The organism is Amycolatopsis sp. QT-25 (assembly GCF_029369745.1).
GTDB lineage: Bacteria > Actinomycetota > Actinomycetes > Mycobacteriales > Pseudonocardiaceae > Amycolatopsis.
Genome location: NZ_CP120210.1, coordinates 1,829,301 through 1,885,589 on the forward strand (window position 1 = coordinate 1,829,301; position 56,289 = coordinate 1,885,589).

The 56,289-nt window shown below is 69.4% G+C and carries 52 protein-coding genes and 2 pseudogenes (1 of these 54 cut by a window edge); 27 read left to right on the forward strand and 27 right to left on the reverse strand.

Annotation, left to right across the window (positions count from 1 at the left end; genetic code table 11):
• Positions 1-131 precede the first annotated feature (131 nt).
• Both P3102_RS08460 and P3102_RS08465 read right to left on the reverse strand, forming a co-directional pair.
• Positions 132-1,343, reverse strand: coding sequence for an MFS transporter (locus tag P3102_RS08460; protein ID WP_276367933.1), 1,212 nt, complete (start codon positions 1,341-1,343; stop codon positions 132-134).
• 164 nt (positions 1,344-1,507) lie between these two features.
• On the reverse strand, positions 1,508-3,358 hold the full coding sequence (locus tag P3102_RS08465; RefSeq protein ID WP_276367935.1) for a VanW family protein: 1,851 nt from the start codon (positions 3,356-3,358) through the stop codon (positions 1,508-1,510).
• Positions 3,359-3,943: 585 nt separating this feature from the next.
• Between P3102_RS08465 and P3102_RS08470 the strand changes: the two genes are divergently transcribed.
• Genes P3102_RS08470 through P3102_RS08480 form a run of 3 tightly spaced genes read left to right on the forward strand, consistent with a single transcriptional unit; the run spans position 3,944 to position 6,117 of the window.
• Positions 3,944-4,603 carry a GntR family transcriptional regulator gene (locus P3102_RS08470; protein ID WP_276367936.1) on the forward strand — a complete coding sequence of 220 codons (660 nt, stop codon included), beginning with the start codon at positions 3,944-3,946 and terminating at the stop codon, positions 4,601-4,603.
• Complete coding sequence (locus P3102_RS08475; protein WP_276367938.1) at positions 4,603-5,106, forward strand: metallophosphoesterase; 504 nt, start codon at positions 4,603-4,605, stop codon at positions 5,104-5,106. Before P3102_RS08470 ends, P3102_RS08475 begins: the two co-directional genes overlap by 1 nt.
• Positions 5,107-5,124: 18 nt before the next feature.
• Entirely contained in the window at positions 5,125-6,117 is a 993-nt protein-coding gene (locus tag P3102_RS08480; RefSeq protein WP_276367940.1) for a PHP domain-containing protein, read from the forward strand.
• 41 nt (positions 6,118-6,158) lie between these two features.
• Here the strand turns inward: P3102_RS08480 and P3102_RS08485 are convergent, their stop codons facing one another.
• Positions 6,159-6,800, reverse strand: coding sequence for a GPP34 family phosphoprotein (locus tag P3102_RS08485; protein ID WP_276367941.1), 642 nt, complete (start codon positions 6,798-6,800; stop codon positions 6,159-6,161).
• A gap of 189 nt (positions 6,801-6,989) precedes the next feature.
• Here P3102_RS08485 and P3102_RS08490 point away from each other — a divergent pair, with 189 nt between their 5' ends.
• From P3102_RS08490 to hrpA, 5 genes are all read left to right on the forward strand, one after another.
• A complete protein-coding gene (locus P3102_RS08490) occupies positions 6,990-8,465 on the forward strand; it encodes an APC family permease (RefSeq protein WP_276367943.1) in 1,476 nt (491 codons plus the stop codon).
• Positions 8,466-8,606: 141 nt separating this feature from the next.
• Positions 8,607-8,918, forward strand: a complete 312-nt coding sequence (locus P3102_RS08495) for a hypothetical protein (protein ID WP_276367945.1) — start codon at positions 8,607-8,609, stop codon at positions 8,916-8,918.
• Positions 8,919-8,958: 40 nt separating this feature from the next.
• Positions 8,959-10,176: a cation:proton antiporter gene (locus tag P3102_RS08500; protein ID WP_276367946.1), complete on the forward strand. Its 1,218-nt coding sequence runs from the start codon at positions 8,959-8,961 to the stop codon at positions 10,174-10,176.
• A 13-nt stretch (positions 10,177-10,189) separates the two neighbouring features.
• The gene (locus P3102_RS08505) at positions 10,190-11,353 is read left to right on the forward strand and encodes a lactate 2-monooxygenase (protein ID WP_276367948.1); all 1,164 of its coding nucleotides are present in this window, start codon (positions 10,190-10,192) and stop codon (positions 11,351-11,353) included.
• Between the two features lie 135 nt (positions 11,354-11,488).
• Positions 11,489-15,379, forward strand: coding sequence for an ATP-dependent RNA helicase HrpA (gene hrpA, locus P3102_RS08510; protein WP_276367949.1), 3,891 nt, complete (start codon positions 11,489-11,491; stop codon positions 15,377-15,379).
• A 200-nt stretch (positions 15,380-15,579) separates the two neighbouring features.
• Here the strand turns inward: hrpA and P3102_RS08515 are convergent, their stop codons facing one another.
• The gene (locus P3102_RS08515) at positions 15,580-17,286 is read right to left on the reverse strand and encodes a bifunctional 3'-5' exonuclease/DNA polymerase (protein WP_276367951.1); all 1,707 of its coding nucleotides are present in this window, start codon (positions 17,284-17,286) and stop codon (positions 15,580-15,582) included.
• 150 nt (positions 17,287-17,436) lie between these two features.
• On the opposite strand from P3102_RS08515, the gene P3102_RS08520 reads away from it, so the two are divergent.
• Positions 17,437-19,074, forward strand: coding sequence for an acyl-CoA synthetase (locus P3102_RS08520; RefSeq protein ID WP_276367953.1), 1,638 nt, complete (start codon positions 17,437-17,439; stop codon positions 19,072-19,074).
• Here P3102_RS08520 and P3102_RS08525 read toward each other — a convergent pair.
• Positions 19,071-20,021: a hypothetical protein gene (locus P3102_RS08525; protein ID WP_276371052.1), complete on the reverse strand. Its 951-nt coding sequence runs from the start codon at positions 20,019-20,021 to the stop codon at positions 19,071-19,073. The genes P3102_RS08520 and P3102_RS08525 overlap by 4 nt on opposite strands.
• Before the next feature lie 259 nt (positions 20,022-20,280).
• Between P3102_RS08525 and P3102_RS08530 the strand changes: the two genes are divergently transcribed.
• From P3102_RS08530 to P3102_RS08550, 5 genes are all read left to right on the forward strand, one after another.
• The gene (locus tag P3102_RS08530) at positions 20,281-21,528 is read left to right on the forward strand and encodes a S8 family peptidase (RefSeq protein ID WP_276367954.1); all 1,248 of its coding nucleotides are present in this window, start codon (positions 20,281-20,283) and stop codon (positions 21,526-21,528) included.
• 99 nt (positions 21,529-21,627) lie between these two features.
• Positions 21,628-22,380 (forward strand): SDR family oxidoreductase, encoded by a 753-nt coding sequence (locus P3102_RS08535; protein ID WP_276367956.1) that lies wholly within the window; start codon positions 21,628-21,630, stop codon positions 22,378-22,380.
• The gene (locus P3102_RS08540) at positions 22,377-23,441 is read left to right on the forward strand and encodes a phosphotransferase family protein (protein WP_276367958.1); all 1,065 of its coding nucleotides are present in this window, start codon (positions 22,377-22,379) and stop codon (positions 23,439-23,441) included. Before P3102_RS08535 ends, P3102_RS08540 begins: the two co-directional genes overlap by 4 nt.
• Complete coding sequence (locus P3102_RS08545) at positions 23,442-24,098, forward strand: histidine phosphatase family protein (protein WP_276367959.1); 657 nt, start codon at positions 23,442-23,444, stop codon at positions 24,096-24,098.
• Positions 24,099-24,108: 10 nt separating this feature from the next.
• Entirely contained in the window at positions 24,109-25,026 is a 918-nt protein-coding gene (locus tag P3102_RS08550; RefSeq protein ID WP_276367961.1) for an SMP-30/gluconolactonase/LRE family protein, read from the forward strand.
• 1 nt (position 25,027) lies between these two features.
• On the opposite strand, the gene P3102_RS08555 is transcribed toward P3102_RS08550, so the two are convergent.
• Positions 25,028-25,498, reverse strand: a complete 471-nt coding sequence (locus tag P3102_RS08555; RefSeq protein WP_276367964.1) for a VOC family protein — start codon at positions 25,496-25,498, stop codon at positions 25,028-25,030.
• A 62-nt stretch (positions 25,499-25,560) separates the two neighbouring features.
• Here P3102_RS08555 and P3102_RS37800 point away from each other — a divergent pair.
• A pseudogene (locus P3102_RS37800) lies at positions 25,561-25,662 on the forward strand (transcriptional regulator); the annotation flags it as partial.
• A 140-nt stretch (positions 25,663-25,802) separates the two neighbouring features.
• On the opposite strand, the gene P3102_RS08560 reads toward P3102_RS37800, so the two are convergent.
• The 4 genes from P3102_RS08560 to P3102_RS08575 are packed head-to-tail and all read right to left on the reverse strand — an operon-like array spanning position 25,803 to position 29,540.
• Positions 25,803-26,630: an enoyl-CoA hydratase family protein gene (locus P3102_RS08560; RefSeq protein WP_276367966.1), complete on the reverse strand. Its 828-nt coding sequence runs from the start codon at positions 26,628-26,630 to the stop codon at positions 25,803-25,805.
• Positions 26,627-27,319: an SDR family NAD(P)-dependent oxidoreductase gene (locus tag P3102_RS08565; protein ID WP_276367967.1), complete on the reverse strand. Its 693-nt coding sequence runs from the start codon at positions 27,317-27,319 to the stop codon at positions 26,627-26,629. Before P3102_RS08565 ends, P3102_RS08560 begins: the two co-directional genes overlap by 4 nt.
• Positions 27,316-28,818 carry a benzoate-CoA ligase family protein gene (locus tag P3102_RS08570; protein ID WP_276367969.1) on the reverse strand — a complete coding sequence of 501 codons (1,503 nt, stop codon included), beginning with the start codon at positions 28,816-28,818 and terminating at the stop codon, positions 27,316-27,318. Before P3102_RS08570 ends, P3102_RS08565 begins: the two co-directional genes overlap by 4 nt.
• A complete protein-coding gene (locus P3102_RS08575; RefSeq protein WP_276367971.1) occupies positions 28,815-29,540 on the reverse strand; it encodes a creatininase family protein in 726 nt (241 codons plus the stop codon). The genes P3102_RS08570 and P3102_RS08575 overlap by 4 nt, the downstream gene beginning before the upstream one ends.
• Positions 29,541-29,588: 48 nt before the next feature.
• On the opposite strand from P3102_RS08575, the gene P3102_RS08580 reads away from it, so the two are divergent.
• The 4 genes from P3102_RS08580 (at position 29,589) to P3102_RS08595 (ending at position 33,727) form a co-directional block, all read left to right on the forward strand.
• Positions 29,589-30,410 (forward strand): PaaX family transcriptional regulator C-terminal domain-containing protein, encoded by an 822-nt coding sequence (locus P3102_RS08580; RefSeq protein WP_276367972.1) that lies wholly within the window; start codon positions 29,589-29,591, stop codon positions 30,408-30,410.
• 115 nt (positions 30,411-30,525) lie between these two features.
• Positions 30,526-31,308, forward strand: a complete 783-nt coding sequence (locus tag P3102_RS08585; protein WP_276367974.1) for a tryptophan 2,3-dioxygenase family protein — start codon at positions 30,526-30,528, stop codon at positions 31,306-31,308.
• Positions 31,305-32,498: a kynureninase gene (locus P3102_RS08590; protein ID WP_276367976.1), complete on the forward strand. Its 1,194-nt coding sequence runs from the start codon at positions 31,305-31,307 to the stop codon at positions 32,496-32,498. Before P3102_RS08585 ends, P3102_RS08590 begins: the two co-directional genes overlap by 4 nt.
• 158 nt (positions 32,499-32,656) lie before the next feature.
• Positions 32,657-33,727 carry a Glu/Leu/Phe/Val dehydrogenase dimerization domain-containing protein gene (locus P3102_RS08595; protein WP_276367978.1) on the forward strand — a complete coding sequence of 357 codons (1,071 nt, stop codon included), beginning with the start codon at positions 32,657-32,659 and terminating at the stop codon, positions 33,725-33,727.
• 170 nt (positions 33,728-33,897) lie between these two features.
• Here the strand turns inward: P3102_RS08595 and P3102_RS08600 are convergent, their stop codons facing one another.
• Together P3102_RS08600 and P3102_RS08605 are read right to left on the reverse strand one after the other, a co-directional pair.
• Positions 33,898-34,086: a DUF5302 domain-containing protein gene (locus P3102_RS08600; protein WP_076164687.1), complete on the reverse strand. Its 189-nt coding sequence runs from the start codon at positions 34,084-34,086 to the stop codon at positions 33,898-33,900.
• A 143-nt stretch (positions 34,087-34,229) separates the two neighbouring features.
• Positions 34,230-35,099 carry an alpha/beta hydrolase gene (locus P3102_RS08605; protein ID WP_276367981.1) on the reverse strand — a complete coding sequence of 290 codons (870 nt, stop codon included), beginning with the start codon at positions 35,097-35,099 and terminating at the stop codon, positions 34,230-34,232.
• Positions 35,100-35,159: 60 nt separating this feature from the next.
• Between P3102_RS08605 and P3102_RS08610 the strand changes: the two are divergent.
• Positions 35,160-35,896, forward strand: a pseudogene (locus tag P3102_RS08610) (TetR family transcriptional regulator).
• Between the two features lie 94 nt (positions 35,897-35,990).
• On the opposite strand, the gene P3102_RS08615 reads toward P3102_RS08610, so the two are convergent.
• Together P3102_RS08615 and P3102_RS08620 are read right to left on the reverse strand one after the other, a co-directional pair.
• Entirely contained in the window at positions 35,991-36,626 is a 636-nt protein-coding gene (locus P3102_RS08615) for a TetR/AcrR family transcriptional regulator (protein WP_276367983.1), read from the reverse strand.
• Between the two features lie 201 nt (positions 36,627-36,827).
• Entirely contained in the window at positions 36,828-38,189 is a 1,362-nt protein-coding gene (locus tag P3102_RS08620; RefSeq protein ID WP_276367985.1) for a HAMP domain-containing sensor histidine kinase, read from the reverse strand.
• Between the two features lie 77 nt (positions 38,190-38,266).
• Here P3102_RS08620 and P3102_RS08625 point away from each other — a divergent pair, with 77 nt between their 5' ends.
• From P3102_RS08625 to P3102_RS08635, 3 genes are read left to right on the forward strand one after another with little or no spacing between them, the layout of a single operon-like run.
• Positions 38,267-38,791 carry a lipoprotein ABC transporter ATP-binding protein gene (locus P3102_RS08625; protein ID WP_276367986.1) on the forward strand — a complete coding sequence of 175 codons (525 nt, stop codon included), beginning with the start codon at positions 38,267-38,269 and terminating at the stop codon, positions 38,789-38,791.
• Positions 38,788-39,447: an ATP-binding cassette domain-containing protein gene (locus P3102_RS08630; protein ID WP_276367988.1), complete on the forward strand. Its 660-nt coding sequence runs from the start codon at positions 38,788-38,790 to the stop codon at positions 39,445-39,447. The genes P3102_RS08625 and P3102_RS08630 overlap by 4 nt, the downstream gene beginning before the upstream one ends.
• 8 nt (positions 39,448-39,455) lie before the next feature.
• Positions 39,456-40,559, forward strand: a complete 1,104-nt coding sequence (locus tag P3102_RS08635; RefSeq protein ID WP_276367989.1) for an FtsX-like permease family protein — start codon at positions 39,456-39,458, stop codon at positions 40,557-40,559.
• A 73-nt stretch (positions 40,560-40,632) separates the two neighbouring features.
• Here the strand turns inward: P3102_RS08635 and P3102_RS08640 are convergent, their stop codons facing one another.
• The 5 genes from P3102_RS08640 to P3102_RS08660 all read right to left on the reverse strand — a co-directional run bounded on the left by P3102_RS08640 (position 40,633) and on the right by P3102_RS08660 (position 46,033).
• Positions 40,633-41,337 carry a response regulator transcription factor gene (locus tag P3102_RS08640; protein ID WP_276367991.1) on the reverse strand — a complete coding sequence of 235 codons (705 nt, stop codon included), beginning with the start codon at positions 41,335-41,337 and terminating at the stop codon, positions 40,633-40,635.
• A gap of 76 nt (positions 41,338-41,413) precedes the next feature.
• Positions 41,414-42,886: a nitrilase-related carbon-nitrogen hydrolase gene (locus tag P3102_RS08645; RefSeq protein ID WP_276367992.1), complete on the reverse strand. Its 1,473-nt coding sequence runs from the start codon at positions 42,884-42,886 to the stop codon at positions 41,414-41,416.
• 69 nt (positions 42,887-42,955) lie between these two features.
• Complete coding sequence (locus tag P3102_RS08650; protein ID WP_276367994.1) at positions 42,956-43,762, reverse strand: sugar phosphate isomerase/epimerase family protein; 807 nt, start codon at positions 43,760-43,762, stop codon at positions 42,956-42,958.
• The gene (locus P3102_RS08655) at positions 43,762-44,913 is read right to left on the reverse strand and encodes a dihydrodipicolinate synthase family protein (RefSeq protein ID WP_276367995.1); all 1,152 of its coding nucleotides are present in this window, start codon (positions 44,911-44,913) and stop codon (positions 43,762-43,764) included. Before P3102_RS08655 ends, P3102_RS08650 begins: the two co-directional genes overlap by 1 nt.
• 79 nt (positions 44,914-44,992) lie before the next feature.
• Positions 44,993-46,033, reverse strand: a complete 1,041-nt coding sequence (locus tag P3102_RS08660; RefSeq protein WP_276367997.1) for a LacI family DNA-binding transcriptional regulator — start codon at positions 46,031-46,033, stop codon at positions 44,993-44,995.
• Between the two features lie 38 nt (positions 46,034-46,071).
• Between P3102_RS08660 and pip the strand changes: the two genes are divergently transcribed.
• The 4 genes from pip to lpdA all read left to right on the forward strand — a co-directional run bounded on the left by pip (position 46,072) and on the right by lpdA (position 49,751).
• Positions 46,072-47,034 (forward strand): prolyl aminopeptidase, encoded by a 963-nt coding sequence (gene pip, locus P3102_RS08665; protein ID WP_276367998.1) that lies wholly within the window; start codon positions 46,072-46,074, stop codon positions 47,032-47,034.
• Positions 47,035-47,076: 42 nt separating this feature from the next.
• Entirely contained in the window at positions 47,077-47,484 is a 408-nt protein-coding gene (locus P3102_RS08670) for a nitroreductase family deazaflavin-dependent oxidoreductase (RefSeq protein WP_276367999.1), read from the forward strand.
• 63 nt (positions 47,485-47,547) lie between these two features.
• On the forward strand, positions 47,548-48,318 hold the full coding sequence (locus tag P3102_RS08675) for a lysophospholipid acyltransferase family protein (RefSeq protein ID WP_276368000.1): 771 nt from the start codon (positions 47,548-47,550) through the stop codon (positions 48,316-48,318).
• A 47-nt stretch (positions 48,319-48,365) separates the two neighbouring features.
• A complete protein-coding gene (gene lpdA / locus P3102_RS08680; protein WP_276368002.1) occupies positions 48,366-49,751 on the forward strand; it encodes a dihydrolipoyl dehydrogenase in 1,386 nt (461 codons plus the stop codon).
• Between the two features lie 64 nt (positions 49,752-49,815).
• On the opposite strand, the gene P3102_RS08685 is transcribed toward lpdA, so the two are convergent.
• From P3102_RS08685 to P3102_RS08720, 8 genes are all read right to left on the reverse strand, one after another.
• Positions 49,816-51,054, reverse strand: coding sequence for a site-specific integrase (locus tag P3102_RS08685; RefSeq protein WP_276368003.1), 1,239 nt, complete (start codon positions 51,052-51,054; stop codon positions 49,816-49,818).
• Complete coding sequence (locus P3102_RS08690; protein WP_007033922.1) at positions 51,054-51,233, reverse strand: helix-turn-helix domain-containing protein; 180 nt, start codon at positions 51,231-51,233, stop codon at positions 51,054-51,056. Before P3102_RS08690 ends, P3102_RS08685 begins: the two co-directional genes overlap by 1 nt.
• A 10-nt stretch (positions 51,234-51,243) precedes the next feature.
• Positions 51,244-52,863 carry a replication initiator gene (locus P3102_RS08695; protein WP_276368005.1) on the reverse strand — a complete coding sequence of 540 codons (1,620 nt, stop codon included), beginning with the start codon at positions 52,861-52,863 and terminating at the stop codon, positions 51,244-51,246.
• The gene (locus P3102_RS08700; RefSeq protein WP_276368006.1) at positions 52,863-53,249 is read right to left on the reverse strand and encodes a hypothetical protein; all 387 of its coding nucleotides are present in this window, start codon (positions 53,247-53,249) and stop codon (positions 52,863-52,865) included. The genes P3102_RS08695 and P3102_RS08700 overlap by 1 nt, the downstream gene beginning before the upstream one ends.
• A complete protein-coding gene (locus P3102_RS08705) occupies positions 53,246-54,811 on the reverse strand; it encodes an FtsK/SpoIIIE domain-containing protein (RefSeq protein ID WP_276368008.1) in 1,566 nt (521 codons plus the stop codon). Before P3102_RS08705 ends, P3102_RS08700 begins: the two co-directional genes overlap by 4 nt.
• Positions 54,812-55,121: 310 nt before the next feature.
• Positions 55,122-55,376 (reverse strand): AMED_5909 family protein, encoded by a 255-nt coding sequence (locus P3102_RS08710; RefSeq protein WP_276368009.1) that lies wholly within the window; start codon positions 55,374-55,376, stop codon positions 55,122-55,124.
• Positions 55,354-55,602 (reverse strand): hypothetical protein, encoded by a 249-nt coding sequence (locus tag P3102_RS08715; protein WP_276368011.1) that lies wholly within the window; start codon positions 55,600-55,602, stop codon positions 55,354-55,356. The genes P3102_RS08710 and P3102_RS08715 overlap by 23 nt, the downstream gene beginning before the upstream one ends.
• 288 nt (positions 55,603-55,890) lie before the next feature.
• Positions 55,891-56,289, reverse strand: partial view of a hypothetical protein gene (locus P3102_RS08720; protein ID WP_219145312.1) — the 3' portion only. The gene runs 63 nt beyond the window's last position; only the last 399 of its 462 coding nucleotides appear in the window; its start codon lies off the right edge, out of view; it ends in the stop codon at positions 55,891-55,893.

A 56,289-nucleotide genomic window follows, 5' to 3' on the forward strand; every position in this document is an offset into this window, starting at 1 on the left:
CGTAACCGGCTGGATACCCGGTGTCACTACGCTGTCCGGGTAGGCGTGGGTGCACCACGCGTGACCGGCATCGGGGAAGTGGAGGGGGTGAGCTCCATGCGCGGGCAGAACTGGTGAACACCCGGTTCCGGTCAAAGGGGGTGAAGCGGGGCCACGTGGCGCCAAGCCCGGGTGGCCGGAACAGCCACTACGAGACCGGCGAGTGCGATGACCGAGACCGTCGTCGCGGGTGAACCGAGTACGCCGACGAGCAGGCCGCCGGCGATCAGCCCGATTCCCTGCACGGCGACGAGTCCCGACCCGGCGAGGCCGAAAGCCTGGCCTCGTTCGGTGTCGGGTACCAAGCGCATGAACGTGGTGCTCGCGGTGACCTGGTAGGCCGCGCACATCCCGGACAGCACGAGCAGTCCGGCGGCGTAGGGGAGCGAGGGCCGGAACCAGAACGCCGCGAGCGGCACGATCGCGCCGAGCGCCAGCCGTCCGACCAGGCGCAACCGGACCGCGGGCCGCACCAGGCGGCCCAGCACGAACACCCCGAGCACGATCCCCGCGGGATGCGCCGCGAGCAGCAGTCCCGCCGTCACCGCCCCGCCGCCGATCTCCACGGCGTAGGGCACGGCGAGCCCTTCCGGCACGATCACGAACCCGGCCAGCCACGCGAGACCGACCAGTGCCCGCAACCGGCGGTCGTGCCAGATCGTGCGAGCGCCCGCACGAAGCCGCCGCAGGGTCGACGTCGCGGGGTCTCGCGCACCCGTCGCGGGGCGGGCGCGGACACCGAGGCGCAGGACGATCGCCGAAACACCGAACGTGACCGCGTCGAGAGCGAGCCCCCGGCCGGTCCCGACCGCGGCGATCACCGCGCCGCCGAGGGCGAACCCGGCGAGCTGGCCGATCTGGTTGGTGATCTTCAGCAGTGACTGGCCGAGGACGTACTGATCCCCGCTGAGCACCGACGGCAGGACCGCGGCCTGCGCGGCGGTGAACGGCGCGTTGGCCAGTTGCACCACCACCAGCACGGCGGCGAGGACGGGCAGCGGGATGCCGGGGACCGCGAGCACCGCGACCAGGAGTGCCCGGACGACGTCGGAGCAGACCATCACCGCGCGGCGCGGGAACCGGTCGGCCAGTCCGCCGAGCACCGGCCCGCCGATCAGATCGGGGAGGTAGGTGAGCGCGTAGGTCAGCGCGGGCCACGTCGCCGAACCGGTTCGCTCGAACACCAGCACCGACAGGGCGACCCTGGCCACCTGGTCCCCGAGGATCGACTGGAGCTCCGCGAACCAGATCGCCCGCAGTTCGCCGACCGCGAGAAGCCGCCGGAAGGTCGCCTGGGAACTCACGAGGTGACCACCACCGCTCGGCCGGGTGAGTCACTCAGCGTACCGCCACGGACGCGGGTGGTGAACCGTCAAGCGGCTGAAGGGCGCCTTCCCCGCATGTGCTGTGGGGGAAAGCGCCCTTCAGCGCGTAAGACGAGGGGAAAGTCCCCTTCAGCCCGGAGGGATCACTCCGTGCCGCAGGTGATCTTCGGCTGCGGGTTGTAGTGCACGTTCCGGGTGTGGCGCCGGATCTCGCGGCCGCTCGCGGCGTCCTTGATGACCCGGGTGTCCGACGTGGTGAAGCCGGGCGCGCCGTTGCTGGGCTTGCAGTTCTCGGCGGGGCCGGGCTTCGTCGGCGGCTCGGACGGGTTGGAGCGACCGCCCGGGATCGACTCGACGGTGTACTTCTTGGTGCCCCACAACCGGATCGTGATGTCCGACGGCGTCCAGATGGTCTGGATCGCGACACCGGTGTCACCGTCGTTGGTGAACTTGAGGTCGATCACGCTGCCGCCGCTGTGGTTCTGGAACACGGTCGCCTCGCGCGCGGCGGGGTAGCGGCTGATGTAGTAGCTGTGTTCCTTGTGCTCGGTGTCCTTCATCCCGGCGAAGTACGAGGCGTTGTACAGCGTGGTCGCGAACTGGGAGATCCCGCCGCCGACCTCGCGGCCGGGTGCGCCGTCCTTGATGACACCGGCCTCGACGTAGCCCTGCGCCGCGCCACGCGGCCCGGTGAACCCGTTGAGGCTGAACGTCTCACCCGGTTTCACGATGGCGCCGTTGACCTTCTGCGCCACGACCCGGATGTTCGTCCCCGAATCCGGCGCGAACCCACCGGTCTTGAATTCGCTGACGACCTCTTTGATGCCGAGCTGGTTCGCCTGCTCGGTGGTCACCTTGGCCGGGGTCTTCTTGTAGGTCACCGGCAGCTCGCGGGGCGCCGCGCGCTTGAGCACCTCGAGCACCGGCTTGAGGCTGACCTCCCAATCGACGACGTTGGCGTCCTCGGAGGGCTGGACGGTCGGCTTGCCGCCTTCGAAGACGATCTGCGCGTCCTTGCCCTCCTTCTCGGTGGATTTCAGCTGCGGGCCCGCGGCCTCGATGATCTTGTTGTTGTCCACCTTCGGGTTCAGCACGCCGCCGTCGGCGGCTTCGAAGGTCAGCGCGCCCGCGATGCCCACGGGTTTGACGACCGCGTCCTTGCCTTCGCCCTTGATGACCACCGGCGACGCCACGGCGGGCTTCGCGATCTGCTCGAGAGCGGCGTGAACGGCCTCCGGCGAGACCTTGACCGGCGTCTGGGTGACCGGGAGCGTCAGCGGCTCACCACTCGCCCAGCGGTCCAGGATCGTCTGCTTGGCGGCCTCGACGTCGAGTTTCTGCCCCGCTTTGGGCTCGACGGCGACCGGCTTGGCTTCCTCGAACCGGACGGTGCCCTCGACGGGGTCACGGTCGACGTTGCCCCGCAGGTTCTCCAACGCGGCGGTGAGCTTGGCGTCGTCGGTCTGCGTGACGACACCGACCTCGGTGGTCGAGAAGAACGACGCGATCCGCGTGAACGGGTTCAGCGGCTGATCGCCCGCCTGATCCAGGGTGGCGGGCCAGTCGAGGCGCAGGCCCGCGTCGTTCGGCGCCAGCGACTCCTCGGCGTCACCCACGGTGATCTTCACCGGCCGGGTCAGCCGCGGCTCGATGCCACCCCGGAGCTCCTTCTCGGCCGCCGCGCGGTCCATCCCGCCGACGTCGACCCCGGCGACGGTGACGCCGCGAGGCACGCTGCCCTGGGAGACCAGCACATCGAGGGCGTACGCGACGACCAGCAGGCCGAGCACGCCGCCGCCGACGAGGGCGGCCTTGCGGTAGCTGCGACGGCGTTTCGGTGGCGCGGGCTCCTCCGGCGTGGCAGACTCCGCGAACCCGGGCGTGACGACCGGGAGCACATCCGTCTGCTCGGCATGGGACTCGGGCCAGCGCGGTTCCTGCGGCAACTCTCCACCCTCCACGGTCCGGCGAGGCCGGGCGTCGTGATCGAACATCCGGGCCTTCCACACGTTCCGGACGTGGCTTCAAGATACGGGGCGCGTTTCGGGGCCGTGCAACTCGCCCGGTTGGGTGAGCAGGTCACTCCGTCGGGTGGTCACTGCGCGTCAGTTTCCGGATTTTCGTCTGCTTCCCCGAGAAACCCGAAGTCACAGCCTCGCCGGCTGGCGTGATGTGTTCGGAGCGCAACACGCCGTAACCTCTTTCGTGGCGTCGGAGCGGTGGGTCCACTGTGCCCGGTGGTGTTGCGATTTCGCATCATCGACGCGGCCGGCCGGTGCCGCTCATCCGGGCGTCGAGAACGCGGCCGCCTTGACCGGCAGGTGATCAGGCAGCGGCGGTATCCCGTGCCGAGTGGGCCGATCCGGCACGGCGCCGGCACGGGATCGCGGCGAAATCCTCGTGATCGCGGTTCCCGTCCGTCGTACCGGTTCGGGAGAACGCGCGAGCCACACTCCAGTTCGGACGGTCTTCCGCGGGGACGAAGATGCCAGGCACACGCGCGCCCCGCGGATTTCTTTCGGCCGATTCCGGTGGCTGCGGTACGCACCGAAATCTGAGATCTCAGATACGATCGACTGGTGACGTCGGCCTTCGCTTTGCCTGCCTCACGCACCGAAGTGGTGCTGGAGGAGATCCGCCGCGGCATCCTCAGCCGGGAACTGCAGCCCGGTCAGCCGTTGGTCGAGGCCGAACTCGCGGCCCGGCTCGGCGTGTCGAAGACGCCGGTCCGCGAGGCGCTCAAGGTGCTGGCGAACACGGGACTCGTGCTGTTCAGCCCGTACAAGGGTGCTTCGGTGTGCGTGGTGGACGCGGAGCTGGCGAAGTCCGTTTACGACGTCCGGATGGTGCTGGAGCCCGAAGCGGTGCGGCGGTCGGTGGAACGCCGGGCACCGGACTTGCTCGAAGACGCGGCGAAAGCGGTGAAGGAGGCGTCGGCGGCGATCTCGGCCAAGGATCAGGCCGTGCTCAGCCTGCTCGACCGCCGGTTCCACCGCGCGCTCTACCGTGGCTGCGGCAACCCGGTGATGGTCTCGATGTTGGACGATCTCAGGGACCGTGCCGCGCTGGTCTCCGTGGCCGGCCGGGGGACGAATCCCAGCCGGCGCAAGGAATGGACCGAGCGCAAGGCGGTGCTGGCGGCGGCGAAGAAGGGCGACGCAGAGGGGGCGGCCGGGCTGCTGCGTGCCCATATCGGCGACTTCCTGGATCGGATCCTCGACGCGATCGGAGACGAATGATGCGGCTGCTGCTCATCGCCGACACACACCTGCCCTTGCGCGCGAAGGTGCTGCCGGACCAGGTCTGGCGCGAAGCCGAAGCGGCGGACGTCGTCGTCCACGCCGGCGACTGGGTCGAGGCCGCCCTGCTGGACGAACTCGAAGCCCGAAGCAAGCGGCTCATCGGGGTCTACGGCAACAACGACGGCGCGGATCTGCGGGCACGGCTCCCCGAGGTCGCGCGGGCGGAACTCGACGGCGTCCGGCTCGCGGTCGTCCACGAAACCGGGGGCAAACAGGGGCGCGAGCGTCGCTGCGACGACCAGTTCCCGGACACCGACGTGCTCGTGTTCGGGCACAGCCACATCCCGTGGGACACGGTCACGCCGAACGGGCTGCGCCTGCTGAACCCCGGGTCGCCGACCGACCGGCGGCGGCAGCCGTTCTGCACGTATCAGACCGCCGGGATCCACGGCGGCGAGGTGCGCGACGTCGTTCTGCATGAGCTGCCTCTCCGCCGCTGAGGGGGTAGACAGGTAGCCATGGAACCGGAGCAGGCGTTGAGGGAGATCGCGTTCCGGCTGGAACGCGCGGGCGAGCCGACCTACCGGGTACGGGCCTTCCGGCAGGCGGCCTCGGTGATCGCCAAGGTCGAACCGGACGACCTGCGCGAACGTGCCGAGGCGGGCACGCTGACCGCCTTGCCGAACATCGGCAAGGCGACAGCGGCCGTGGTCGAAGACGTCCTCGCCGGACGACGGCCCGCCTATTTCGAGAAGATCGGCGAGCCGAAGCTGCCCGACGGCGGTCGGATGCGGGCGGCGTTGCGCGGCGACTGCCACACCCATTCGGACTGGTCCGACGGCGGGAGCCCGATCGAGGAGATGGCCGAGGCCGCCCGCGCGCTCGGCCACGAATGGATGGTGCTGACCGACCACTCACCGCGCCTGACCGTCGCCAACGGTCTCTCACCCGAGCGGCTGCGGCGGCAGATGGACGTCGTCGCGGAGCTGAACGAGACCACGGCGCCGTTCCGGATCCTGCACGGCATCGAGGTCGACATCCACCTCGACGGCACGCTCGACCAGGAGGAAGAACTGCTGGAGCGGCTGGACTTCGTCGTCGCGAGCGTGCATTCGAAGCTGCGGATGCCCGCGAGGGAGATGACGCCGCGGATGCTCGCCGCCGTCCAGCATCCGCGGGTGCGGGTGCTGGGGCACTGCACCGGACGGCTGGTGACGGGCGGCCGCGGGAAACGGCCGGAGTCGGAGTTCGACGCGGAGGCGGTGTTCGCCGCGTGCCGGGACAACGGCGTCGCCGTCGAGATCAACTCGCGTCCCGAGCGCCGGGACCCGCCGACGCGGTTGCTGAACCTGGCCGTGGACCTGGGTTGCGACTTCGCGATCGACAGCGACGCGCACGCGCCGGGCCAGCTGGACTGGCTCGTCCACGGCTGCGCGCGGGCCAACGAACTGGGGATCGAGCCGGATCGGGTGATCAACACGCGGACCGCCGAGGACCTGCTGGCGTCGTGACCGCGTCCGGCCGGCGGGCATGGGCGTCAGGCCACCGCCGGTCACCGCCGGTCGCCGGTGTAGACGACGGCGGCGCTCACGGCGTCCACCCCCGAGATCAGCTCGGCGAGCGCCCTGGGGAGATCCCGGTGCGTGACCTCGGCCCAGGTCCGCAGGCCGGCACGGTCGAGTTCCGGTTCGCAGAAGTCGTCGAGACCGATGGTCCAGGCCAGCAGGGCCAGGCAGACCGAATGCGGATCCGGCTGTTCGGTGCCGAGGACGGCCGCCCTCGACTTGCTGCGCGCGGCCGTCGACATCAGCAGATCCCGCGGCGGGTACCGGTGATTCTTCCGCATGAGCATCCGGTCGGTCTCCCGGTCGATCACTCCCGCGGTGAGCAGATTTCCCGCGACCGTTTCCCCGAGATCGTGACGCAGATGGGTGACCCATTCCCGGACGGTGTGCGGCTCGCGTTCGCGGAGGATTTCCGAAAACACCCGATCCAGCGGGGGATGTGCGAGACCGCGCCGGGTCAGCGGCCGGATTCGCTTGCTCTCCACGGTGATCCGCTCGGCGAGAAGGAGGTCGCAGAGCGCGGAACCGGCCATTCCGATACCGAGTCCCGTGCGGCGCAGCGCGGGCTTTCCGGTGAACTCGTCGTGCGCGAGGAAGAACAGGGAATCGACCAAGGTCAGCCGACGCATCAAGGGCACGCCCCCCGGCGTTGTGGTGCGGGACGGCCAAGGTAGCGGTAGCGCGGGTGCCGCTGCGACCCGAGGTCCGTTTTTAGCCTGAACGGACGTACCTCGCCGGGGTGCCCGGCCCTAGGGTGGGATGGCTCTCGCAAGATCAAGAGCCTTCAGCGCCAAACCGACGTCCGGGGGGACGGGTTCATGGGTACGCAAAGACCGCGGCGCGGTCTCGGCCATCGACGGCTCGGAGCCGCGCAAATCGTCTTCTTCGTGGTGGCCGCGGCGGGTCCGCTCTTCGCCATCGCGGGCGGGGTCCCGACGAACTACGCGGTCACCGGCAGTGTCGGGGTGCCGCTGTCGTTCCTCCTGCTCGCCCCGATCCTGGGGTTGTTCGCGGTCGGTTACTCCGCGATGAGCCGCTACATCACCAACGCGGGCGCGTTCTACCCCTACGTCGCCAACGGGGTCGGCAAATCCACCGGCGCCGGGATCGCGTTCGTCACGCTGTTCTCCTACAACGCCATCCAGATCAGCATCTACGGCCTGTTCGGCTGGTCGGTGTCGACGTGGCTGGGCACCCTCACCGGGTCTCCGCCACCGTGGTGGCTGTGCGCGCTGGTGATGGTGCTGGTCGTCGGCGCGCTCGGGGTGCTGCGGGTGGACCTCAACGCCAAGGTGCTCGGGGTGGCGCTGTGCCTCGAGGTCGCCGTCGTCGCGATCGTCGACATCGCGTTGTTCGCGAATCCGGCGGGCGGCAGCGTCTCCTGGGTTCCGCTGGAGCCGTCGAGCCTGTTCACCACCGGGGTGGGCGCGGTGTTCGCGTTCTCCGCCGCCGCGTTCGTCGGCTTCGAGGGCGCGGCGACCTACGGTGAGGAGACACGGGAACCCAGCCGCACGGTCGGCCGGGCGACGTTCGCCGCGATCGGTCTCACCGCCGTGCTCTACGTCGTCTCGTCGCTCGCGCTGGCCGTGGGCACCGGGCCGGACGTCATCGTCACGACCGCGGCCGCCCAGGGCCCGGATCTGCTGTTCACCCTGGCCGGACAGCATCTCGGCGACACGTTCTCCGACGTCGCGTACACGCTGTTCGTGACCGGGCAGTGCGCGGCGCTGCTGAGCTTCCACAACGCCGTCGCCCGGTATTTCTTCGCGCTGGGCAGGGAAGGGCTGCTACCGCGCTCGCTGGCCAAGACCAGCAAACGCACCGGCGCGCCGGTGGCCGGTTCGCTCGCGCAGACCGCGCTCGCCCTGGTGGTCGTGTCGTTGTTCGCGCTCGGGGGCCGCGATCCGGTGACCGAACTGTTCACCTGGCTCGGCGCGACGGCGTCCACCGGGGTCGTGGTGATCATGATCGCCGTCTCGCTCTCGGTGATCGGCTTTTTCAAACGGCGCCGTCGCGCCGAAAGCGCCTGGCGCCGCTGGATCGCGCCGGGGCTGGCGATCCTCGCGTTGTCGGCCGTCCTCGCGTTGATCCTGCTCAACTTCGACCTGCTGCTCGGCCCCGCCGGGACGTTCCTGTTGCGCTGGGGTTTGCCCGGTCTCGTGCTCGTCGCGGTGCTGGTCGGCTTCCTGCGCGCGGAAATGTTGCGGACCAGGGATCCGGAGACGTATGCCGCCATCGGTGGTCCGCTCGAAGACGAGGGCGCCGAACCCACCGGGCTCAGCGCGGGCCGATGACCGCCCGCGCCGCCGGACCGTCCGAAGTGGACGCCGGGCTGTCCGAGGTCTTTCACGACGACCCGGTGAACTCCCTGTGGCGGGACCCGCGCGGAATCCTTCGTCGATTCGTCTATAAAGGACTGGTAAAGTAGCGGTCAGATGACGACGAACCGTGCCCCCGCACCACGGCACCGTTCCGTCTTCTTTCTCCTGATCCTGCTCGTCTTCGCCTTCGTCACGCCGACCGTCCCCCACGGGCACAGCCGGGCCGCGACGGAGGATTCGGTCGCCGTCTTCGCGACCCATCCGCTGCCCGCTTTCCACGGCGGGCAAGCCGTCCCCCTCGCCGACGTGCCCGCCGAAACGGCGACCGTCGACCTTCTCGACGCCGACGACGCCCCTGAGCAGGGCGAACCCGTCGTCATCACCCGTGCGGTGCCTCAGGCTCCCGCACGGGCGCCTCCGCGCTGAGCCGGTCCCCAGCCGCATCAGCCATCCATCGGAGGTCTCCATGAGTTCCGGTCATGCCCTGCTGGCCGTCGGCGGGGCGTTCCTCGCCGCCGGTGTCATCGCCAGAGCGGGCGCCCGTATCGGGTTGCCGACCATCCCCCTGTTCATGCTGGCCGGTTTCGTCTTCGGCCCCAACACTCCCGGACTGTCCCTTGTGGACGATCCGGCCGAACTCGGTGTGCTCGCCGGGCTCGGTCTCGTCTTCCTCCTGTTCTATCTCGGCCTCGAATTCTCCCTCGACGACCTAGCCAAGGGCGGGCGCGAACTCGTCTGGTCGGGGCTGGTCTACCTGGTCCTCAACATCGGCGGCGGGCTCGGCTTCGGCTTCCTGCTGGGCTGGGGGACCAGGGAGGCGCTGGTCATCGCCGGGGCCATCGGTATCTCGTCGTCGGCGATCGTCACGAAGCTCCTGCTCGAATCGCGCCGGATGACCAATCCCGAATCCCGGCTGATCATGGGCATCATCGTGATCGAGGACCTCTTCCTCGCGCTGTACCTGGCGTTGCTGCAGCCGGTGCTGTCCGGGGCCGGGAGTTTCGGTTCGGCGATGGCCGACTTCGGCAAGGCCTTCGCGTTCCTGATCGTGCTGGCCGCGCTCGCCCGCTGGGGCGGCCGGGTGGTGTCGAAGCTGTTCGGCTCGGCCGACGACGAACTGCTGACCGTCTGCTTCGTCGGTGTCGCGGTCATGGGTGCCGCCGTCGCCGAAGAGGTCGGGGTGTCCGACGCCATCGGCGCGTTCATGGTCGGCATGATGCTCGGCGAGTCGAAGGTCGCGCCGCGGATCCGCAAACTGGTGCTCCCGCTCCGGGACGCGTTCGGCGCGTTGTTCTTCTTCATCTTCGGGCTCGGCATCGACCCGAACGCGGTCGGCTCGGTGGTCGTGCCGGTGCTGATCGCGGTGGCGCTGACGATCGTGCTGAACCTGGGCGCGGGCGCGCTCGCCGCGCGACTGAACGGGTTCGATCGCCAAGCCGGGGTGAACATCGGGCTGACCGTGCTCACCCGTGGCGAGTTCTCGCTGGTGCTCGCCGCGATGGCGACCGCCGCCGGGCTGGACGCGCGGGTCGCGCCGTTCGTCGCGGGCTATGTCCTGCTGCTGGCCGTGATCGGCCCGATCGCGGTCATCCGCTCGGAGAAGCTCACCTGGTTGCTACCGGCGAGTATCGTCCGGGATGATCCGACCAGCCGAGGCCGCGACGAGCCGGCCCGGGCGGGGTGACGAGGAGGCCTGGGTGACGGAGCGGTTCGGCGGCTACCAGAACGAGATCTACCTGCAGGGGCTCGGCGGGACCTTCCCGCCGTGCTCCACCGACGCCACGAAGCTGGAGGAGTCGGCGCGGGAGATCTTGGAACCCGGGCCGTTCTGGTACGTCGCGGGCTCGGCCGGGTCGGGCGCCACCGCGCGCGCCAACCGGGAGGCGTTCGACCGCTGGCGCCTCGTACCCCGGATGCTCACGGGCGCCACCGAACGCGAGCTGTCGACGACCGTGCTGGGGACGCCGGTGCCGGCGCCGGTGCTGCTGGCGCCGGTCGGTGTGCAGTCGATCGTGCACGAGGGTGCCGAGCAGGCGGCCGCACGGGCCGCGGCGTCGGTCGGCCTGCCGTACGTCATGTCGACGGCGTCCTCCACGAGCATCGAGGACGTCGCCGAAGCCAGTGGGGACGGGCCGCGCTGGTTCCAGCTGTACTGGCCGACGGACAACGAGGTCTGCGCGAGCATCCTGGCACGGGCGAAGGCCGCGGGCTTCACGACGCTCGTGGTCACGCTCGACACCTGGACGCTCGCATGGCGCCCGAACGACCTCGACCACGCGTACCTGCCGTTCATCAAGGGCGTCGGCCTCGGTGTCCCGCTGAGCGACCCGGTGTTCCGCGGCCTGCTGGAGAAGACGCCGGAAGAGGATCCGCCCACCGCGATCCTCCGGTGGATCTCGATGATCACCGGCACGGACAGCACCTGGGACCGGCTGCCGTTCCTGCGTGAACACTGGGACGGGCCGATCGTGCTCAAGGGCATCCAGCACCCCGACGACGCCCGCCGCGCCGTCGAGGCCGGGATGGACGGGATCGTCGTGTCCAACCACGGCGGCCGCCAGGTCGACGGCGCGATCGCCTCGCTCGACGCGCTCCCGGAGATCGTGGCCGCGGTCGGCGACCGGCTGGAGATCCTGTTCGACTCCGGCATCCGTACCGGCGCCGACATCGCCAAGGCGCTGGCGCTCGGGGCGAAGGCCGTGCTGGTGGGGCGGCCGTGGGTGTACGGCCTGGCGCACGCGGGGGAGGACGGCGTCCGGCACGTGCTGCGGAGCCTGCTCGCCGACCTCGACCTGACCATGGGCCTGTCCGGCCACCGGACCCTGGCCGACCTCACCCCGGGCTCCCTTACGCGCTCCTGACCTCCGCAATTCGTCACCTACTTGCGGTCGTTCGCCCTGCGAACTAACGCAAGTAGGTGACGAATTGCGAGGGGATAGGACGTGGGGGATATTCGGAGGCCTGGATCGTCACGCACGGCTATCCTGGTGCCGGTCATGGCTTCTCAACCTTCCCCGTTCGGCGCCCTGCGCGCTCGCCTGCCCGAACTGATGTCGCGCGACGAGCACCGCCTCCGGCGCCGGCTCGACGGTGCCCGGAAAGCGCGCGACGCCGAGTCGATCACCGCGCGGATCGAGGCCGACATCGAGGCCGCCGAACTGCGGGTCACCCGCAGGCGCGACGCCGTCCCGAAGATCACGTTCCCCGAAGAGCTGCCCGTCAGCCGGCGCAAGGACGAGATCGCCGAGGCCATCCGCGACCACCAGGTGGTGATCGTCGCGGGGGAGACGGGCTCCGGGAAGACGACCCAGCTGCCGAAGATCTGTCTCGAACTCGGCCGGGGCATCCGCGGCCAGATCGGGCACACGCAGCCGAGACGGCTGGCCGCGCGCACGGTCGCCGATCGCATCGCCTCCGAGCTGAACACCGAACTCGGCGAGGCCGTCGGCTACAAGGTCCGGTTCACCGACCACTCCGGCCAGGACACGCTGGTCAAGCTGATGACGGACGGCATCCTGCTCGCCGAGATCCAGACCGACCGCATGCTGCGCCAGTACGACACGCTGATCATCGACGAGGCGCACGAGCGCAGCCTCAACATCGACTTCATCCTCGGCTACGTCAAACAGCTCCTGCCGCGCCGCCCCGACCTCAAGGTGATCATCACCTCGGCGACGATCGATCCGGAGCGGTTCTCCCAGCACTTCGACGACGCGCCCATCGTGGAGGTCTCCGGCCGGACGTATCCGGTCGAGGTCCGCTACCGGCCGATCATCGACCCGGACGATCCGGACGCCGATCAGGACCGCGACCAGACACAGGCCATCTGCGACGCCGTGGACGAACTGCAGCACGAGGGACCGGGCGACATCCTGGTGTTCCTCTCCGGCGAGCGGGAGATCCGCGACGCCGCGGACGCCCTGTCCAAACAGGACCTCCGCAACACCGAGATCCTTCCGCTGTACGCCCGGCTTTCGTCGTCGGACCAGCATCGGGTGTTCCAGCGCCACACCGGGCGCCGCGTCGTACTCGCCACGAACGTCGCCGAGACGTCGCTGACCGTGCCCGGCATCAAGTACGTCGTCGATCCCGGCACCGCGCGGATCTCGCGCTACAGCCACCGCACGAAGGTGCAGCGGCTGCCGATCGAGCCGGTGTCGCAGGCGTCGGCGAACCAGCGCAAGGGGCGTTGCGGCCGGACGTCCGACGGTATCTGCATCCGGCTGTACTCCGAAGACGACTTCGACGCGCGGCCCGAGTTCACCGATCCGGAGATCCTGCGGACCAACCTCGCGTCGGTCATCCTGCAGATGACCTCGCTCGGCCTCGGTGACATCGCGGCGTTCCCGTTCGTGGAGCCGCCGGATCGCCGTCAGGTCACCGACGGCGTCCAGTTGCTGCAGGAGCTCGGCGCGTTCGACATGTCGGACGGCAAGAAGCTCACCGAGACCGGCCGCAAGCTCGCGCAGCTCCCGGTCGACCCGCGGATGGCGCGGATGGTGCTGGAAGCCGCACGCAACGGCTGCGTCCGCGAAGTGATGATCATCGCCGCCGCGCTGTCCATTCAGGACCCACGCGAGCGGCCGGCGGAGAAGCAGCAGGCGGCGGACCAGCAGCACGCGCGGTTCGCGGACAAGACGTCGGACTTCCTGGCGTACCTGAACCTGTGGGAGTACGTCACCGAGCAGCAGAAGGCGTTGTCCACCAACCAGTTCCGTCGGATGTGCCGCAACGAGTACCTGAACTACCTGCGCATCCGCGAATGGCAGGACATCTTCAGCCAGCTGCGTCAGCTGGCCAAACCGCTCGGCGTCACGCTCGGCACGGACGGCCCTGCCGATCCGCAACGGGTGCACACGTCGCTGATCGCCGGGCTGCTGTCGCACGTCGGCCTCAAGGATCCGGCCAAGGGTGACTATCTCGGCGCACGCGGGGCGCGGTTCTCGGTGTTCCCTGGTTCGGCGCTGTTCAAGAAGCAGCCGCGGTTCGTGATGTCGGCCGAACTGGTCGAGACCTCCCGTCTGTGGGGCCGGGTCAACGCGCGGATCGAGCCGGAATGGGTCGAGCCGCTCGCCGGGCACGTGGTGAAGCGGAACTATTCGGAGCCGCACTGGGAGCGCAAGCAAGGCGCGGTGATGGCGAAGGAGAAGGTGACGCTGTACGGCGTCCCGCTCGTCGCCGACCGCCGGGTCAACTACGGCCGCATCGACCCCGAGGTGAGCCGCGAGCTGTTCATCCGGCACGCGCTCGTCGAAGGCGACTGGGAGACCCGGCACCATTTCTTCCGAGAGAACCGCGCCTTGCTCGACGAGGTCGAGGACCTGGAGAACCGGGCGCGCCGCCGGGACATCCTGGTCGACGACGAGACACTGTTCGAGTTCTACGACCAGCGTGTCCCGGCCGACGTCGTCTCCGCGCGGCATTTCGACAGCTGGTGGAAGAAGGCGCGGCACACCGAGCCCGACTTGCTGAGCTTCGAGAAGACGATGCTCATCAACGAGACCGCGGGCGGCGTCCGCGAGGCCGACTACCCCGACTTCTGGACCCAGGGCAACCAGACCTTCGAACTCACGTACCAGTTCGAGCCGGGCGCGGACGCCGACGGCGTCACCGTGCACATCCCGCTGCCGGTGCTGAACCAGGTCACGCCGGACGGTTTCGACTGGCAGGTCCCCGGCCTGCGCGAAGAACTGGTGACGCAGCTGATCAAGTCGCTGCCCAAGGCGATCCGGCGCAATTTCGTGCCGGCGCCCGACCACGCGAAACTGGTGCTGTCGCGGGTCGGCCCGGCCGACGGGCCGCTGCTGCACGCGGTCGCCGACGAGCTGGAAGCGTTGCGCGGGGTGGTGATCCCCGACGACGCCTGGCAGCTCTCCGCGGTTCCCGAACATCTGAAGATGACCTTCCGCGTGGTCGACGTCCGCGGCAAGAAGGTGTCCGAGGGCAAGGACATCGAGGCACTCAAACGAGACTTGAGCGGCCAGGTGCGCGCGACGATCTCGAAGGCCGCCGACAGCATCGAGCGCCAGGGCCTGACGACGCCCGCGTTCGGCGAGCTGCCCAAGGTGTTCGCGAGCAAGCAGCGCGGGCACGACGTCAAGGCGTATCCGGCGCTGGTGGACGAAGGCGGCACGGTCGCGGTGCGGCTGCTGGACACGCCGGGACAGCAGGAACAGTCGATGTGGGCGGGCACCCGGCGGATGCTGCGGCTGAACCTGCCGTCACCGATGAAGTTCATCACCCGCAACCTCGGCAACTCGTCGAAACTCGTGCTGAACCGGAATCCCCACGGCTCCGTGTCGGCCCTGCTCGAAGACTGCGTCGACTGCGCCGTCGACAAGCTCGTGGCCGACAACGGCGGGCCGCGCTGGGACGAGGCCGGATTCGCCGTCCTGCTGGAGAAGGTGCGTGCCGGACTGAATCCCGGGGTGCTCGACGTGCTGACCGACGTCGAGAAGATCCTGCGCGCGGCCAACGACGTCGAAACGCGGCTGGCCGACACCCGCGGCCCGGCGGATTCCCTCGCCGACATCCGTGCGCAGCTGGACGGCTTGGTGCACAACGGTTTCGTCACCGAAACCGGGCAGGACCGGCTGAAGCACGTCGTCCGGTACCTGCGGGGGATCGAACGACGGCTGGAGAAACTCCCGACCGAGCCCACACGCGACATCCAGCGCACGGGCGACATCGCCTGGCTCCGCACCGAATACCGGACGGCGCTGGACGCGCTGCCGCCGGGGACTTCCTCGCCCGCGTTGCGGGAGATCCGGTGGATGATCGAGGAGCTGCGGGTCAGCTTCTTCGCCCAGACGCTGGGCACCGCCCACCCCGTCTCCCTGAAGCGAGTCATCAAGGCCCTGGACGACGCCACCGCCGCCCGCAATTAGTCACCTACTTGCGCCGCGTACCAGGCACGCGAGGGGCTCGATCGCCGCAAGTAGGTGACTAATTGCGACGTGACTCGCGTGACTGGCGACGTAACTCGCGTGACTGGGGACGTAACTCGCGTGACTGGCGGCGTGACTCGCGTGATCGGGGGCGTAACTAGCGTGATCGGGGGCGTGACTCGCGTGATCGGGGGCGTAAGTCACTTGGCGTCGGCGTAGGTGTCCACGGCGGCGATGTGCAGGGGGAACCGGACCGGGCAGGCGGGACCGAACATCATCCGCGCCGCCTCGCTCATGCTGTCCACGATGGACCGCGAGACCTCGTCGGCGAACTCGGCCGGGGTGTGCACCAGGACCTCGTCGTGCTGGAAGAACACCAGGTGCGCGGGGGCGGGGAGTTTGCTTCGCAGGGTCGCCAGCAGGATCGCGGTCATGTCCGCGGCGCTCGCCTGCACGACGAAGTTGCGGGTGAACCGGCCCCAGTTGCGCGACGCCTGCCGCGCCTTCAGCTCACCGGCCTCGTCCGCCGCGACCCCGCCGGTCAGCGCGCGCCAGGCTTCCGACGGCGCGGGTGACGTCCGGCCCAGCCGGGAGCGGACGCGCTCACCGCGTTCCCCGGCCTGCGCGGCTCGCTCCACATAGGACACCGCGTCGGGGAACCTGGCCCGCAGCAACGCCAGCAGAGGTCCCGCCTCGCCGGAGGTGCCCCCGTACATCGCGGACAGCATCGCGATCTTCGCGCGGTCTCGGTCGTCCCTGTCGTCCCACGCCGGCACCGGCACGCGGCGCACTCCGGAGAACATCGCCTCGGCGAGGCTGGCGTACAGATCCGTGGCCGCGGCGACGTCGGCCAGTTTCCGGTCCCCGGACAACGCCGTCAGCACCCTCGGCTCAAGCTGGGCGGCGTCGGCGACCACCAGTTTCCAGCCCGGATCGGCCCGGACGCAGGTCCGCAGGATCTTCGGGATCTGCAGCGCGCCGCCGCCCCGGCTCGCCCACCGGCCGGAAACGACCCCGCCGACGATGTAATGCGGGCGGAACCGGCCGTCGTGCACCCACTCGTCGAGCCACGTCCAGCCATTGGCCGAATGCAGGCGTGAAAGCTCCTTGTACTCCAGCAGCGGCGGGACGGCGGGGTGGTCGATGTCGCGCAGCAGGTACTTCCTGGCCGACGAGACCTCGATGCCCTCCCGCCCGAGTGCCCGGACGACGCTGGCCGGGGCGTCCGGATTGACCGGGCGCCCGCCGAACGCGTCGCTGATCTTCGCCGCCAGCTCGACCAGCCGCTTCGGCCGGTGCCCGGCGGGGACGCGAGGGCCGAGCTGGTCGGCGAGCAGTTCGAGGTGCAGGTCCGCCCGCCACGGCAGCCCGTCGGCCGACATCTCCGCGGCCGCCAGCGCGCTCGCCGACTCCGCCGCGAACAGCAGCCGAAGCCGTTCCGGGTGCTCGGTGACGGCGACCCGCTTCTCCTGCTCGGCCAGCACGCGGCGGGCCGCGTCGAGCATCGTGACGCCGGAGGGCAGCTGCGGGCCGCGGGTCTCGAACAGCGTCGGCTGGTCGTCCTCGGCCCAGAGCGGCGGCTCGTCGGCGGGCGGCTCCTGGCCGTTCGCCCTGGCCAGCGCGGCAGGCAGGCTCCGCGGCTCCTGTGGGCGGCCTTCGTGCGCCAGCAGCAAGCCCTCGGTCAGCGCCAGGTCATGACAGCGCCGCACCCGGACGCCCGCCTTGATCAACGCCGGGTACGTCCCTTCGACCGACGGGACCACCCAACGGGGTGAGTGCTCCGTCTCCAGGCTCCGTACCTCGTCGACGAACTGCGGGAGCGTCAGGCCCCGTCGCGGCGGCTGCCCGGAAAGAGCGATCGCGAAGTCGCCATCCTCCTCTCGACCTGCGATCGCCTGCACACTCACATTGTGGTGGTTCCCTCCGACATTTCTGTCACCAGACGGTTAATGCGCCTGCGCTATCGGTCGGCTACTGTCGAGTAGCAACTTCATACCGCCGGTACGCGAACCGCCGGCGGCATGGTGTCTCGCCGCAGCAGCAACGGAGGTGCCCGGATGAGAAACCCCACCGGCCTCGCCACCCTGGTGGCGGGCAAGGTGACCGAGACCGTGCGCAGTATCGACGTGATGCGCCAAGCGGGCCTGCTCCCGATCCCGCGGGTCGACGAGGGCCTGCGGTCGCTGGTCATGGTGCGGAAGTGGGGTCCGTTCGCCGGGGCGAACATGATCGCCGCCCGCCGGGACCCGACCGCGACCGGCATCATCGACGAGCTCGGCCCGCTGACCTTCAAGCAGCTCGACACGCAGTCGAACGCGCTGGCCAGGGCGTGGTCCGAACGCGGGCTCGGCCCGGGCTCGGTGATCGCCGCGTTGTGCCGGGACCACCGGGGGCTCGTGCTGACGATGCTCGCCTCGGGCAAACTCGGCGCCAAGCTGCTGCTGATGAACACCGGGTTCGCCAAACCGCAGCTCTCGGACGTCGCGAAGCGCGAAGGTGTCACGGCGCTCGTGTACGACCAGGAGTTCACCGACCTGCTGGACGCGATCGAGGGCGACGTCGACCACTACCTCGCGTGGGTCGATTCGGACGCCGAGCTCTCCGGGCACGAGATCCCGATCGTCACCGAACTGGTCGCCGGCACCGACGACCGGCCGTGGCCCGCGCCCGCGAAGCCGGGCGGCTTCATCCTGCTGACCAGCGGCACCACCGGGACGCCGAAGGGCGCGCCGCGGCCGCACACCTCCGCGCTCGCCTCCGCGCAGTTCCTCGACCGCATCCCGCTGCGGACCGGCGAGGCGACCTACATGGGCGCGCCGCTGTTCCACGGCACCGGGTTGTCGCAGTTCATCCTGTCCTTCGCGCTCGGTTCGAAGGTCGTCATGCGGCGCAAGTTCGTGCCGGAGGAGACGCTGCGCGGCGTCGCGGAGAACCGCTGCACCACGCTCGTCCTCGTGCCGACGATGCTGCAACGGATCGTCGACCTGCCCGAGGAGATCCGCGCCAAGTACGACACCTCGTGCCTGCGGATCATCTTCGTCGCAGGCTCCGCGCTCTCCCCGGATCTCGGGAACCGCGCGACCGCCGCGTTCGGCAACGTCGTGCACAACCTCTACGGCTCCACCGAGGTCGCGGTCGCCACGGTCGCGACGCCCGAGGACTGGCGCAAGGCGCCGGGCACGGTCGGCCGCGCGCCGGTGGGCTGCAAGGTCGCGCTGTACGACGAAAAGGGCCGCAAGATCACCGAGCCGCAGGTCACCGGCCGGGTCTTCGTCGGCAGCGGGCTGAGCTTCCAGGGCTACACCGACGGGCGTAACAAGGAGATCATCGACGGGCTGCTCTCCAGCGGCGACGTCGGCCACTTCGACGAGGACGGCCTGCTGTTCATCGACGGCCGCGACGACGAAATGATCGTCTCCGGCGGCGAGAACGTCTTCCCGATCGAGGTGGAGAACCTCCTGGTCGAACGCGAGGACGTACTCGAAGCGGCGGTCGTCGGCGTCGACGACCCCGAGTTCGGGCAACGGCTGAAGGCGTTCGTGGTGCGGGCCGAGAAGTCGGATCTGGACGTCGAAGGCGTGCGCGAATACGTCAGGGCCAACCTCGCCCGCTACAAGGTGCCGCGCGACGTGGAATTCCTCGACGAGCTACCGCGCAACGCGACCGGGAAGGTCCTGCGCAACAAGCTGCATTAGTACTCCCAGTCGATGCCGAAGATGCCGGGGCCGAAGTCGAGCGCGACGGCGTGGACGCCGTTGCCCCCGTCCGGTTTCAATTCCTTCCGGTCCATCGGCGACGTGCCTTGCCCGGCGTATTGCCGGCACTTTACCGGGACGGAGTCCGGATCGAACCGGACCTCCAGCAGGTATTCGCGTACCGGGCGCCGGAACTCGCGGTAATGCGTGTTCCGGCATTCCGGATACGGCGGCCCGGGATTGGTGAGCGAGTACTCGATCAGGTGCGTCTCACCGCGGTCGATGGGCCGGTCGAAGAGCAGTTCGGCCACCGTCAGCCCGTGCTCGTCGTCGACTTCGGCGCGGCCGACGTGGCAGTTGCGCAGCGTGTTCAGCACCGGCGGCCCGGCCTCCGGATCGCCCTGGGCGTAGACCAGCAGCCAGCGGTCCTGCCCGTCCGCGCCCGCCTGGAACACCGCCCGCGCGGTCACCGCGCGCTGCCCGCCGTCCTCGGCGATCTCGCACAGATCGTGCAGGCCGACCAGTTTCAGCTGATGGTGTTGTTCGAGCGCGTGGGGCGCGCCGACCTTCGCCAACAACGCCTGGAGTGCTTCGAGGGGGAAGGTCAGCGGCTGCTCGGTGGTGGCCCGGCTGCGGCGTGACGAGGCCCCGCGCGGCCGAGGCGGCGCCAACAGGGTGAGCAGCGAACCGGCGGGGAGCGCCAAGACCTCTTCGAGGACCCGGACGGCGGACAGCGAACTCTGCCGCTCCGGCTGACGTTTGCCCGATTGCCAGTAGCTCAGCGCGGTCACGCTCACCGACGCGCCACGTGTGCGAAGCCGGGCTTGGATACGGTCGAGACTCAGACCACTGGTGGCGATGGCCGAGCGCAACGCGATGGCGAACGCGGTGCGCGGCTGTTCTTCCTCGTCCGTGGTCACTCGGTCCGCCGCGCTCCCCGCCACCATATGCCGCCCGACCGCCCCCGTCTGCCGTTTCCCGCCACCGCCGGTTGATAACAACACGAACAACTTTAACAGTCAGGGGTAACGCTTCAGGAGCACGTTCTGCCAGGGGAGAACGACCACTCGGACGAGCACGACTACTCCCGGTGGCCTAGTTCTGGTAACTGGGAATCCTTGCCCGGCTCCGGCGCACCGGCTTGCATGGCTATCCACAACGATCATCCTCCCGGGTGATCCGCATGGTGCGGCAGGAAGGGATCCCGTGAGCAAGTCCCGGAAGAACCCGAAGTCCCGAAAGACCCGTAGCGGCCTGGTGGCGGGAGTCGCCGTGGGAGTGACCGCGGCGGTCGCCACGTTCGGCGCGGGTGCCGCCCACGCCGACCAGCAGGGCGAGATCCGCGGGGCGGGCGCGGCCGACGCGATCGGCGGCAGCTACCTCGTCGTCCTCGAGCCCACCGCGGTCGGCCAGGGCGTGGCCGCGGCGAGCGAGGTCACCGCGAACGTGGCCGCCAAGGCGCAAGGACTCACCGGTCAGTACGGCACCACGCTGTCCCGCACGTTCGGCTCGGCGCTGAACGGCTTCTCGATCAAGGCCGACGAGGGCGCCGCGAAGCGGCTCGCCGCCGACCCGCGGGTCGCCTACGTCGTCCAGAACAAGACGATCAAGATCAGCGAGACCCAGGACAACCCGCCGTCGTGGGGACTGGACCGGGTCGACCAGGCCGACCTGCCGCTCGACGACAAGTACACCTACCCGACGAAGGCCGACAACGTCACCGCCTACGTCATCGACACCGGTGTGCGCGGCTCGCACGCCACCTTCGGTGACCGCGCGGCCGGCGGCAAGGATTTCGTCGACAACGACGACACCCCCGACGACGAACACGGTCATGGCACGCACGTCGCCGGCACCATCGGCGGCACCGAGTACGGCCTGGCCAAGGGCGTCAAGATCGTCGGCGTCCGCGTACTGGACGCCAACGGCAGCGGCACCACCGAAGGTGTCGTCGCCGGTGTCGACTGGGTCGCGGCGAACGCCAAGGGCCCGTCGGTCGCCAACATGAGCCTGGGCGGCGGGGCGGACGACGCCCTGGACGCGGCGGTCAAGGGCGCCATCGACAAGGGCGTGACCTTCGCGCTCGCGGCGGGCAACGAGTCCTCCGACGCGGGCACCACTTCGCCCGCCAGGGTGAAGGAGGCCATCACGGTGGCCGCCAGCGACAAGACCGACAGGCAGGCGAGCTTCTCGAACTACGGTCCGGTCGTGGACCTGTACGCGCCGGGTGTCGACATCACCTCGTCGTGGGCGAGCGGTGACGACGCCGAGAACACCATCAGCGGTACCTCGATGGCCGCGCCGCACGTCGCGGGTGCCGCCGCGCTGTACCTCTCGGCGCACCCCGACGCCACTCCGGCCCAGGTCGCCGAAGGTCTGGTCGCCGCGGCCGCCGACGGCAAGATCGGCAACCCGACCGGTGGCACGGCGAACAAGCTGCTTCAGGTCGGGTGAAGCCCTTCCGGACAGGCTGCCCCCGGCGAACTCCAGGCGCCGGGGGCAGCCACCTGTCCGAGGGGTTCCAGCCTTGTTACCAACCGGTAAGCTCCCCTCATGGTCCTGCGGAAGAACATCCTGATCACCGGGGCGAGCTCCGGACTCGGCGAGGGAATGGCCAGGCAGTACGCCGCCAGAGGCCGCGACCTGGCGTTGGCCGCCCGCCGTGTCGACCGGCTGGAAGCCCTCGCCGCGGAACTCAAGAAGGCCTATCCCGGCATCAGGGTGGTCACCCGGAAGCTGGACGTGAACGACCACGACCAGGTCTTCGCCGTCTTCGAGGAGTTCCGCGAGGAGCTCGGCTCCCTCGATCGCGTGATCGTGAACGCGGGGCTCGGCAAGGGGCAGCCCATCGGCTCCGGCCGGTTCGACGCCAACCGGCAGACCCTCCAGACGAACTTCCTCGCCGCGGCCGCCCAGATCGAAGCCGCCGTCGGCATCTTCCGGAAACAGCGGGAAGGCCACCTCGTGGTGGTGTCCTCCTTCTCCGCCCTACGCGCCTTCCCCGGAAATCTCACCGCGTACGCCGCCTCGAAGGCGGGCGTCTCGGCGCTGGCCGAAGGCACGCGAATCGAACTGATGAAGACGCCGATCAAGGTCACCACGTTGCTGCCCGGATTCATCGAATCGGAGATGAACGAGGACATCACGAAGGTCCCGCTCGGGACGCGGGCGGAGGCGGGCGCGCAGGCGCTGGTCAAGGCGATCGAGTCCGAAGCGGCGAAGGCGTACGTGCCCTCGTGGCCGTGGGCCGTGCTCGCCAAGGTGTTCCCGTTCGTCCCGGCGTCGGTGCTGAAGAAGTTCGCATGACGCCGGCCCCGGACCAGACCGTCGAGGTACGCGGCGAGGACTCGTTCGACCCCGCGGCGGTGCACGCCTGGCTGGCCGGGCGGGTGCCCGGCCTCGGCGACTCGCCGCCCGAGGTCCGCCAGTTCCCCGGCGGTGCCTCGAATCTCACGTACCTGCTGAGCTATCCGGATCGCGAGCTGATCCTGCGGCGCCCGCCGCGCGGGCACAAGGCCGCGTCCGCGCACGACATGCGCCGTGAGTTCCGGGTCCAGCACGGGTTGCGGCCGGTCTTCCCCTTCGTGCCCGAGATGGTCGCGTTCTGCGACGAGGAAACCGTGCTCGGCGGCGACTTCTACGTGATGGAACGCCTCGAAGGCCTGATCCTGCGCGGAGATCTGCCCGCCGGTCTCGAACTGCCGCCGGAGGGCGCGCGCGAGCTGTGCGGCAAGGTCGTCGACCGGCTGGTCGAACTGCACGCCGTCGACCTCGAAGCCGCCGGGCTGGCCGACCTCGGCAAGGGCGCCGGTTACGTCGAGCGCCAGGTGCGCGGCTGGTCGGAGCGGTTCCTGAAGGCACGCACGGACAACGTTCCGGACTGTGCCGAGGTGATGGCGTGGCTGAAGGAGAACCAGCCGCCCGAGGTCAAGATCTGCTTGATCCACAACGACTACCGGCTCGACAACCTGGTACTCGACGACGATCTCGACATCGCCGGCGTACTCGACTGGGAGATGGCCACCCTCGGTGATCCGCTGATGGAACTGGGCAGCACCCTGGCGTACTGGGTGCAGGACGACGATGACGACGTCATGAAGCTCAGCCGACGGCAGCCGACGCACGTGCCCGGGATGTACACGCGGGAAGAGTTCGTGCGACGGTACGCGGAGCGCTCCGGCCTGGGGATCGGCGACTGGACCTTCTACGAGGTGTACGGCCTGTTCCGGCTCGCGGTGGTGATCCAGCAGCTCTACTACCGGTTCCACGCGGGACAGACGACCAACCCGGCGCTGAAGGACCTGTGGCAGTTCGTGGGGTACCTCGACGGGCGCTGCCGCCGGATCATCGGGGGAGGACAGGCGTAGATGGGTGCGATCTACCTGGTCCGCCACGGGCAGGCGTCGTTCGGCGCGGAGAACTACGACCAGCTTTCGCACCGGGGTCTCGAACAGTCCACGGTGGTCGGTGAGGAGCTGCTGCGCCGGGGTGTCGAATTCACCCAGGCGCGTGCCGGTTCCCTGGCCCGCCAACGGGACACGGCCGCGACGGCGGTGAAGGCGCTCGGCTCCGGGATCGCCGTCGCCGAGGACGAGCGCTGGAACGAGTACGACCACGTCGACATCGCGAAACACCACGCCGCAGGCGTCCAGCAGACCGATTCGCGGGCGTATCAGGCCGCTTTGGACGGTGCGCTGAACGCCTGGGTGTCCGCCGGTGACGACAGTCCGTGCGCGGAGACCTGGCCTGAATTCTCGGCACGGGTCAAGGGGGCGCTGGCCGAGGTCGTGGCGTCGCTGGGCAAGGGCGAGCACGCCGTCGTCTTCACCTCCGGCGGTGTGATCGCGACGGTCTGCGGCGCGCTCATGGGCAACCCCGAGGTGGGGTTGCTGAAGCTGAACCGGGTCACCGTCAACGCGGGCATCACCAAACTGGTGTCCGGCCGCGGCGGCGTGACCCTGCTGTCGTTCAACGAACATCCGCATTTCGAGGCGGAAGCCGCGCAACTACTCACTTATCGCTAGGAGACACGCGATGGCGTTCGGCGAGGTCACGGTCATTCCGGTCAACGGGCACGGTCCCGAGGACGTCGTGGTCGACGATCAGGGGCGGATCCACACCGGCGTCGACGACGGGCGGATCCTGCGCGTCACGCCGGACGGCAAGCGGATCGACGTCCTCGGCGACACCGGCGGGCGTCCGCTGGGGCTGGAGTTCTACGGCGACGACCTCCTGATCTGCGACGCCAAGGCCGGTCTGCTCACCATGCCGCTCGCGGGCGGTCCCGTGACCACGCTGGCGACTTCGGCCGAGGGCCTCGATTTCGTGTTCTGCAACAACGCCGCCGTCGCCGCCGACGGCACGGTGTACTTCACCGACTCGTCGCGCCGCTTCGGTATCGAGAACTGGCGCGACGACCTGATCGAGCAGACCGGGGGCGGACGGCTTCTACGGCGCACGCCGGACGGGAAGATCGAGCAGCTCGCCGACGGTTTCCAGTTCGCCAACGGGGTCGCGCTCCCACCCGACGAGTCCTACGTGGCCGTCGCCGAGACGGGCGCCTACCGGGTCGCGCGGGTGTGGCTCACCGGTGACAAGGCGGGTACGCGGGACTACCTCGTCGACGATCTGTGGGGCTATCCCGACAACATCTCGACCGGCAGCGACGGGCTGATCTGGATCACCGTGGCGAGCCCGAAGGTCCCGGCGCTCTCCTTGGCGCAGAAGCTCCCCGCGCCGTTGCGGGCCGGTGTCCGGGCGTTGCCGACCTTTCTGCAGCCCGCACCCGCGCGGGAATGCGGGGTGCGGGGCGTCACGCCGGACGGGAAGCAGGTCCACGAACTACGCGGGGAGATCGACGGGTTCCATGTGCTCGTCGGCGTCCGTGAGCGGGCCGGAACCCTCTACTTCGGTTCCCTGGAGGACAACGCGATCGCCGTGACGACGATCTGACTCAGTCGAGGCAGAACTCGTTGCCCTCCGGGTCGTTCATCACGATGAAGCCGAGGCTCAACGGCTGCTCGGGCTCGAAGCGCTGAACCCGCTTCGCCCCCAACGCGACGAGCCTGTCGCACTCGGCTTCGAGCGCCGCCATGCGCTCGTCGCCCATCAGTCCGGGCGCGGCGCGGATGTCGAGATGGACGCGGTTTTTGGCGATCTTGTTTTCCGGGACCCGCTGGAAGAAAATCCTCGGCCCCTCACCGGCTGGATCCTCGAGGGCCGACCGGGTGTCGCGCTGATCCTCGGGCACACCGATCCGCTCGAGGAACTCGTCCCACGCGTCCAGCGGATCGGTGCCCTCGGGCACCTCGACCCCGGGAGGGCCGGGGTGGACGTAGCCCAGGGCGTCGCGCCAGAAGGTCGAGAGGGTTCGGGGGTTCAGGGCGTCGAAGCTGATCTGGAATTCGCGGCTCTTGCGGTTCATGGGACCACTCTGACATGCCCAGCCGACAAAATCGGTCCGCCGGCTCTGACCCAGTGAGCGCCGTGGAGGACGAGCGCGGGACGACCGAGCGGGTGCTCGCCCTGCTCGGCCTGGTGCCGCAGCGCACGGGGTGGACCGGTCCGGAACCGGGGGAGCGGCTCGGCGACGTACATGAAGGACCCCCTCCTGTACCTAGACGCAAGGAAGGGGGCCTTCATGTACTGGGGAAGGTGTGGCTGAACGTCTTCTGGGGGCGGCCGTTCGGCGACTGCGCAATCAGGTGACCACTTGCGGCGGAAGAAGTTCAGCGCCCGGTCCACCGAGGCGAACGCCCCGCCGTCCAGGCCGCATAGAACTCCCCATGGTCCTTCGCCGTCATCAGCAGAGCCTGCGTGATCGCTTCCAGTTCGATGGAGCTGCCCAGGTCCATGTCGAGCTCCCGCGTCAGCAGCACCTTCGTCGTGCTGTACGCCAGAGCCGGTCCATCGGCCAAGCGCCGAGCCAAAGCGGAAGCCTCGGAAGCGAGCTCAGCGTCGGGAACCACCTTCGAGGCCAGGCCGATCGTCTCCGCGCGGGCCGCGTCGATCTTGTCGCCCAGCATCAGCAGTTCCGTCGCCCGGCCCAGGCCGACCAGCCGCGGCAGCAGGTACGCCGAGCCCATGTCGGCACCGGCCAGGCCGACCTTCGTGAACAGGAAGGCGAACTTCGCCGACGACGCCATGAGCCGGAAGTCACTCGCCAGCGCGATCACCGAACCCGCGCCCGCCGCGATGCCGTTCACCGCGGCGATCACCGGGACGGGGCACTCCCGCAGCGCCTTCACCACCGCGCCGGTCATGCGGGTGAAGTCCAGCAGTTCCGCGGACTCCATTTTCTGCAGTTCGCCGATGATCTCCTCGACGTCGCCGCCGGAGCAGAAGCCGCGCCCCCGGCCGGTGACGACCAGCACCCGGACGTCGCCGCGGTGCGGCAACTCGGCCAGCAGGTCGCGCAGGTCCGCGTAGGCGTCGAAGGTGAGCGCGTTCAGTTTTTCGGGGCGGTCCAAGGTGACCGTGGCGACGCCGTCGTCCACGGTGAACTCGAAGTGCGCCCAGTCCGTCGTGAGCGGGGGCGTGGCGCGGAACGGGCTCATGACTGGATCCCACCTCCATCGAGGACGAGTGTCTGTCCGTTGATCGCGGCGGCTTCGGGCGCCGCGAAGAAGGTCACCGCGTGGGCGACCTCGTCGGGTTCGAGCAGGCGGCCGAGCGGGGACGCGGCGGCGAGGGCGGCTTCCGCGCCGGCTTCGTCGCGGCCGGTGCGTTCCCGGATCCGGGCCACCGAGGCGGCCGTCATGTCCGTGCGCACGAAGGCCGGGCAAACGGCGTTCGCGGTGACGCCGGTCCCCGCGAGTTCCGCGGCGGTGGCCCGCATGAGGCCGACGGCGGCGTGCTTCGACGCGGTGTATCCGGCGGTGTAGCGGTAGCCGATCTGCGACGCGGTCGAGGCGACGGTGACGATCCGGCCGGTGTCGCGCGAGCGCATACCGGGCAGAACCGCCCGTGTGCAGAGGAAAGCACCGGTCGCGTTGACCTCGAGCTGGGTCCGCCACTGCTCCAGCGACGTCTTCGCCAGCGGCGCGCTCGCCGAGATCCCGGCGTTGTTCACCAGCACGTCCACCGGGCCGAGGACGTCGAAGTACCGGGCGACGGCGGCTTCGTCGGTGACGTCGCAGTCGGCCCGGCCGGGCGCGTGCACCTTGTCCCCGGCGGCGCGGAACCGGGCGGCGACGGCCGCGCCGATCCCGCGGGTCCCGCCGGTGACGACGACGATCCTGCTCACTCCGCCTCCACCCGGCGCAAGGCGCGCCGATCGAGTTTTCCGTTGGCCGTGCGGGGAAGTGCGGTCACGAAGACCACCTCGCGCGGATACTTGTGCTTCGCCAGCTGTGTCCGCGCGTGGTCCTTCAGTTCGTCGGCGGTCACGGAAGCGCCCTCCGCCAGGACGACGCACGCCCGCGGGACGACCAGGCCGTCGACGGTCACGCCCAGCACCGCGCAGTCGACGACGGCGGGATGGCCGATGAGACAGTCTTCGATCTCGCTCGGCGCGACGAACACACCGGACACCTTCAGCAGGTCGTCGGCGCGGCCGTGGTGGTGGAAGTACCCGTCGGTGTCGCGGCTGAACAGGTCACCGGTGCGCAGGGTGTCGCCGTGGAACGTCCGCGCGGTCTTCTCCGCGTCGCCGTGGTACGCACGCGCGATGGTCGGCCCGGTCACCTCCAGGACGCCGGTCTCCCCGTCCGGCAAGGGATCGCCGCTCTCGTCGAGAACGCGGGCGGTGTAGCCGGGGACCTCACGGCCGAGGCTGCCGACGCGCTGCGCACCGGGCACGTTGGAGAGGTAGATGTGGTACGCCTCCGACGAGCCGATCCCGTCGATCACCGGGACCCCGAAGGTGTCGTCCCACTTGCGATGCAGCTCCGAGGGCAATGCCTCGCCCGCCGACGTGGTGAGCCGTAGCGAACTCATGTCCACGGTGGACGAGGCCGGATGGGCGATCATCGCGCTCATCATCGTCGGCACGTTGACCAGGATCGTCGGCCGGTAGCGCTCGATCAGCGAGAACAGCAGCTCGGCGGTACTGCGTTGCGGGAACACGACGCCGGACGCGCCGACACCGAAGGGGAACAACGCGGTCAGATCCCGCGCGTAGCCGAAGAACAGCTTCGGCACGGCCAGGACGCGGTCGTCCTCGCGGAGGCCGAGCACGCCGAGGGCGTACCGGTCGAAGCTCTCCAGCGCGCTGCGCGCCGGATGCACGCACGCCTTGGGCGAACCGGTGCTCCCGGTGGTGAACTTCCAGATCGCGACGTCGTCCGAAGTGGTCGGCGCGGCCGCCAGTTCGGCCGGCGCGGACGCGATCAGCGCGTCGAACGAATGCTCACCGGGCCGAACCTCCACGTCGCCGACCACCAGCAGGTTCCGTGCTCCGGCCGCGCGCAGCGCGGGCAACGTCGAGCCGTCCGCGACGACGACGGCGGCCTCGGTGTAGTTCAGGTAGTACGCGTAATCCTTGGGCTGGAGGAAGGAATAGACCTCGGCGGTGACGGCGCCGATCTTCTGCGCCGCGTACCAGACGGCCACGAACTCGACACTGTCGTTCAGCGCCAGCAGGACCCGTTGTCCACTGCGGACACCGAGGTCGCGCAGCACGTTCCCGGCGCGGTTCACCAGCGCCGCCAGTTCCGCGTACGTGACTTCCTCGTCGCCGCACAGCAACGCCGTCCGCCCACCGGGGAGACGGTCCACGAAATGGGTCGCCAGGTTGAAGGTCATACCAGCTCCCGGATCGCTTCGACCAGGATGTCGGTGAGCACCGAGAAGGTCTTCTCGCCTTCTTCGGCACTCGCCCGGGCGGGGGTGCCGCAGTAGGCCTCGGTCATCCCGGCCGAGGCGAAATCCGTGCTCCCGCCGCGTGCCAGGTCGACGTGGACCGGGGGCAGTGCGCGCTGGACGGCGGCGTCGACGAGGTCCGGCCGGTCGGCGAGTACCAGCGACGTCTCGTACTGCCCGGCATGGCACTCGCCGGAACGGAACTCGTCGGTGAGCCGGAGGGCGTACCTGCGGCGCACCAGGTCGACGAAGCCGACGCCGCCGGTCTCCGCCACACGCCGCAGCACGGCCAGCTGCGCCGGCTCGAAATGGTTGTTCACCAGCAGGATCCGGGAGAACCCCTGCTCGGCGAGTGCCCCGCAGATCTCGGCCAGCAGTGCGTACAGCGTCTCTTCGCCGATCGAGACGCCGCCCGCGAACCCGGCCGCGAACCGGGTCACGCCGTAGGACACCTCGGGAAGGATCAGCACGCGAACGCCGGGGTCACCCGCCAGCCGGGCGGCGGCACGCTCGCACATCCCCCGTGAGATCAGGGGATCGGTGCCCAGCGGCGCGTGCGGCCCGTGTGGTTCGACGGCGCCCACCGGCAGCAGCAGCACGGGGACGCGCGCATCGGACGCGAGCGCGGCCACCTGAGGCGAGCTCAACTCCGCGAAGTACGTCACCCGAATCAAGCTACACCGCAGCGGCCTGAGGTGTATAGAGTTGCGCGCATGCCCGAATCGGCCACACCGCACGGCGAGCCAGGTCCCCAGGAACTGGTGATGACGCTGCTCGGCACCTACGTGTCGCCGCGAGAGAGCCGCCGTGTCTGGTCCGGCGGCCTGGTCGCCGTGCTCGCGGGGCTCGGCTTCTCCGACGGCGCCGCGCGGATCGCGCTGGCCAGGCTCGCCCGCCGCGACCTGCTCGCGAGACACAAGGCGGGCAGGCTCACCCACTATTCGCTGACCCGCCGCACGATCGCGCTCCTGGAGGACGGCGACCGCCGGATCTTCTCCCTCGGCAGGAGTGAACGCGGGATCGGGGAGTGGACGGTGCTGTGGCAGAGCATCCCCGAAAGCCGCCGCCAGGCCCGGGAACGGCTGGTGCGCCGGCTGCGGTTCCTCGGGTTCGGCCCGGTGCAGGACGGCACCTGGATCGCTCCGCACGACCGCGAGGCCGAGGTGCTCGCCCTGCTGGCCGAACTCGACGTCTCCGAGCACGCCGGGCTGATGCTCGGAAAACCGTCGGCGGGCCTCGACGTCCGGCGGTTCGCCTGCCGGGCGTGGAACCTCGACGGCCTCGCCGCGCGGTACGACGCGTTCGTGCGGGATTTCGGCGGGTACCCGGGTGATCTGCCCGACGCGGAGGCGTTCGCCGTCCGGACCTGGCTGACGCACACCTTCCGCGCCTTCCCGTCGCTCGATCCGGAACTCCCGGTCGAGCTGGTCCCCGCTCCGCCCGGCCGGGCGGCGGCGGTCGAGCTTTTCCACGATCTCTACCGGGCACTGGCCCCGGCCGCGCAACGCCATTTCGATGAGGTGACAGAAAAATGACAGGCGACCCCGGGGGGCTCTGGATCCTTTCGGGGTCGCGCCGTGCTCGGCCGCCGGGCCCCGTGTCCGCGAAAGGTGCGCCCTGGCGACGCGATATCGAAGAGGTGACCGGAAAGTGAACGACACGCAGGCCGCATTGAGTTACACGTCCTACCTTTCGCTGAACGAATTGCTGGACGCGCAGCATCTCCGCTCCGACGAACACGACGAGTTGCTCTTCATCGTCATCCACCAAGTGTATGAACTTTGGTTCAAACAAGTTCTCCACGAAGCGCTTTATCTGCAAAAGCAGCTCGAAGCGGGTAACACCGCTCACTCCATCCGCACACTGAGGCGGATTCTGACTATCTTCAAGGTGGTGGTCGCGCAGATAGACGTGCTCGAGACGATGACTCCGAGCCAGTTCACCAGTTTCCGCGCGCGACTCGACGCTTCGAGCGGGTTCCAGTCGGCTCAATTCCGCGTTTTGGAGGCCGTTCTCGGCCGCCGGGACGAGCGGGTTTTCGCGCATTACCCCGAAGGTGGTGAACAGCGCGCCCAGATCTCGGACGCGATGTCACGGCCGTCGCTCTTCGATTCCTTCGTCACCTACCTCGCGGTGAAGGAGTACGACGTCCCGACCGGGCGCGATGTCACCCAGCCACTCGAACCCTCTCCGGCGCTCCAAGAGGTTCTGTTGCGGGTCTACCGCGACGACACCGGGCCGTCCGTCGTGGCGGAGCACCTGGTCGATCTGGACGAAGGGATGCAGGAGTGGCGGTATCGGCACGTGAAGATGGTCGAGCGGACCATCGGAGACAAGACCGGGACGGGGGGCTCGTCGGGCGCGCACTACCTGCGTTCGACGCTTTTCTCCCCGATGTTCCCGGACCTCTGGGCGGTGCGGAGCAGGCTTTGACGAATCTCGACGACCTCCGCCGCGACCCCAACGCGCTCGCGGCGCACTATACGGAATTCGGTGTGGCGGACCGGATCCTGTTGACCGGGCACTCGCATCAAGCCTGGCCCGACGTCGCGCGGGAGGGCCTTCTCGAGGCCTTCTCCGACGCGGCCGAAGAGGTCGACACGAAGTGGGACCGGGCGTTCGCGAAGGCCGACGAGATGCGGGCGGGGTTCCGGGCGCTGCTCGGTGACCCGCACGGCGCCATCGCGCTCGGTGCCAGCACCCACGATCTGGTGCTCCGGTTCCTTTCGGCGATGGAACTCCCGCGCCGCCCGCGGCTGGTCACCACCGACGGGGAGTTCCACACGCTGCGCCGTCAGCTGGCACGGCTGGCCGAGGAAGGCGTCGAGGTCGTCCGCGTCCCCGCGACGCCGGTCACCACGCTGGCCGAACGAGTCGCCGCCGAGGTCACCGAAGACACCGCCGCCGTGTTCGTCTCGGCCGTGCTGTTCGAGACCTCCCGGCTCGTGCCGGGCCTGGCGCATCTCGCCGACGTCTGCCTCGCGAAGTCGGTGGACCTCGTCGTCGACGCCTACCACGCGCTCGGCGTCGTCCCGTTCCCGCTGCACGACCTCGGGCTCACCAACGCCTGGGTGCTCGGCGGCGGTTACAAGTACCTCCAGCTCGGCGAGGGCAACTGCTTCCTGCGCATGCCCGCGCACGCGCAGGAACTGCGGCCGGTCGTCACCGGCTGGTACGCCGAGTTCGGCGCGCTCGCGGACGAGCGCCGGCCCGGCCGGGTGGCGTACGCCCACGGATCGGACAGGTTCGCCGGAGCGACCTACGACGTGACGAGCCACTACCGGGGCGCTCGCGTCTTCCGGTTCTTCGCCGAGCACGGGCTGACGCCCGAGTTCCTGCGGGAGGTCTCGCGGCACCAGATCGGTTTCCTCGCCGAGGGCTTCGACGAGCTCGGCCTGCCCGAGGACGTCATCACGCGTGACCGCGGGACACCGCTGGACCGGATCGGCGGCTTCCTGTCGCTGAAGTGCGCCGACGCCGGCGCGCTGCGGGCCACGCTCGCCGAACGCGGCGTCCGGACCGACAGCCGCGGGCAGTACCTGAGGTTCGGACCGGCGCCGTACCTGTCCGATCGTCAGCTCGACTCCGCGCTGCGGATCCTCCGAGAGGTCGTCGACGGCTGAGCCGGCCTGTCCCGGTTTGGCGAACGGACCGGGGCGATCTAGGTTTGCGATGTGGCACCGTCGCCGCCGGACGACCTTCGTCGGGGGCTGTGCCTTGTTGCAGGAACTTCGCACGTGAGCCACGAGCAGCGTGCACTCCAGGACAAGGAGTCACCACAGTGACCGAAGTGTTCGGCCAGGGTACCGGCCATGAACAGGTCGTCTTCTGCCAAGACCAGGCCACCGGCCTGAGGGCCATCATCGGGATCTACTCGACGGCGCTGGGTCCGTCGCTCGGCGGAACCCGGTTCTACCCCTACGAGTCCGAGGAAGCCGCGCTCGCGGACGTCCTCGCGCTGTCGAAGGGGATGGCTTACAAGAACGCGCTCGCCGGGCTCGACCTCGGCGGCGGCAAGGCCGTCATCATCGGCGACCCCCAGAAGCACAAGACCGAAGCGCTGCTTCGCGCCTTCGGCCGGTTCGTCCAGTCGCTGGGCGGCCGCTACATCACCGCCTGCGACGTCGGCACCTACGTGCAGGACATGGACATCGTCGCCCGTGAATCGGAGTTCGTCACGGGCCGTTCGCCGGAGAACGGCGGCGCCGGCGACTCCTCGGTGCTCACCGCCTTCGGTACCTACCAGGGCATGCGTGCCTCCGCGGACGCCGTCTGGGGCGTCCCGGACCTCGCGGGCCGCAAGGTCGGCGTCGCCGGGGTCGGCAAGGTCGGGCACATCCTGGTCGGGCATCTGATCGAGGCGGGCGCGCAGGTGGTCGTCACCGACGTGTCGCCCGCGGCGATCGAACGCACCCGCGCGGCGTATCCCGGGGTCGAGGTCGTCGAAGGCCTCGACACGCTGATCCGCACCGAACTCGACGTCTTCGCACCGTGCGCGCTGGGCGGGGTGCTCACCGACGAGACCGTCGGTGAGCTCCGGTCCAAGATCGTCTGCGGCGCGGCCAACAACCAGCTCGCGCATCCGGGCATCGGCAAGGAACTCGACGACCGCGGCATCCTCTTCGCGCCGGACTACCTGGTCAACGCCGGCGGCGTGATCCAGGTCGACGACGAGCGGCGCGGCTTCGACTTCGCGCGGGCCAAGCGCAAGACGACGGCCATCTTCGACACCACCAAGGCGGTGTTCGCGCTGGCCAAGGCCGACGGGGTCCCGCCGGCGACGGCGGCCGACAGGCTGGCCGAGCGCCGGATGGCCGAGGTCGGCGGACTGCGGTCGATCCTGACGGTGTAGTTCTTCCGTCCCGTTCCTGGCACCGGGAGACTCGGCCGCCGCTGAGGGCCCGAAGGCGGCCGGAGGGCCTCGATACAGAGCTGGGAAACGGCGAAAGCCACTTTCGGGACACCAGGTGTTCCGAAAGTGGCTTTCGCGTCAGGTCCGTCCGGCCCGGTGGACGCGGGACCTCAGCCGCTCTTCCGGCGGAAGGTGCGCTTGTTCGCGGCCGGGCCGTGGGCGTGCAGGTTCTTGCCGCCGGCGTTCTCGTGCGCCGAGCCGGAGCGGGCCTGGGCCTGCTTGCGCTCCAGGGCCTCGCGGAACTTGCGCTTCGTGTCGTCCTCTTCGCCATCCGCCGGGGACGGTGCGGGTTCAGTCATTCTTACCTCCGAGGTGACGACGTGTGACCACGCCAGCCTGTCAGGAACCATCCGGATTGGCGAGTCGATTTACGTCACCGGGCGGCGTGGGCGGCCGGACGAGCCCCCGAGCCGGACCCGGTCGCGCAGCGGCGGCCGGCCGCTCACGCCTTCCGCGCGTGCGCGACGATCGCGTCGGCGATCGCGGGCCACAGCTGCCGCGGCAGTTCGTGCCCCATGCCGGGGAACAGCAGCAGTTCGGCGGCCGGGATCGCTGCCGCGGTCGCCTTTCCGCCGCTGACGCCGATCAGCGGGTCGCTCTCGCCGTGGATGACGAGCGTCGGGACGCGGACCTCGCGCAGTTGCGCCGTGCGGTCACCCGAAGCGAGGACGGCGGCCGCCTGCCGTAACGCGCCCGCGGGATGGTTCGCCCGGTCGTGGTTGCGGGTGGCCTTCATGCGCAGGAATTCCTCGTCGGAGGGGTACCCGGGTGAGCCCACGAGCTTGAACCATTCGACGCCGTCCTCGATCGCCTGCTCCCGGGTCGTGGCGGGCGGCCGCGTCAGCCCGGCGAGCGCGGCGGGCTCCGGCTGCCCGACCGAGGGGTCCCCGGTGGTCGACATGATCGAGGTGAGGCTGAGCAGCCGCTCCGGGGCGTCGATCGCGAGCTGCTGCGCGATCATTCCGCCCATCGACGCGCCGACGACGTGTGCCCGGCCGAAGCCGAGCGCGTCGAACAGCCCGGTGATGTCGGCGGCGAGATCGGACAGCAGGTACGGCACGGAGGCCGGGTCGCCCGCGGCGAGCGCGGCCAGATCCGGCGTGGGGAGATCGTCCAGATAGGACGAGAGGCCGATGTCGCGGTTGTCGAACCGGACGACGTGAAACCCGCCTTCGGCGAGCAGTGCGCAGAAGCCGACCTCCCACGTCACCAGCTGGGCGCCGAGTCCCATCACCAGGACGAGCGGCGGATCCGCGGGGGAGCCGAAGCTGTCGTACTCGAGTTCGAGACCGTTCACGCGCGCGCGGGGCATGCCCCGATCCTGCCGGAACCCCCACCATCGGACCAGGCGGAGACGGATACGGTAGCCCGCATGTCGACTTTCTCCGAAGACGCGGGTTCTCGGCCGAGGTCGCGCGCGGCTTCCGGACGGCCGGCGGTCACCAAGGACCGGATCGTCGACGCCGCACTGGAGCTTTCCGCCGAGTACGGCCTGGAGAACTGGACGCTGCGGCAGCTCGCGGCCGCCGTCGACGCCTACCCCGCGGTGGTCTACCACCACGTGGGCGATCGCGACACCGTCGTCGTCGCGGTACTCGACCGGGTGGTCGGCGAACTGACCCTGCCCGACGAGACCCTACCGTGGCGGGAGTGGTTCGACGAGTTCCTGCCGACCGTGCGGAAAGTACTGCGCCGCTATCCCGGTTCGGCGCGGCGGCTCGCCCTGTTCGGGCCGTCGGTCGCCGCCGCCATGCCGACCATGAACACCGGCATCGGCCGTCTGCTCGCGGCCGGCTTCGGCACCGAGGCGCCGTTCGCCTACAACCTGTTGCTCGCCACCGCTTGCCAGTTCGTCGCGATGGAGGACGACCGCGAGAGCGCGATGGCGCTCCAGCTCGACCGGTCCGAGGGCTACGCGGCGTACCGCACCCGCGAGGAACTGCCGGGGATGGCGGCGCTGGGCGAGTCGATTCGGCGCTGGTCGCGGACCCCGATCTCGCGGCGGGCTACTACGAGCGTCTCTACGGCTACGCCGTGCAGCGCTGTCTGGACGGACTCGAACGTCGGCTCACCCAGTTGAACGTTCTCGGAAGTTTGACAGAGCCGTGACAGCGAATCGGCGTAGTGTGGAGGAATACCGGTGTTCGTCACCGGTCCTGAAGCCCCTGGCACCCACCTCCCCCTCGAGGTGCCGGGGGCTTCTTCAGCCGTGGCGCGGGGCGGCGCGCTGAATCTCGGGGAAGACCTCGCCGACCAGCGTGACCAGTGACTTGCTGAGCAGCGTGTGCACCTGCGCGCGGTCGAGCGCACCGCGGACGAGCCATTCGCGGCCCGCCGCCTTGACCATCCCGCCGAACGCGCGCACCAGCGCGTTCAGCTCCTGCCCGTGTTCGCTGTCGCGGGAAAGCCCGACGGCTTCGAGCACCCGGTCGGCCGATTCCCGATCGGCCTCTTCGAGGATCCGTTCGACCTCGAGGTCCCGGCCGATGCCCTCCGGCGCGATCGCGGCCAGCCACATCTTCTCCTGACTGGTGACCATGTCCAGGAACCAGTCGATGGCGACGTCGGCGCGCAGTTCGAGCGGGCCGTCCGGCAGGATCTCGACGGCGAGCCTCGGCACGGTCAGCGCGCGGCGGATGATCTCCAGGTAGAGCTCGCGTTTGGTGCCGAAGTAGTGGTTGATCAGTCCCCTGGCGACCCCGGCCGCCGCGGCGATGTCCGAAGTGGACACTTCCGAATAGGGACGGTCCGCGAAAAGGCGGGCCGCGCAGGCGAAGATCTGCTCCTTGCGTTCGTCCGGTCCCAGTCTCCGCCATCTCGGCGCCGGCTCGGTGGTCATGCGGCCAATCTTCCCACGATCGATTCAGCCCGGCCGGGCAACGACCGAGGCGCTGTGACATGGAAAAGCAAAGTGTCAGTTAATCCGGCGTGTACCGTCTGTTGGCCCGTTGGTCTTTACCGTCTTCGTTCAGGTGGCATGCCGTGCGCGCTGTCGGGGCGCGTTTGCCTCCTACCGGCCCGGCCTGGCGAGTAACCCCCCCTAGCTCGCCAGGCCCGGGCCTTCTTGCCGCGCCGGGCGCTCGGCGGGCAGGAGCAGCGTGAACGTCGTCGGCGACGGGCAGGTCAGCCGCAGCCGCCCGCCTTCCGCCTCGGCCAGGCTCCGCGCCAGCCGCAGCCCGATCCCATGCCCTTCGCGCTCCTCGGACCGTTCTCCGGTCACGAACGGATCGTGGCCGTCCTCGATCGCGCCCTCGTCGCTGACGTCGATGGCCAGTGCGTCCCCGGCGTCACGCGCGAGGACGGTGACCGTGCCGCGGCCGTGCGTCGCCGCGTTGTCCAGCAGCACGGCGAGTACCTGCCGCACGGCCGCGCCCGCCGCCCGCGCCGGCAGGGCATCGCGTCCGCTGATCCGCAGCGCGCGGCCGCGTCCGGCGAGCAGGCCGTGCCAGGTCTGGCGGACCTCTTCGAGGAGTTTCCCCAGGTCGAGCAGCGCGCGCGGCGCCCTGGACTGTTTGGCGAGCGCCAGCAGATCGTCGATGGTGCGTTCCAGCCGGTCGGCCGACGCGATGCCGTCGCGGATCGTCGCGTAAGGGTCGCGGTCGGGGCTCTCCAGCGCCGCCTCCAGTTGCAGCCGCAGCCCGGTCAACGGCGTCCGCAGCTGGTGGGAGGCGTCGGAGGAGAAGGTCCGCTCGCGGTCCAGCGTCTCACCGATCCGCTCGGACGTGACGTCGAGTGCTTCGGCGACCTGATCGATCTCGTGGACCCCGGTCCGGCGCGTCCGGACGGTGAAGTCGCCCTCGCCGAGGCGTTCGGCGGTGGCGGCCAGTTCCTCCAGCGGCCGCGCCAGCCGGGTGGCGATCCGGCGGCCGATCAGCCAGCTCGCCCCGATCGCGACCCCGGCGAGCGCGACCATCTTCAGCCAGGTCAACCGGATCCGGGCGTCCAGTTCCGACCGGGGGTGGGCGGCCCGGACCACCCCGACCAGTGACGGCCCGCTGAGCACCGGAACAGCCAGGACCACCTCGTCTTCACGCGTCCCGGTCGCCATGTCGGTGTAGTGCGCCTCGCGCACGAACCGGTCTTCGGTGGCGGGGCCGTTGCCTGCCAGGAGCCTGCCGGTCGGGGTGTAGACCGCGACCCGGATCCCGCGGATCCGGCCTTCCTCCTGTTTGACCGGCCGCAGTTCCGGGATCCGGCCGTTGGCAAGGTCACCGGTCACGCCGAGGACGACGGTGTCGGCGACCCGTTCGAGGTCGTGGGTCGAGTTGCCCTCGTGGAACTTGGCGACCGCGATGGCCAGCGGCGCCCCGAACAGGGTGATCGCCAGCACCGCGGCCAGCACGGTGAGGGTGACGATCCGGCGGCGCACGGACAGAGTGTGGCCGACGAGGGCGGGGATCACCCACCCGACGCGATATTTTGCCGTCCGTTGACCTGGGATCAAGGCGATGTTGGCCCCGTTCGCTCTACCTTGGGGCCATGCGCCGACGTGCCGCCGTCATGGCAGGCCCGGGGCCCGGATCCGTCCCCCTCGTCCGGTTCGCCGTCCCGGGCGAGTGTGTGGCCGTGCTGCCCGCCGGGAACGGCAACGCCCCCGCCGGCTCTCCCGGGGTCGGGGTGCTGCTCAGGCGCGGGAACCTCTTCGGTCAGCTCACCGTCGGGCAGAACGTCGTGCTGGCCGGGAGACTCGCCGGCCGCCGATCCCGCCGTTCCCTCCCCGAGGCAGGCGAGCTGCTCGAACTGGTCGGACTGGCGGGCCGCGGTGACACCTGTCCGGGTGAGCTGTCCCCGCTGGAAGGCGCGCGGGCCGGGGTCGCCGTCGCGCTGGCCGGGGCGCCCGGGATCGTCGTCGCCGACGAACCGGCGGGTGACCTCGACGGGCTCGCCGCGCTCGAACTCATGGATCTGCTGTGCGCCGTCGCGGCCCGCGGGACGGCCGTCGTGGTGGCGACCCGTGACCCCCAGACCGCGGCGGCCGCGCACCGGATCGTGAGAGTGGCGTGAGGCCACCACTGGTCCGCACCGACGAGCTGGCGCACACCTACGGTTCCGGCCTGACCGCGGTGGTCGCCGTGCACGGCGTCACCTGCGTACTGCGCGAAGAGACCCGTGCGGTGGTGACCGGCAGGGCGGGTGCCGGGAAGACCACGCTGCTGCACCTGCTCGCCGGGATGAAGAAGCCGACGGCGGGCACCATCGAGTGGCCGGCGTTCGCGCCGTCACCGCCGGGGCCGGACCTGATCGGGCTGGTGCTGCAGGACGGCGGGCTGCTGCGTGATCTCGACGTCCGGCTCAACGTCGCCCTGCCGCTGGTCCTCGCGGGCCGCACCGGCACCGCGGTCCGTGACGCCGTCGACGGCGCGCTGGAGCTGGTGGGCCTCGCCGGTTTCGCGAAGAAGGCCCCTCGCGACCTGACGGGTGAGCAGATCCGGCTCGCCGTCCTGGCCAGGGCCCTCGCGCCCGCGCCGAAACTCATCCTCGCCGACGACCCGGCGGGCTGGCTGGACAAGCGCGCGGGGGAGCGGCTCCTCGGCAGGCTCGTCCAGGCCGCGGACCGGCTGGCCGCCGGACTGCTGGTGGCCACGGCCGAACCGGCCCCGGCCGGGCTGTTCGGCGAACAATGGACGATGCTCGACGGGAAGCTGGTGCGGGACCCATGATGGCGGCGATGGCGTTGTGGGTCGGCGGGATCGCGCGCGTGCGCCCCGCCAGGCTCGGCGTGCCCGCGGCCGGGGTCGCGATCGTGACCACGTTGCTCGCGGTCCACGACTGGACGTGGGAACCGGCGCCGTCCTGGATGCCCGCGACGGTGCTCGTGGTACTGCTGGCCGCCCCCTCGGAACGGTCGCTGCGGGCGGAGCACGACCTCCTGCGCGCCCGCGGCGCGACCGGTGGTCAAGTGCTCGCGCTGGCCTCGGCCGAAGCCGTGGTCACCGGACTGATCGGTGGCCTCGCCGGTCTCGTGGTGCCGCTGGCCGGTGGCTTCCTGACCGGATCCGGCCCGCGTCTCGGCTGGGAAATCGTTCTCCTGCTGTTCGCGGGGGTGGTCGTCGCGGCTCTCGCCCTGCTGCCTCCCGTGCTGCGCGAGTGGTATTTCGTGCCCGCCGACGACGGCCCGCCCTGGTGGTCGTCCTACGGCCTCGACTTCGTCCTGCTCGCCCTTGGCTTCGTCTGGCCGCTGTTCGGCTGGGCAGGCGGCACGATGCTGCTGTGGCGGCTGATCGAACTGGGGCTGCGCAAGGGCAAACGCGTGATCGGCGGGGTGCTCAGGCCTCTCGTCTCGGGGCTCGCGGGCGTGCTCGCCCTGTCCATTTCGTGGCGGAGCGCGCTGCTGGCGCGGTCGGTGACGCTGGTCGCGCTGGCGGTGGCGTTCGCGATCTCGTCCGCCTTCACCAGGGACGGCTGTGGCGCGGCCAGGGTGGACCTGATCGCGTCCCTGATCCTCGCGGCCGCCGCGGCGGGTCCGTCGTTCGGGGCGGCGCTCAACGAACGCCGCCGCGATCTGCTGATCGTGAGCACGCTCGGCGGGAAACGCCGTCAGGTGGCGGCGTTCATCGCCGGGGACGCCATCGTCGTCGGCGGCGGAGGCCTGATCGCGGGGCATCTGCTGGGGGTGCTGTTCGTGCTCGTCGCCCAGGTGGAGAGAACGCCTTCACCGCACGGGTACTTCGGGCTGCTGGCGGCGGTGGTGATCGTTTCGTGCGTGGTGGCGTCGGCGCGGATCGCGCAACTCGCCGCCCGCGACGAGGTCTCCGACCTGCGCGACTACTAGCGCCCGGCGTGCTGGCACACCGATCTCGTGAGTTACGTGTCCGATCACGCGTGTCGCGAGTGGGAACGTGCGCTTACTGCCCCTCGAAGGGCTGTTCGAGCCGGTATCCGTGGCCGCGCAACGTCGAGATCCGCGGCACCTGCTCGGGAGTGGGCGCCGACTCGGTCAGTTTCCGGCGCAGCGCGGCGATGTGGACGTCGAGGGTCTTCGTGGAGCCGTACCAGTGCGCGTCCCACACCTCCGACATCAGGGTGTCGCGGCTGACCGCGATGCCCGGCTGCTCGGCCAACCGGGCGAGCAGGTCGAATTCCTTGGCCCGCAACGGGATCTCCCGTCCGCCGACACTGACCCGGCGGCCGGCGGTGTCCACCCGCAGATGCCCGACGGCGATCGCGGGCCTGCTTTCGGGCGGGGCCGTCCCGCGCCGCAGATGCGCCCGCACCCTGGCGAGCAGTTCACCGAGGCGGATGGGTTTGGTGAGGTAGTCGTCGGCACCGGCCTCCAGGCCCACGACGACGTCCATCTCCTCCTGCCGGGCGGTCAGGATGACCAGGACGGCGCCGGGCAGCTCCGCCCGCAGCCGACGGCAGACCTCGACCCCGTCCAGATCCGGCAGGCCGAGGTCGAGCAGGACGAAATCGATGTCGCCCTCCGCCGCGGCCGCGAGCGCGGTGCGGCCGTCGCGCTGCCAGGAAACCTCGTAGCCGTGCAGACGGAGCGTCGATTCGAGGACGCCGCCGATCGCGTCGTCGTCTTCGACCACCAGCAATTTCGGCATGCGGGGCAGCTTAACCGTTGAACACTGTTCTTTTGGGTCGAGACGTTACGAACACCACCTCTTCCGTAACAGGGCGCTAACGGTTCCTGCGAAATGTCCATAAAGGACACAGTGCGGCCGCCGCGAGACACAGCCAGGCGAACACGTCACCGATACGGCCGTACACGGTCTGTGTCCGTGGCTGCACCGGAAGATCAGCGACGAGCGTCTGCTGGTCCGTGCGGGTGTAGTCGGCGTGCCCGAGTACGCGACCCTGGTTGTCCACAGCTGTGGAATTCCCGTGGGTGGAGTGCCGAAAGAGCGCGTAACCGTTCTCCACCGCGCGGAAAGTGGCCTTTTCCGCGTGCAGCGAGCCGAAACCCGCCCAGTCGTTGGCGGGAACGAGCATCAGCGAGGTCCCCTTGTCCGCGGCCTGGCGCATCAGGCCGGGGAAGTCCGCGTCGTAGCAGATGACCGTCGCGAGCCGCCCGTACGGGGAATCCGCGGTGGGGACGATGCCCGGACCGGGAGCCATCGGCTCCATCGGCGTCGGATGTGTCTTGTCGTAGGTCCACGACACCTCGCCGGCCGGCCCGACGAGCACGGCCACGTTGCGGATGTAGGGCGCCTGCGCGGTGTAGAGCGCGTAGGCCAGCCCGACGTGGATACCCGCTTGCCGGGCTTCGGCGCCGACTCGGCTCAGCAGCGCCGCCTGATCGCGCTCCAGCACCCTCGCGTGCGTCTCCGGCCAGAGCACGATCTTCGCCCCCGCCGACGCCTGTTGCCGGGTCCTGGTCACGAGATCCTCGGTGACCGGCGCGAAGGCGGCCCCGACCGCGACCGGGTCCGCCGCGCCGACTTCCCGCGCCCGCCAGTACTTCACCCCGATCCGCTCCAGTGCATCGGAACTCGACCGATCGGCATCGGCCGAGGGCGAGATCCCCGCGATCCGCACCGTCTTCGTCGTGGGAGGGTCGAGCAGCAGCCGCGCGCCACCGGCGGCGAACACCAGGCCGAGCAGGCAGACGTGGACGAGGACGAGGCGCTTGACCGGTTGCCATCCTTCCGTCCATCCGGTGTTCGCGACCGACGCGAACCACGCGAGGACGAAGGTGAGGCCGTACACGCCGGTCACGGACGCCGTCTGGAGCAGCGGCAGATTCCCGGACTGGGTGCTGCCGAGCGCGCCGAAATCCCCGAATCCGGTGATCACCGTGAACAGGTACTCGCCCGCGACGAGCGTCACCGGGAACACCAGCGTCCTCACCGGCCCGGCGCGGTCGGCGAGCAGGCGATCGGCCAGGAACGCGGCCGTCTGCGATACCGCGAGCAGGGTGAACGCGAGCAGCGCGGAGAGCACGAACAGCAGGCTGGTGACACCGAGCCAGAAGAGTTGCCCGATCAGCAGGGACAAGCCCACCATCAGGATCGCGCGCCGGAGCGGGACCAGGCGGGCGTAGCGGAGAAGGAAGACCGGGAACACCCAGGCCGCGAACGGGACGTTCCAATCGGTGTGGACGGCGAGCAGGAGCAGCGCTGTGCCCAGCCACCAGAGCAGCCGTGGTTTCATACCGCGAACGCTAGGAAACCACGGCCGCCCGGACAGCGGACCTTGGGCAGCGAATGCCCCTTACTTTCGTCAGGAAACGTGGTTCCGGTAGGCCGTGATGGTCTCCGCGAGCACTTCGCCGCCGGGACGGCGCCAGAGATCGGCGTCGAACACCTCGACCTCGATCGGCCCGGTGTACCCGGCGGCCTCGACGCAGGCCTTCAGGTGCCGGTGGTCGATCGGGCCGTCACCGGGCAGCGCGCGACCGAGCAGGGTGTCGGTCAGTGGCACCTTCTGGTCGCATACGTGGAATCCGGCGATCCGCCCGGCCGCCGCCGCGATCGACTCCTCGATTCGCGGATCCCACCACACGTGGAACTCGTCGACGATCACGCCGACCTGTCCGGCCGGATGCTCCAGCGCGACCGCCAGCGCCTGCTCCACAGTGGACAGCACCGAACGTTCGGCACATTGCATGGGATGCAGTGGTTCCAGGCCGAGCCGGACCCCGCGCTCACCGGCGTACGGCGCCAGTTCGCCGACCGCGTCCGCGACCCGCTGCCGCGACGACGCCAGGTCGCCGTTCACCCCGCCGACGACCAGGACGAGGACGTCCGCGCCCAGCGCGGCGGCTTCGTCGATCGCCTCCCTGGTCTGCGCGACACCGTCCACAGGGGATCCTTCCGGGGTGATCCCGGTGAAGAAACCGCCCCGGCACAACGACGACACGCCGACGTCGTACTCCTTGAGCAGCCGGGCGGTCTCCTCGACGCCGGTCTCGGCGACCTTGTCCCGCCACAGGCCGATCCAGCGGACACCCGCCTCGGCGCAGCCCGCGACGGCTTCCGGCAGCGACCACGCCTTGGTGGTGATCTGGTTCAGGCTCAACCGGTCCATCAGGCCACCCCCGCCGCGGCCAGCAGCGGACGCATCCGCGCGACGGCGAGATCCGGGTCGGTGAGCGCCCCGGCGGCGTCGGCCAGGCGCAGCAGTTCGGCCAGATGGGTGATGGACCGGGCCGATTCGCGGCCCGCGACCATCCGGAAGTGCTTCTGGTGCCCGTTGAGGTAGGCGAGGAAGACGACGCCGGTCTTGTAGTTCCTGGTGGGCGCACGGAAGATCGCGCGGCTCAGCGCCACCGTCGGGTCCAGCAGGTCGTGAAAGCCTGCCTTGTCGCCTTCGTCGAGCCGGGCCAGCGCGGCGCCGGCGACCTGCGCGACGGCGTCGAAGATACCCAGAAGTGCTTCGCTGTGACCCTGATCGTCCCCGGCGATCAGTTCCGGGTAGTTGAAGTCGTCACCGGTGTAGCACTTGACGCCTTCGGGCAGCGCCCGGCGGAACTCGGTCTCGATCGACGCGTCGAGCACCGAGACCTTGACCCCGGCGAGCACGTCGGCGTGCTCGGCGCAGAGCCTGCCCAGTTCCTTGGCGGCCTCGCGGACGTCACCGTGGCCCCAGTAACCCGCCAGTGCCGGGTCGAACTGCTCGCCCAGCCAGTGCAGCAGGACCGGACGGTCGGCGCCGGAGAGCAGTTTCCCGTACGCGGCATGGTAATCCGCCGGACCGGACGCCGACGCGGCCAGCGCGCGGCTGGCCATCACGACCGGGATCGCCCCGGCCTCGCCGACCAGGTCGAGCTGCTCGCGCCAGGCGTCCACAATGGACTCCGGAGTGGCTTCACCGCCGGGAAGCTGGTCGGTGCCGACACCCGCCACCCACGGCCGTCCGGCGGCGAGTGCCCCGGTGCGGCGGATGAGGTCCTTGGTGGTGTCCCAGTCCAGGCCCATTCCGCGCTGCGCGGTGTCCATCGCTTCGGCCACGCCGAGACCGCAGGACCACAGGTGCTCGCGGAAGGCGAGCGTGGTGTCCCAGTCCAGCACGGCGCCTTCTTCGGGGTCGGCGGGGGCGAGCGGGTCGGCGACGACGTGTGCTGCCGCGTAAGCGATCCGGGAGGTCGGCGGCGAGGCCGGTTTCGCGGGCGGTCCCGCCCCTCGCGGCGTCCACTCCGCCAGGCCGCCGTCGGCGGTGGGCAGGGCGATCAAGGTCATCGGGTCTCCGTGGCACGGGATGTGAGAAAGCGCTTTCTCGTGCCACGTTAAGTCACCTCGTGGGCCGTACACAAGGGGTTCAGCGAGCGGGGGCGGCGGTGCTGCGGCGCAGGACGACCTCGCCTGCCATCCGCACCACCCGCGGCCGGGTGCCGGGCGCGGCCTTGAGTGCCAGGTCCATGGCCCGTTCGCCCAGCTTCTCCAGCGGCAGCGCGACCGTGCTCAGCGCCGGGGTGAGATCGCGCACTACCGGGATGTCGTCGAAACCGGCGATCGACATCTCGCCGGGAATGGAGACGCCGGCGTCGCGCAGGGCCGACATCGCGCCGATGGCCATCACGTCGGTCACCGCGAACACGCAGGTCGGCCAGTGCTTCCGCGGCCGGGCGAGGATCTTCTCCATCGCCTCGTAGCCGCCGTCGCGGGTGAACGCCGCCTCGGCGATGTCGTCCTCGCCCAGTTCGACGCCCTGCTCCAGCAGTTCCGCGGCGAAACCCCCGAGGCGATCGACGACGGTGGTCAGGCTTCTCGGCCCGGCGAGCACGGCGAACCGGCGGTGCCCCATGTCCAGCAGGGCCTTCGCCAGTTCGGCGCCGCCGCCCCGGTTGTCGGGCTGGACGGTGTCCACTTTGAGCCCGCGGTGCCTGCTGACCGCGGCGACGTGCCCGCCGCCGCGTCGGTACGGCTCGAGTTCGGCGGCCATCGCCTTTTCCCACGCCTTGTCTTCGAACGCGGAGCCGATCAGCAGAATGGCCGACGCGCGCTGGGCACGCAGCGTCGAAACGTAGGCGACCTCCTTGGCCGGATCGCGGAACGTGCTCGCGAGCATCACCAGAAGATCGTTTTCACTCGCCACCCGCATCACCCCGCCGGCGATCGCGGCGAAATACGGGTCGCCGACGTCGTGGCAGATCACTCCCACGCATGCCGGTGAGCCACCGGCCAACGCCTGAGCGTGAGCATTGGGGGTATAGGACAGTTCGGCGGCCGCGGCGATCACTCGTTCGCGGAGATCCCCCCGGACGGTGGCGGTGCCGTTGAGCACGCGGGACGCGGTCGCGAGCGAGACCTCCGCGGTGCGGGCCACGTCTTCCAGCGTCACGTGGGGGCGGGCCTTCATCGATCCTCCAAGCTGGCGTTTGGGGCATAGTGGCGGACATGCTCGGCCTTTATCCGGAAATCGAACCTTACGTCCAAGGGATGTTGCCCGTCGGAGACGGCAACGAGATCTATTGGGAGGAATGCGGCAACCCCGAGGGCAAGCCGGTGATTTTCCTGCACGGCGGCCCAGGAAGCGGTTCGAGCCCGAGGCATCGCCGGCTGTTCGATCCCGCGCGGTACCGGATCGTGCTTTTCGACCAGCGCGGCTGCGGGCGCAGCACGCCGAACTGCGCCACGCCGGAGGCCGATCTCGTCGTCAACACGACGTGGCATCTGGTCGCCGACATCGAGCGGTTGCGCGAGCATCTCGACATCGAACACTGGATGGTGTTCGGCGGCTCGTGGGGGAGTGTGCTCGGGTTGACCTACGCGGAAACCCACCCGGGGCGGGTCACGGAACTCGTCCTCCGCGGCGTGGCCACCTTGCGGCAGAAGGAACTGCAATGGCTCTACGGCGGCGGAGCGGCGTACCTCTTTCCCGAGGCTTGGTCGCGGTTCCTGGCGCCGGTGCCGTTTTCGCGCCGTCAGGAGAACCTCATCGAGGTGTACCACGAGCTGCTGAGCCATCCGGATCCCGGCGTGCACGGGCCCGCCGCGATCGCGTGGAGCCGCTGGGAGGGGGAAACGGTCAAACTGCGCCCGCGGGACGAAGTGATCGACGCGTTCACCGATCCGTCGTTCGCCCTCGCGATCGCGAGGATCGAAAACCACTACTTCCGGCACGGCGGCTGGCTGGCCGAAGACCAGCTGCTGCGCGACGCCGGGAAGCTCCGGGACATCCCGTGCGTTCTGGTCCAGGGACGCTACGACGTGGTCACCCCGGCCATCACCGCGTGGGAGCTCAGCCAGGTGCTGGGGACCGCGGAACTGAAGATGGTCGCCGACTCGGGTCACGCGTTCGACGAGCCCGGCACCCTGCACGAGTTGATCAGCGCGACCGACCGGTTCGCGTCAAACTGACAGGGCGCCGGTGCACGCCAGGACGAGGAGAGGAACGCAGACATGCTTTTCGGTGACGAACACGTCCGTCGCTACGAAGAGACCGACGGGGAGGTGGGGCACGACTGGGAGAAGGGCGCGCCCTGCCTCGTCCTCACCACCAAGGGCCGCAAGACCGGCGAGGACCGCAAGTTCGCGCTGATCTACCAGTTCGACGACGACGGCAACCCGGTGATCGTGGCGTCCAAGGGCGGTGCGCCGGAGGACCCTGGCTGGTACAAGAACCTGCAGGCCAACCCCGAGGTCAAGGCCCAGGTGAAGGCGGACAGGTTCACCGCGCGGGCCCGGACCTTGGAAGGCGAGGAGCGCGCGAAGCTGTGGAAGAAGCTCGCCGCCGTCTGGCCGGACTACGACGAGTACGCGAAGAAGACCGACCGCGAAATTCCCGTGGTGGTCCTCGAGCGCGTGTGATCCGCGCCGCGTTCGCGCGTGGGTTCAGCCGAATCGGCCCTGGTTCGGCTACGAATTACGTCCATGGTGCTGAGACCCCGTGAACGCTGGACCGCGCTGAGCCCGGTTTCGGGTGACCCGCTGACGTTCCGTCAGATGATCGCCTTCGGCCGGCGCTTCGCCCGCGCCGACCGGGGCGCCTGGTACAGCCTCGCGATCAACGTCATCTGGCCGTTCCTGGTGCTGTTCACCCGCTTCCGGGTGCGCGGCGGCGAGCACCTGCCCGCGTCGGGCGGCTTCCTGGTCGCGTCGAACCACCTGTCCTTCGCCGACCCGACGACCGTGACGGCGTACTGCCTCGCGCACGGCCGCGTGCCGCGCTACCTGGCGAAGGCGAGCCTGTGGGACGCGCCCGTCATCGGCTCGGTCATGCGTTCCGGCAAGCACATCCCCGTCTACCGCGGCGCGGCCACCGCGTCGGACGCGTACCGCGACGCCGTCAAAGCCGTCCGTGAGGGTGAATGCGTCGCCATTTTCCCGGAAGCCACCTTCACGGATCACCCGGACGGGTGGCCCATGCGTGGCAAGACCGGGATCGCCCGGATCGCGCTGGAGACCGGTGCCCCGGTGATCCCGCTGGCGAACTGGGGCACGCACCACCTGCTGCCGTCGGACGCCGTGCTCCCGCGTGCCTTCCCGCGCAAGACGGTGAACCTGATCGCCGGTCCGCCGGTGGACCTCTCGGACCTCGTGACGCACACGCCGTCGCGTGAGGTGCTGGAGGAGGCGACCCGGCGGATCATGACCGCGGTGACCGACCTGCTGATCGGGATCCGCGGTGCCCGCCCCGAGTAGGCAGTCTCACCCTTCGGACCGTCCCGGCGAGGGGTAGGTTTCGAAGTATGAGCGCACATTATGACGTCGTTGTCCTGGGCGCCGGGGTCGGCGGTTACGTGGCGGCCATCCGGGCGTCGCAACTGGGGCTGAGCGCGGCGGTCGTGGAGGAGAAATACTGGGGCGGGGTCTGCCTCAACGTCGGGTGCATCCCGTCGAAGGCACTGCTGCGCAACGCCGAACTCGCGCACATCGTGACCAAAGAGGCGAAATCCTTCGGGATCCAGGTCGAAGGCAAGGTCAGCTTCGACTACCAGGCCGCCTTCGACCGCAGCCGCAAGGTCGCGGACGGTCGCGTCAAAGGCGTGCACTTCCTGATGAAGAAGAACAAGATCACCGAGTACGAGGGGCACGGCACCTTCGTCGACGCCAACACCATCGAGGTCAACGGTGAGCGGATCACCTTCGACAACTGTGTGATCGCCACCGGTGCCACCGCGCGCCTGCTGCCGGGGACCACGCGCAGCGACCGCGTGGTCACCTACGAACAGCAGATCATGCAAAATGATCTGCCGGAGAGCATCGTCATCGCCGGCGCGGGCGCGATCGGCGTCGAATTCGCCTACGTGCTGCACAACTACGGCGTGCAGGTGACCATCGTCGAATACCTCGACCGGATGGTCCCGCTCGAAGACGCCGAGGTCTCCGCGGAGCTCGCGCGCCGCTACCGGAAGCTCGGCATCGAGGTGCTGACCTCCACCAAGGTCGAGACGATCGACGACACCGGCGAGCGGGTGCTGGTGACCGTGTCGAAGAACGGCGAGCAACGCGTCCTGGAAGCGGACAAGGTGATGCAGGCCATCGGTTTCCAGCCGCGGGTGGAGGGCTACGGCCTGGACAAGACCGGCGTGGAACTGACCGACCGCGGCGCCATCGCCATCGACTCGCGCGGCCGCACCAACGTCCCGCACATCTTCGCGATCGGCGACGTCACCGCGAAACTGATGCTCGCGCACACCGCCGAGTCCATGGGCGTCGTCGCCGCCGAAACCATCGCCGGCGCCGAGACCATGGAACTCGACTTCGTGATGATCCCGCGCGCGACCTACTGCCAGCCGCAGATCGCCAGCTTCGGCTGGACCGAAGAACAAGCCCGCGAAAAGGGTTTCGACGTCCAGGTGGCGAAGTTCCCCTTCACCGCCAACGGAAAAGCGCACGGCCTCGGCGAGGCGGTCGGCTTCGTGAAGATCCTGAGCGACGCCACCCACGGCGAGCTGCTGGGCGCGCACCTGATCGGCCCCGAGGTGACCGAACTGCTGCCGGAACTCACCTTGGCGCAGCAGTGGGACCTGACGGTGCACGAAATCGCGCGCAACGTGCACGCTCACCCGACCCTCGGGGAAGCGGTGAAGGAGGCCGTGCACGGCCTTGCCGGACACATGATCAACATGTAAGCGTGAACCTGCCCTGACCTGCGGGTTCGCGGGTCAGGGCAGGTGTCAGGCCGTGGCCAGGCCGTCATGCAGCCTGGTCGCCGAGCGTGTCGTCGAAGAAGTCGTCGACGGCCTTCCTGGTCCGGGCGTGGCTACTCGGCAGGAGATGCGTGTACACCCGGAGCGTGAAGCCGGGGTCGGTGTGACCGAGGTACTGAGACAGCGCCTTGATCGACTCGCCAGCGTCGAGCAGGACCGAGGCGTAGAGGTGCCGCAGCGCGTGCACGCCGTCCGCCCTGGTCGGCTTCTCCACTCCGGCGTCCTTGAGCGCGGGCAGCCAGAAGTTCCGCCGGAACCGCTCAGCTATGAGTACCTTCCCGTACCCGGTCACTATGAGCAGGCGGACCGTGGTGGGTTCGCCGCCCGGATGCGCCCAGGGGAGCGTGACTTCGGTCGCCGGGAACTCCTCCGCGTACTCGTCGAGGAGGCCGAGGAGCTTCCGCCCGATCGGCACCTCACGCGACTTACCACCCTTGGGTGGAGCGAACACCGGTTTCCCGGCGACCACTCGCACCTGCCGGGTGATGTACGCCAGGTCCTTGGTGCGGTCGACGTCATCGAGCGAGAAGCCGAATAGCTCACCCTTCCGCAGTCCCAGACCGGCCGGGACGTCGACAGCGGGCTTGTACCGTCTCGGGAGGTTGTCCCGCACTGCCCGAGCCCGTTCACGAGACCAGGGCACGACCTGATTCCGGCTCGCCCTCGGACGCGAGATCACCTTGGACAGCGCCGGATTCTCCGAGATCTTCTTGTCCGCCATCGCGAAGTTCAGGATCGACACCAGGTGTCCGAAGTAGAGCGCCCGCGACGTCTCCGAGGCTTCGTCGTCCTGGAGCTTCCGTAACCACGTCTGGATGTGACTCGGCCGGATGGACCCGACCGCCTTCTTGCCGAAGTACGGAAGCAAGTGGACGTTGACGCGCGTCGCGAAGCGCTCACGACTGGTGTAGTCGACCGTCTGCGAGTCCAGCCAACTCTGCGCGACGACCTCGAAGAGCACCAGGCCCGCGCGAGGATCGATGTACTTGCCCTCGCGCTTGTCCGACTCCATTTCGATGAGGAAGTCTTCGGCACGCTTCTTTTGCTTGTCAGGAAAGGACTTCGATCGCTCGCTACCGTCCGGGTCGAGGTAGCGAACCTTGTACCGCATCCCGACGCCGTACAGCTCGGTCTTCTCCAGAACGGGTTTTCCGCGCTCGTTGAGCCGCAGGTTCCCCTTGGCGTCCTTGGCGGGTTTGTACCAGCGGTCTTGGATGTGTCCCATCAGGCGGCCTCCTCAGCAACCCAGGCTCGGACCTTGGTCGGGTCATAGCGGAGGTGACGGCCGATCTTCCGTACCGGCGGTCCCTCACCGAGCCATTTCCATTGGTAGAGCGTCTTCACTGGCACGCGGAGGTAGTCCGCGACGTCTTCGACTGACCACAGTGGATCGATGCTGTCCATGCCTTCCCCCTTAAGCCGCAAGTGGAGTTGCCGAAAGATTCGGAGGACTCTGCGCGGCTAGTAGTGCCTTGTCGTACTCGGCTTTCCAGGTGATGCGTTCGGAGATGGCGTGCATGACCAGGTGGTCGCGAGGTGGCACGGAGGGGTCGCCGGAGTCGACTTTGCGCCAGACCAACCGAGCCGGGTCCGGTACGGCTTTCTCGATCCCGACAGCCGCCAGCGCTTGCAGGACAAACGCCTTCCGGTCCGCTTTGTGGTCGACGAGCGTCTTCCCCGACCACTTCCGCGAGACCAGCACCCGACGCCCCGGCAGGCCGAGAGTGGTCCACCGATGAGCGCGGCCTTTGCAGAGTCCCGGAGTGGTCTTTCCGTTGGCTCCCTTGGGATTGATCCCGTAGAGCAGCCACACCGCGCAGCGAGGTGAGCAGGGTGTCACGGACAGTTCCGCGTGCAACCGGTCGTGGTGATCCTTCTGCCGTGCGGTGTCGGCTTCCACGACCTCACCGGTGGACTTGGTGAGGTACTTGGTCAGATAGCCGATGTGCCGCCCGGCCTCTTCCGTCCCGCCGAGGATGCCCTTCGAGTGCACCTGACGGCCGAACGTGACCACGTGCGCAGGGGCTTCCACGGCCTCTACCGCCTCGTTCCACTCGGTCAGCGGTTCGCGGGTGTCCGGGTCGACGAACACCCTGCGGTCGCCGTCCCACACCGGCATCCGATCGACGTAGACGACCTGGTCATGCTTAGGCCACCAGACCTGGTGATAGGTCGCTTCGGTGACCTGCCGGATGACGTCGTGCGGCACCGATCCCCGAATCGCCGCGTGCAAGTGCGGAGCAGCCCGCCGTTGCGGTTCCACGGTGGCGAAGTACTGCGCGTCCCAGCCCACAACGCGCCGGAGGTTCTGCCACCACCTGTCCACCAGGGCCGAGAAGTGCACCGCGTCCCGAGCCGCCCGCCGGTAGTCATAAGTCGACGGATCGACCGGGGCGCCGTTCGACCGGACCGGGCCGTAGGTGTCGCAGGTGAGCGTGACGAACATCGACGGCCGAAAGCGCCCCGCGTACTCACGGCCGACCGTGGTCTTGGCGACCTTCCGGCGAGGGAGGTTCGGCGCGTCCTGCCGCCGCTTCGTCGACCGCTTCACCGCGCTCTTCGTGGGCAGGTCGACCGAGGGGAGACGGCCCCGCATCCCGAGTTGCCGAAGTTCCTCGTCGACTCCCTGGATCTCCTCCCGCAGCTCGTCAGCCTCCGCCTGGTCCGTCTCTTGCCGGTAAGCGGCGACGAGGTCAGCGCGGAATGCCAACAGCTCCGTCTGTGTCTCGGTTGGTTGCTCTGCGGTGAAGTCGGGTTCTTCGGTCATGTGCCAGCCCTCGCGGCACTGAACCTGTCGAAGTGCCTTTGCTTTCCGGGCACACGGCAGGCAGACCGATTCCACGGTCGAGCCACACGGGACGGGGACGTATCGGAGTTCTCCGGTGTCGGTGTCGCCGACCTCCATCGTGAACGGCCGGACACACACGCCGTGCTTCTCCGCCGTCGCCTTCATCACGTCCGACGCCAGGGGCTCACGCATCCGGGCGGCGCGGGTTTTGGCCGGCGGGGTCACCGCGGCTTCCTTCGTGCTCATCAGGCAGCCACCTCCCCAGGGGCGTTCCACTGCCGCAGCACGAACACCGGCATCTCCTGCCGCATCCCCGCAGGCAAGTCCGGGAACGTGGCTTCGTCGAACCAGACACCGCCGTAGACCACAACCGGGATGCCGCAGGGAGTGCGGCCAGTGAGTTCGAGGTGAACCGAGGCGCCGCCCGCAGGCCGCCACAGTGACGCCTTCACGTCCTCCAGGGAGTTGGCCCAGGTGAGCAAGCCGCGCGCGACGTTCTCAAGCCGACGAGAGTCGAGCTGCACCGTGATCGGATCAGGACCCACCCCAACCCGGACCGAAGCGGCCGGAGGCAGCGCGAACGAGTCGAGGTGATCGCGGATCGCGTCGAGGAAGACCATCAACCGGTTCACGCCGCCACCCCCTCAGGACCGCGACGGGTGGCCAGGTCGACGACATGCGCGCCGCCGTTGGTCACGTAGGTCTCCAGCGCCTTGACCGTCTCGTCCGGCACCCAGCCCGCGCGGACCCGTAGCGGTTCGCGGATGCCCTCACCCCAGATGTAGCCGACACCAGCAGCCGACTCCTCGATGCGATTCGCCCACGCACCCCGCTCGTACGCGCCGTCGCCGAGGACCATCCCCACGTGCGTCTTCGACGTGACGCGCAGGCACACCCGCCGGGGGAACAGCTCACGCACCGGAACCGTGTCCTTCGTCGGCTCCTGCACGTACCCGCGCACCGTGTAGCCGAGTGCCCGACCTTGAGTGGTCAGGATGGCGACTCGTTCGACGATGGCTTCGCGGGTCTTGCGGTCGGTGTACTTGGTGAGTGCGCCGATCTCGTCGAACTCCAGAACCTCCAACGGGTAGTCGGTGGAGATCGGCACCTCACGGGTGCGCCCAGCGAACTCGCGCTTACGGGACTCAAGACCGCCGAGCAGGTCGTCCAGGACCTCGATGGCTTCCTTACCCGTGACGCCGTAGCGGGCGAAGATCCCGCGCCCGTAGGCGAGTTCCATCCCCTTCGGGTCGATCCCCGAGATACGCACCGTCCCGGCCCTAATCGCAGAGGCCGCCGACACCAGCGGAGACCACATCACGGAGTTCTTTCCTGCGCCTGTCGCCCCGGCGACGAGCATGTGCGCGCCCGGACCGGTCAGCGGCAGCCGCCAGTCCTTCCCGTACTCGGTGCGTCCGGCGAAGACCCTCCGTAGATCCACCGCGTCGACGGCCGTCAGCTCCGCACAATCCACCGGGGCTTTGAGCAGGTCGCGGCGTTGGAAGTCGAGCGAGACGACGTTGGGTTCCAGCTCCCGCACCTGGCATCGTGTGACCTTGCGAGCCACAGCCAGAGCACGGGCGGCGTCGTCGAAGTCCTCCGGCTTCTGACCAGGCACGAGCCGGACACGAACCTCATCCCACGACGGCCCCGACTTCACCCCCAGCACCTTCGGCACCTGCACCGCCGTGCCACCCGCAGTACGAGAGACCGCCTTCCGGCGACGGCCGACCAGATTCACCGTCACTTCCACCGGCACGGTGCCGTCAGAGATCGACAGGCCGCAGGCGCGGAGCCAGCCCGGCAGTTTCCGGGCGTAGGTGAACCAGCGCAGCCACCACGCCCGCAGGAACCGGCCACAGCACCGGTCGAACGACACCACGTCGAGCAGCCGCCACACCACCAGCACCACCGCGACCGACCCCGCCGTGATCGCGAGTGACGGCCAGCCGAGCCACTGCCACCAAGCCACCACTGCGACCACACCGAGGCTGGTTCGCCAGTGCGTGAAGACCTGCTTTCCCAGCCACGTCAACAACTTCACCGCCGACCACAGGGCGATGAAGACGACCATAGCGGCGGCGAGGACTTCCGCGATCGTGGCCAAGGCGCGGCCGAGCTTGTGCAGCAGCCACACCACCACACCCAGCACCCCGCCGCCGACGAGGAGAAGACCGATCCCGTTCGCGTTCATCGACGACCACCGCCGGTCAGATCCAGCGGAAGCATCCCCCGGCAGGGAGTGCATTCCGTCTCGCCGGGCAGGAGCTTCGCGAACCGCTTACAGACCGTGCAGCGCGTTCGGGTGACCCCGTCTAGCGGACGCTTGTTGCCATCGTTTAGCGTTGTCATTGTTCACTTCCAGTGGTTGTGGACAGCGCAGGACCGGCGAGGTTTCCTAGGCCAGGTACCGGTTCTGCGCCTCACGAGCCGAGGGAAGCGCGTGAGGACGTGTTTGTACGCCGCACGTCCCCACGCACGTTTTCCCTACGACTGTTCAGTTCTCAGCTAGCTTCCGTCTTGTTCTTCTGGATCTGTGCGGCCACCTCCTCCGCCTTGCGCTCCTCGTAGCCCACCCAGTAACGGAGTTCGTGGTGGTGTGCGCGGTCCACATCGGACACCGCGCGATACATGCGCGCGTTGGCCTGGTGGAACTTCAGCCACGTCTCCAGGTTCGACCCCGGCTTCGGGCGACGAGCGGCAGCGACCGCGTGCGCGTCCTGGAGGGTTTGGGGCTCATTCCGGCCGGGTGTCGTCATCGCGCACCGCCTGGTGCTTGGTGAGGAAGACGGCCAGTTCGTCCGCGCTGTCGCGGATTTGGCGAAGGAGCCGGATGAACTCCGGCCACTCGGCCGGGTCGGACGGCGGCAGGATCGCCAGGCTGTCCGGGTCCAGGTAGATCACCAGAGCGGGGTTCGCCGAACCATTGCCCTGCATCCCCGCAACCGCCTGCCGTCCCGGCTTCCACATCGCGTTGAACGCCACGGCTCTGACTCTCCTCGCTGTAGGCGCGCATCTCCCACGACCGCGCGTTCTCCTCGAACCCCTCAGCAGCCGCCGACACCGCAGCCAGCACCCACCACGGCAACTGGCCTTGAGCCGCTAGGCCTCGCCAAGCCGACGCCACCGCCAAGGAAGCGACGGCCATGTCATGCGCCGCCAGGGCATCCCCGCCCTGCGCAGTCCGCTGCGTCATTGCGCCGTAGTGGCGGTAGGCGGCTTCCCAGGTTTGGACCAGGTGCGGGGATGCCACCCCCAGCGCCCCGCCCGCCATCACGCCGCCTTGGGCGTTGACTCGGCAGCGGCGGAAGCCCGGCCCGACTTCGCTCCGCCGCCGGACGCCGCAGCCTTGAAGCCAGTCGCGCGGAACAAGTAGGACTGGTACTTGAACTCGCCCTGACCAGCCACCTTCGGCTCAGCCGTGAGGCCCTCCAGTTCGATCGGCCGCATACCCGGCAGCACCTCCGAGGTGGTCGGCACCGGCTGCACATCGGCCAGCAGCGTGATCTCGAACGATGCGCGCTTGGCCTTGGTCTCGTCCGGGTCGGTCACGGTGACCTTCCACTGACGCTTGCCCGTCACTTCATCGACCCGCTGCCGCGCCGGGCGACCCGCAGCACGGTCTTCTCGCGACTGGTACTCGTTGTCCGGCGAGACTTCGCCGACCATCAC

Excerpts from the sequence above, each read along its gene's own strand:
- P3102_RS08465 (WP_276367935.1), bottom strand. The coding sequence starts at position 3,358 with ATGTTCGATCACGACGCCCGGCCTCGCCGGACCGTGGAGGGTGGAGAG.
- P3102_RS08475 (WP_276367938.1), top strand. The coding sequence starts at position 4,603 with ATGCGGCTGCTGCTCATCGCCGACACACACCTGCCCTTGCGCGCGAAG.
- P3102_RS08480 (WP_276367940.1), top strand. The coding sequence starts at position 5,125 with ATGGAACCGGAGCAGGCGTTGAGGGAGATCGCGTTCCGGCTGGAACGC.
- P3102_RS08485 (WP_276367941.1), bottom strand. The coding sequence starts at position 6,800 with ATGCGTCGGCTGACCTTGGTCGATTCCCTGTTCTTCCTCGCGCACGAC.
- P3102_RS08490 (WP_276367943.1), top strand. The coding sequence starts at position 6,990 with ATGGGTACGCAAAGACCGCGGCGCGGTCTCGGCCATCGACGGCTCGGA.
- P3102_RS08495 (WP_276367945.1), top strand. The coding sequence starts at position 8,607 with ATGACGACGAACCGTGCCCCCGCACCACGGCACCGTTCCGTCTTCTTT.
- P3102_RS08500 (WP_276367946.1), top strand. The coding sequence starts at position 8,959 with ATGAGTTCCGGTCATGCCCTGCTGGCCGTCGGCGGGGCGTTCCTCGCC.
- hrpA (WP_276367949.1), top strand. The coding sequence starts at position 11,489 with ATGGCTTCTCAACCTTCCCCGTTCGGCGCCCTGCGCGCTCGCCTGCCC.
- P3102_RS08520 (WP_276367953.1), top strand. The coding sequence starts at position 17,437 with ATGAGAAACCCCACCGGCCTCGCCACCCTGGTGGCGGGCAAGGTGACC.
- P3102_RS08525 (WP_276371052.1), bottom strand. The coding sequence starts at position 20,021 with ATGGTGGCGGGGAGCGCGGCGGACCGAGTGACCACGGACGAGGAAGAA.
- P3102_RS08535 (WP_276367956.1), top strand. The coding sequence starts at position 21,628 with ATGGTCCTGCGGAAGAACATCCTGATCACCGGGGCGAGCTCCGGACTC.
- P3102_RS08540 (WP_276367958.1), top strand. The coding sequence starts at position 22,377 with ATGACGCCGGCCCCGGACCAGACCGTCGAGGTACGCGGCGAGGACTCG.
- P3102_RS08545 (WP_276367959.1), top strand. The coding sequence starts at position 23,442 with ATGGGTGCGATCTACCTGGTCCGCCACGGGCAGGCGTCGTTCGGCGCG.
- P3102_RS08550 (WP_276367961.1), top strand. The coding sequence starts at position 24,109 with ATGGCGTTCGGCGAGGTCACGGTCATTCCGGTCAACGGGCACGGTCCC.
- P3102_RS08555 (WP_276367964.1), bottom strand. The coding sequence starts at position 25,498 with ATGAACCGCAAGAGCCGCGAATTCCAGATCAGCTTCGACGCCCTGAAC.
- P3102_RS08560 (WP_276367966.1), bottom strand. The coding sequence starts at position 26,630 with ATGAGCCCGTTCCGCGCCACGCCCCCGCTCACGACGGACTGGGCGCAC.
- P3102_RS08570 (WP_276367969.1), bottom strand. The coding sequence starts at position 28,818 with ATGACCTTCAACCTGGCGACCCATTTCGTGGACCGTCTCCCCGGTGGG.
- P3102_RS08580 (WP_276367972.1), top strand. The coding sequence starts at position 29,589 with ATGCCCGAATCGGCCACACCGCACGGCGAGCCAGGTCCCCAGGAACTG.
- P3102_RS08600 (WP_076164687.1), bottom strand. The coding sequence starts at position 34,086 with ATGACTGAACCCGCACCGTCCCCGGCGGATGGCGAAGAGGACGACACG.
- P3102_RS08605 (WP_276367981.1), bottom strand. The coding sequence starts at position 35,099 with ATGCCCCGCGCGCGCGTGAACGGTCTCGAACTCGAGTACGACAGCTTC.
- P3102_RS08615 (WP_276367983.1), bottom strand. The coding sequence starts at position 36,626 with ATGACCACCGAGCCGGCGCCGAGATGGCGGAGACTGGGACCGGACGAA.
- P3102_RS08625 (WP_276367986.1), top strand. The coding sequence starts at position 38,267 with ATGCGCCGACGTGCCGCCGTCATGGCAGGCCCGGGGCCCGGATCCGTC.
- P3102_RS08635 (WP_276367989.1), top strand. The coding sequence starts at position 39,456 with ATGGCGTTGTGGGTCGGCGGGATCGCGCGCGTGCGCCCCGCCAGGCTC.
- P3102_RS08640 (WP_276367991.1), bottom strand. The coding sequence starts at position 41,337 with ATGCCGAAATTGCTGGTGGTCGAAGACGACGACGCGATCGGCGGCGTC.
- P3102_RS08645 (WP_276367992.1), bottom strand. The coding sequence starts at position 42,886 with ATGAAACCACGGCTGCTCTGGTGGCTGGGCACAGCGCTGCTCCTGCTC.
- P3102_RS08650 (WP_276367994.1), bottom strand. The coding sequence starts at position 43,762 with ATGGACCGGTTGAGCCTGAACCAGATCACCACCAAGGCGTGGTCGCTG.
- P3102_RS08655 (WP_276367995.1), bottom strand. The coding sequence starts at position 44,913 with ATGACCTTGATCGCCCTGCCCACCGCCGACGGCGGCCTGGCGGAGTGG.
- P3102_RS08660 (WP_276367997.1), bottom strand. The coding sequence starts at position 46,033 with ATGAAGGCCCGCCCCCACGTGACGCTGGAAGACGTGGCCCGCACCGCG.
- pip (WP_276367998.1), top strand. The coding sequence starts at position 46,072 with ATGCTCGGCCTTTATCCGGAAATCGAACCTTACGTCCAAGGGATGTTG.
- P3102_RS08670 (WP_276367999.1), top strand. The coding sequence starts at position 47,077 with ATGCTTTTCGGTGACGAACACGTCCGTCGCTACGAAGAGACCGACGGG.
- P3102_RS08675 (WP_276368000.1), top strand. The coding sequence starts at position 47,548 with ATGGTGCTGAGACCCCGTGAACGCTGGACCGCGCTGAGCCCGGTTTCG.
- lpdA (WP_276368002.1), top strand. The coding sequence starts at position 48,366 with ATGAGCGCACATTATGACGTCGTTGTCCTGGGCGCCGGGGTCGGCGGT.
- P3102_RS08685 (WP_276368003.1), bottom strand. The coding sequence starts at position 51,054 with ATGGGACACATCCAAGACCGCTGGTACAAACCCGCCAAGGACGCCAAG.
- P3102_RS08690 (WP_007033922.1), bottom strand. The coding sequence starts at position 51,233 with ATGGACAGCATCGATCCACTGTGGTCAGTCGAAGACGTCGCGGACTAC.
- P3102_RS08695 (WP_276368005.1), bottom strand. The coding sequence starts at position 52,863 with ATGAGCACGAAGGAAGCCGCGGTGACCCCGCCGGCCAAAACCCGCGCC.
- P3102_RS08705 (WP_276368008.1), bottom strand. The coding sequence starts at position 54,811 with ATGAACGCGAACGGGATCGGTCTTCTCCTCGTCGGCGGCGGGGTGCTG.
- P3102_RS08710 (WP_276368009.1), bottom strand. The coding sequence starts at position 55,376 with ATGACGACACCCGGCCGGAATGAGCCCCAAACCCTCCAGGACGCGCAC.